General features: G+C 64.8%; 46 protein-coding genes and 1 tRNA gene (2 of these 47 cut by a window edge). 23 read left to right on the forward strand and 24 right to left on the reverse strand.

All coding sequences use genetic code 11. The features are described 5' to 3' along the window. Together PNI01S_RS23370 and PNI01S_RS23375 are read left to right on the forward strand one after the other, a co-directional pair. Positions 1-1,490, forward strand: partial view of an acyl-CoA dehydrogenase C-terminal domain-containing protein gene (locus PNI01S_RS23370; RefSeq protein ID WP_084359378.1) — the 3' portion only. It extends 307 nt beyond the left edge of the window; the window shows 1,490 of its 1,797 coding nt (coding positions 308-1,797); its start codon lies beyond the left edge, outside the window; its stop codon occupies positions 1,488-1,490. A 293-nt stretch (positions 1,491-1,783) separates the two neighbouring features. Further along, positions 1,784-3,562 (forward strand): acyl-CoA dehydrogenase C-terminal domain-containing protein, encoded by a 1,779-nt coding sequence (locus PNI01S_RS23375; protein WP_084359380.1) that lies wholly within the window; start codon positions 1,784-1,786, stop codon positions 3,560-3,562. Between the two features lie 429 nt (positions 3,563-3,991). Here the strand turns inward: PNI01S_RS23375 and PNI01S_RS23380 are convergent, their stop codons facing one another. After that, positions 3,992-4,870: a LysR family transcriptional regulator gene (locus PNI01S_RS23380; RefSeq protein ID WP_024763624.1), complete on the reverse strand. Its 879-nt coding sequence runs from the start codon at positions 4,868-4,870 to the stop codon at positions 3,992-3,994. A gap of 100 nt (positions 4,871-4,970) precedes the next feature. Between PNI01S_RS23380 and PNI01S_RS23385 the strand changes: the two genes are divergently transcribed. Continuing rightward, entirely contained in the window at positions 4,971-5,678 is a 708-nt protein-coding gene (locus PNI01S_RS23385) for an MOSC domain-containing protein (RefSeq protein ID WP_024763623.1), read from the forward strand. 205 nt (positions 5,679-5,883) lie between these two features. Next, a complete protein-coding gene (locus tag PNI01S_RS23390) occupies positions 5,884-7,857 on the forward strand; it encodes a PhoX family protein (RefSeq protein ID WP_084359382.1) in 1,974 nt (657 codons plus the stop codon). A 64-nt stretch (positions 7,858-7,921) separates the two neighbouring features. On the opposite strand, the gene fnr is transcribed toward PNI01S_RS23390, so the two are convergent. Further along, positions 7,922-8,623: a fumarate/nitrate reduction transcriptional regulator Fnr gene (gene fnr / locus PNI01S_RS23395; protein WP_089285795.1), complete on the reverse strand. Its 702-nt coding sequence runs from the start codon at positions 8,621-8,623 to the stop codon at positions 7,922-7,924. A 287-nt stretch (positions 8,624-8,910) separates the two neighbouring features. Between fnr and PNI01S_RS23400 the strand changes: the two genes are divergently transcribed. The 5 genes from PNI01S_RS23400 to PNI01S_RS23420 all read left to right on the forward strand — a co-directional run bounded on the left by PNI01S_RS23400 (position 8,911) and on the right by PNI01S_RS23420 (position 13,653). Next, on the forward strand, positions 8,911-9,669 hold the full coding sequence (locus tag PNI01S_RS23400) for a COG4705 family protein (protein WP_024763621.1): 759 nt from the start codon (positions 8,911-8,913) through the stop codon (positions 9,667-9,669). Between the two features lie 107 nt (positions 9,670-9,776). Further along, positions 9,777-11,066 (forward strand): NAD(P)/FAD-dependent oxidoreductase, encoded by a 1,290-nt coding sequence (locus tag PNI01S_RS23405; RefSeq protein ID WP_084359384.1) that lies wholly within the window; start codon positions 9,777-9,779, stop codon positions 11,064-11,066. 13 nt (positions 11,067-11,079) lie between these two features. Beyond that, positions 11,080-11,631 carry a helix-turn-helix domain-containing protein gene (locus PNI01S_RS23410; RefSeq protein WP_037010973.1) on the forward strand — a complete coding sequence of 184 codons (552 nt, stop codon included), beginning with the start codon at positions 11,080-11,082 and terminating at the stop codon, positions 11,629-11,631. A 176-nt stretch (positions 11,632-11,807) separates the two neighbouring features. Further along, on the forward strand, positions 11,808-13,157 hold the full coding sequence (locus PNI01S_RS23415; protein WP_037010975.1) for a glutamine synthetase family protein: 1,350 nt from the start codon (positions 11,808-11,810) through the stop codon (positions 13,155-13,157). Positions 13,158-13,494: 337 nt separating this feature from the next. Beyond that, the gene (locus PNI01S_RS23420) at positions 13,495-13,653 is read left to right on the forward strand and encodes a YqaE/Pmp3 family membrane protein (protein ID WP_003084988.1); all 159 of its coding nucleotides are present in this window, start codon (positions 13,495-13,497) and stop codon (positions 13,651-13,653) included. On the opposite strand, the gene PNI01S_RS23425 is transcribed toward PNI01S_RS23420, so the two are convergent. From PNI01S_RS23425 to rpsU, 8 genes are all read right to left on the reverse strand, one after another. Then, complete coding sequence (locus tag PNI01S_RS23425; protein WP_024763618.1) at positions 13,650-15,218, reverse strand: methyl-accepting chemotaxis protein; 1,569 nt, start codon at positions 15,216-15,218, stop codon at positions 13,650-13,652. The two genes, PNI01S_RS23420 and PNI01S_RS23425, sit on opposite strands and share 4 nt — an antisense overlap. Beyond that, the gene (locus PNI01S_RS23430; protein ID WP_038803507.1) at positions 15,215-17,395 is read right to left on the reverse strand and encodes a putative bifunctional diguanylate cyclase/phosphodiesterase; all 2,181 of its coding nucleotides are present in this window, start codon (positions 17,393-17,395) and stop codon (positions 15,215-15,217) included. The genes PNI01S_RS23425 and PNI01S_RS23430 overlap by 4 nt, the downstream gene beginning before the upstream one ends. Before the next feature lie 165 nt (positions 17,396-17,560). Continuing rightward, positions 17,561-17,884, reverse strand: coding sequence for a hypothetical protein (locus tag PNI01S_RS23435; protein ID WP_024763617.1), 324 nt, complete (start codon positions 17,882-17,884; stop codon positions 17,561-17,563). Between the two features lie 192 nt (positions 17,885-18,076). Then, positions 18,077-18,153 (reverse strand) — tRNA-Ile (locus PNI01S_RS23440). 16 nt (positions 18,154-18,169) lie between these two features. Continuing rightward, entirely contained in the window at positions 18,170-21,904 is a 3,735-nt protein-coding gene (locus PNI01S_RS23445; protein ID WP_084359386.1) for a bifunctional diguanylate cyclase/phosphodiesterase, read from the reverse strand. A gap of 105 nt (positions 21,905-22,009) precedes the next feature. Further along, entirely contained in the window at positions 22,010-23,863 is a 1,854-nt protein-coding gene (rpoD, locus tag PNI01S_RS23450; RefSeq protein ID WP_024763616.1) for an RNA polymerase sigma factor RpoD, read from the reverse strand. Between the two features lie 78 nt (positions 23,864-23,941). Next, on the reverse strand, positions 23,942-25,963 hold the full coding sequence (dnaG, locus tag PNI01S_RS23455; protein ID WP_084359388.1) for a DNA primase: 2,022 nt from the start codon (positions 25,961-25,963) through the stop codon (positions 23,942-23,944). Between the two features lie 200 nt (positions 25,964-26,163). Next, positions 26,164-26,379, reverse strand: coding sequence for a 30S ribosomal protein S21 (gene rpsU / locus PNI01S_RS23460; RefSeq protein ID WP_003085057.1), 216 nt, complete (start codon positions 26,377-26,379; stop codon positions 26,164-26,166). Positions 26,380-26,579: 200 nt separating this feature from the next. On the opposite strand from rpsU, the gene tsaD reads away from it, so the two are divergent. After that, on the forward strand, positions 26,580-27,605 hold the full coding sequence (gene tsaD, locus PNI01S_RS23465) for a tRNA (adenosine(37)-N6)-threonylcarbamoyltransferase complex transferase subunit TsaD (protein ID WP_024763614.1): 1,026 nt from the start codon (positions 26,580-26,582) through the stop codon (positions 27,603-27,605). 94 nt (positions 27,606-27,699) lie between these two features. Here tsaD and plsY read toward each other — a convergent pair whose 3' ends face one another. Then, a complete protein-coding gene (gene plsY, locus PNI01S_RS23470) occupies positions 27,700-28,269 on the reverse strand; it encodes a glycerol-3-phosphate 1-O-acyltransferase PlsY (RefSeq protein WP_024763613.1) in 570 nt (189 codons plus the stop codon). 80 nt (positions 28,270-28,349) lie between these two features. Here plsY and folB point away from each other — a divergent pair, with 80 nt between their 5' ends. Beyond that, positions 28,350-28,703 carry a dihydroneopterin aldolase gene (folB, locus tag PNI01S_RS23475; RefSeq protein WP_015475255.1) on the forward strand — a complete coding sequence of 118 codons (354 nt, stop codon included), beginning with the start codon at positions 28,350-28,352 and terminating at the stop codon, positions 28,701-28,703. After that, positions 28,694-29,230 (forward strand): 2-amino-4-hydroxy-6-hydroxymethyldihydropteridine diphosphokinase, encoded by a 537-nt coding sequence (gene folK, locus PNI01S_RS23480; protein WP_065085699.1) that lies wholly within the window; start codon positions 28,694-28,696, stop codon positions 29,228-29,230. Before folB ends, folK begins: the two co-directional genes overlap by 10 nt. A gap of 116 nt (positions 29,231-29,346) precedes the next feature. On the opposite strand, the gene PNI01S_RS23485 is transcribed toward folK, so the two are convergent. The 12 genes from PNI01S_RS23485 to PNI01S_RS23540 all read right to left on the reverse strand — a co-directional run bounded on the left by PNI01S_RS23485 (position 29,347) and on the right by PNI01S_RS23540 (position 44,118). Further along, positions 29,347-30,576, reverse strand: a complete 1,230-nt coding sequence (locus PNI01S_RS23485; protein ID WP_084359390.1) for a multifunctional CCA addition/repair protein — start codon at positions 30,574-30,576, stop codon at positions 29,347-29,349. Positions 30,577-30,743: 167 nt separating this feature from the next. Then, the gene (locus PNI01S_RS23490; protein ID WP_065085721.1) at positions 30,744-31,253 is read right to left on the reverse strand and encodes a DUF4136 domain-containing protein; all 510 of its coding nucleotides are present in this window, start codon (positions 31,251-31,253) and stop codon (positions 30,744-30,746) included. A gap of 58 nt (positions 31,254-31,311) precedes the next feature. Beyond that, the gene (locus tag PNI01S_RS23495; protein WP_024763609.1) at positions 31,312-32,865 is read right to left on the reverse strand and encodes a SpoVR family protein; all 1,554 of its coding nucleotides are present in this window, start codon (positions 32,863-32,865) and stop codon (positions 31,312-31,314) included. Then, on the reverse strand, positions 32,862-34,133 hold the full coding sequence (locus PNI01S_RS23500; protein ID WP_024763608.1) for a YeaH/YhbH family protein: 1,272 nt from the start codon (positions 34,131-34,133) through the stop codon (positions 32,862-32,864). Before PNI01S_RS23500 ends, PNI01S_RS23495 begins: the two co-directional genes overlap by 4 nt. 102 nt (positions 34,134-34,235) lie before the next feature. Further along, on the reverse strand, positions 34,236-36,158 hold the full coding sequence (locus tag PNI01S_RS23505) for a PrkA family serine protein kinase (RefSeq protein WP_038803509.1): 1,923 nt from the start codon (positions 36,156-36,158) through the stop codon (positions 34,236-34,238). Positions 36,159-36,445: 287 nt separating this feature from the next. Next, positions 36,446-36,775, reverse strand: coding sequence for a thiosulfate sulfurtransferase GlpE (gene glpE, locus PNI01S_RS23510; protein WP_024763607.1), 330 nt, complete (start codon positions 36,773-36,775; stop codon positions 36,446-36,448). A gap of 43 nt (positions 36,776-36,818) precedes the next feature. Beyond that, positions 36,819-37,643 carry a symmetrical bis(5'-nucleosyl)-tetraphosphatase gene (locus tag PNI01S_RS23515; protein ID WP_024763606.1) on the reverse strand — a complete coding sequence of 275 codons (825 nt, stop codon included), beginning with the start codon at positions 37,641-37,643 and terminating at the stop codon, positions 36,819-36,821. After that, a complete protein-coding gene (gene apaG / locus PNI01S_RS23520; protein ID WP_024763605.1) occupies positions 37,643-38,023 on the reverse strand; it encodes a Co2+/Mg2+ efflux facilitator ApaG/CorD in 381 nt (126 codons plus the stop codon). Before apaG ends, PNI01S_RS23515 begins: the two co-directional genes overlap by 1 nt. Further along, the gene (gene rsmA, locus PNI01S_RS23525) at positions 38,020-38,847 is read right to left on the reverse strand and encodes a 16S rRNA (adenine(1518)-N(6)/adenine(1519)-N(6))-dimethyltransferase RsmA (RefSeq protein WP_037012842.1); all 828 of its coding nucleotides are present in this window, start codon (positions 38,845-38,847) and stop codon (positions 38,020-38,022) included. Before rsmA ends, apaG begins: the two co-directional genes overlap by 4 nt. A 116-nt stretch (positions 38,848-38,963) precedes the next feature. Beyond that, the gene (pdxA, locus tag PNI01S_RS23530) at positions 38,964-39,965 is read right to left on the reverse strand and encodes a 4-hydroxythreonine-4-phosphate dehydrogenase PdxA (protein ID WP_038803510.1); all 1,002 of its coding nucleotides are present in this window, start codon (positions 39,963-39,965) and stop codon (positions 38,964-38,966) included. Between the two features lie 111 nt (positions 39,966-40,076). After that, entirely contained in the window at positions 40,077-41,369 is a 1,293-nt protein-coding gene (locus tag PNI01S_RS23535) for a peptidylprolyl isomerase (protein ID WP_089285796.1), read from the reverse strand. Continuing rightward, the gene (locus PNI01S_RS23540; protein WP_024763603.1) at positions 41,350-44,118 is read right to left on the reverse strand and encodes an LPS-assembly protein LptD; all 2,769 of its coding nucleotides are present in this window, start codon (positions 44,116-44,118) and stop codon (positions 41,350-41,352) included. Before PNI01S_RS23540 ends, PNI01S_RS23535 begins: the two co-directional genes overlap by 20 nt. 129 nt (positions 44,119-44,247) lie before the next feature. On the opposite strand from PNI01S_RS23540, the gene PNI01S_RS23545 reads away from it, so the two are divergent. Genes PNI01S_RS23545 through PNI01S_RS23555 form a run of 3 tightly spaced genes read left to right on the forward strand, consistent with a single transcriptional unit; the run spans position 44,248 to position 46,707 of the window. Next, positions 44,248-45,270 (forward strand): aminoglycoside phosphotransferase family protein, encoded by a 1,023-nt coding sequence (locus PNI01S_RS23545; RefSeq protein ID WP_024763602.1) that lies wholly within the window; start codon positions 44,248-44,250, stop codon positions 45,268-45,270. Next, entirely contained in the window at positions 45,267-45,941 is a 675-nt protein-coding gene (murU, locus tag PNI01S_RS23550; protein WP_084359392.1) for an N-acetylmuramate alpha-1-phosphate uridylyltransferase MurU, read from the forward strand. Before PNI01S_RS23545 ends, murU begins: the two co-directional genes overlap by 4 nt. Before the next feature lies 1 nt (position 45,942). Then, complete coding sequence (locus tag PNI01S_RS23555) at positions 45,943-46,707, forward strand: DnaJ domain-containing protein (protein WP_084359394.1); 765 nt, start codon at positions 45,943-45,945, stop codon at positions 46,705-46,707. Between the two features lies 1 nt (position 46,708). On the opposite strand, the gene PNI01S_RS23560 is transcribed toward PNI01S_RS23555, so the two are convergent. Continuing rightward, positions 46,709-47,761, reverse strand: a complete 1,053-nt coding sequence (locus PNI01S_RS23560; RefSeq protein WP_024763599.1) for an alpha/beta hydrolase family protein — start codon at positions 47,759-47,761, stop codon at positions 46,709-46,711. Between the two features lie 167 nt (positions 47,762-47,928). On the opposite strand from PNI01S_RS23560, the gene PNI01S_RS23565 reads away from it, so the two are divergent. From PNI01S_RS23565 to rpe, 8 genes are all read left to right on the forward strand, one after another. Further along, entirely contained in the window at positions 47,929-50,340 is a 2,412-nt protein-coding gene (locus PNI01S_RS23565) for a PAS domain-containing sensor histidine kinase (protein WP_084359396.1), read from the forward strand. 69 nt (positions 50,341-50,409) lie between these two features. Continuing rightward, positions 50,410-51,039 (forward strand): response regulator, encoded by a 630-nt coding sequence (locus tag PNI01S_RS23570; RefSeq protein ID WP_024763597.1) that lies wholly within the window; start codon positions 50,410-50,412, stop codon positions 51,037-51,039. Positions 51,040-51,203: 164 nt separating this feature from the next. Then, positions 51,204-52,241 (forward strand): ABC transporter substrate-binding protein, encoded by a 1,038-nt coding sequence (locus PNI01S_RS23575; protein ID WP_024763596.1) that lies wholly within the window; start codon positions 51,204-51,206, stop codon positions 52,239-52,241. A gap of 180 nt (positions 52,242-52,421) precedes the next feature. Then, positions 52,422-53,531, forward strand: coding sequence for an ABC transporter ATP-binding protein (locus PNI01S_RS23580; RefSeq protein ID WP_024763595.1), 1,110 nt, complete (start codon positions 52,422-52,424; stop codon positions 53,529-53,531). A gap of 68 nt (positions 53,532-53,599) precedes the next feature. After that, positions 53,600-54,649, forward strand: coding sequence for an ABC transporter substrate-binding protein (locus tag PNI01S_RS23585; protein ID WP_024763594.1), 1,050 nt, complete (start codon positions 53,600-53,602; stop codon positions 54,647-54,649). A gap of 229 nt (positions 54,650-54,878) precedes the next feature. Then, complete coding sequence (locus tag PNI01S_RS23590) at positions 54,879-56,126, forward strand: ABC transporter permease (RefSeq protein ID WP_024763593.1); 1,248 nt, start codon at positions 54,879-54,881, stop codon at positions 56,124-56,126. Between the two features lie 13 nt (positions 56,127-56,139). Then, on the forward strand, positions 56,140-56,967 hold the full coding sequence (locus PNI01S_RS23595) for an ABC transporter permease (RefSeq protein ID WP_024763592.1): 828 nt from the start codon (positions 56,140-56,142) through the stop codon (positions 56,965-56,967). 191 nt (positions 56,968-57,158) lie between these two features. Then, positions 57,159-57,394, forward strand: the 5' end (the start) of a protein-coding gene (gene rpe / locus PNI01S_RS23600; protein WP_038803512.1) for a ribulose-phosphate 3-epimerase. Its footprint extends 439 nt past the window's final position; only the first 236 of its 675 coding nucleotides appear in the window; it begins with the start codon at positions 57,159-57,161; the stop codon falls past the right edge of the window.

A 57,394-nucleotide genomic window follows, 5' to 3' on the forward strand; every position in this document is an offset into this window, starting at 1 on the left:
GGCTGCCGCCGTCCCTCGGCCTGCTGGTCAGCGAGATGATCGGCGCCTCCAACTGCTCCTGGGGCATGTACCCCGGCCTGACCAAGGGTGCCATGGCCGCCATCCACGCCCACGGCAGCGAAGAGCAGAAGAACACCTATCTGCCGCGCATGACCAGCGCGGTCTGGACCGGCACCATGTGCCTGACCGAGCCGCACTGCGGCACCGACCTGGGCATCATCAAGACCCGCGCCGTGCCCAATGCCGACGGCAGCTACGCGATTACCGGCACCAAGATCTTCATCTCCGCCGGTGAGCACGACCTCTCCGAGAACATCATCCACCTGGTGCTGGCCAAGTTGCCCGACGCGCCGGCCGGCACCAAGGGCATCTCGCTGTTCATCGTGCCGAAATTCAACCTCGATGCGAACGGCGACGTCGGCGAGCGCAATGCCGTGGCCTGCGGCTCCATCGAACACAAGATGGGCATCAAGGCCTCCGCCACCTGCGTAATGAACTTCGACGGTGCCAGGGGCTTCCTGATCGGCGAAGCCAACAAGGGCCTGGCCTGCATGTTCACCATGATGAACCACGCGCGCCTGGGCACCGGCATGCAGGGCCTCTGCCTCGGCGAGACCAGCTACCAGGGCGCCGTGCGCTACGCCCAGGACCGCCTGCAGATGCGTTCGCTGACCGGCCCGAAGGCGCCGGATAAACCCGCCGACCCGATCATCGTCCACCCGGACGTGCGCCGCATGCTGCTGACCATGAAGGCGTTCAACGAGGGCAACCGCGCGCTGGCCTACTTCACCGCACAACTCCTGGACATCGAGCATCTTTCCCAGGACGCCGAGGAGCGCGAGCGCGCCGGCAACCTGCTGGCCTTCCTCACGCCGATCTGCAAGGCCTTCATGACCGAGACCGGCCTGGAAGTGACCAACCACGGCATGCAGGTGTTCGGCGGCCACGGCTTCATCCGCGAATGGGGCATGGAGCAGCTTGTCCGGGATTGTCGCATCGCGCCGATCTACGAGGGCACCAACGGCATCCAGGCGCTGGACCTGCTGGGCCGCAAGGTCCTCGGTAGCCAGGGCAAGCTGCTGATGGGCTTCACCAGGCTGGTCCACCAGCTCTGCCAGCAGCACGCCGAGCACCCGCAGCTCAAGGCCCAGGTCGCCCAGTTGGCGGCGTTGAACAAGCAATGGGGTGAGCTGACCCAGAAACTCGGCCTGGCCGCCATGAAGAACCCGGACGAAGTCGGTGCCGCCTCGGTGGATTACCTGATGTACTCCGGCTACATCACCCTTGGCTACTTCTGGCTGCGCATGGCGCTGGTCGCCCAGCAGAAGCTGGAAGAGGGCGCTGGCGAGAAGGCCTTCTACGAAACCAAGCTGGCCACCGCCGAGTTCTACTTCAGCCGCCTGCTGCCTCGCGCGCTGTCCCATGTGGCGGCAGCGGAGGCGGGTTCCGAGGTGCTGATGCGCCTGTCGGCCGAGCAATTCGCGCTGTAAACCCGGCTGGCCGCATAGGGCGCATAAAACGGAACGCTTTATCCGCCGACCCAAACGGCGGATGACATGCGCCCTGTAGGCTGGACGTCTTATGCCGGACAAGCAGGCCCGCCCCGTGCGGGCCTTCTGCCTATCGCTACAAAATATGACCAAACTATTGTTGTGCGGTCATATCATGACGCTTAATCTCTGAAAAGTTGTTGGAGTAAACTCCGGCGGCGTACCTTCGTGTACCTCCTATTCTGATACCGCTGGCTGCCTGATCAGCCGTCGTTTTCGTTCGAGGATCCATCATGGCTGACTACAAAGCTCCCCTGCGCGACATGCAATTCGTCCTCAATGAAGTCTTCGAGGTTGCCAAGCTCTGGGGCGAACTGCCCGTCCTGGCCGAGACCGTCGATGCCGAGACCGCCTCGGCGATCCTCGAAGAGGCCGGTAAAGTCACCGGCGGCGTGATCGCCCCGCTGAACCGTAGCGGCGACGAAGAAGGCTGCAGCTGGAGCGCCGAGGGTGTGAAGACCCCGGCCGGCTTCCCCGAGGCCTACCGCACCTATGCCGAAGGCGGCTGGGTGGGCGTGGGCGGCGCGCCGGAATTCGGCGGCATGGGCATGCCCAAGGTGATCGGCGCCCAGGTCGAGGAAATGGTCAACTCGGCCAACCTGTCCTTCGGCCTGTACCCGATGCTGACCGCCGGCGCCTGCCTGTCGCTGCTCAACCACGCCAGCGAAGAGCTCAAGGCCAAGTACTTGCCGAACATGTACGCCGGCACCTGGGCCGGCTCCATGTGCCTGACCGAGCCGCACGCCGGCACCGACCTGGGCATGATCCGTACCAAGGCCGAACCGCAGGCCGACGGCAGCTTCAAGATTTCCGGCACCAAGATCTTCATTACCGGCGGCGAGCATGACCTGACCGAGAACATCATCCACCTGGTGCTGGCCAAGCTTCCCGATGCACCGGCCGGTTCCAAGGGCATCTCGCTGTTCCTGGTGCCGAAGGTGATGGTCAACGCAGACGGCTCCCTGGCCGAGCGCAATGCGGTGTCCTGTGGCTCCATCGAACACAAGATGGGCATCAAGGGCTCCGCCACTTGCGTGATGAACTTCGACGGCGCCACCGGCTGGATCGTCGATGCCCCGAACAAGGGCCTGGCCGCCATGTTCACGATGATGAACTACGAGCGCCTGGGCGTTGGCATCCAGGGCCTGGCCACTGGCGAGCGCTCCTACCAGAGCGCCGTGGAATACGCCCGCGAGCGTATCCAGAGCCGCGCGCCGACCGGCCCCGTGGCCAAGGACAAGGCCGCCGACCCGATCATCGTCCACCCGGATGTGCGTCGCATGCTGCTGACCATGAAAGCGCTGAACGAGGGCGGCCGTGCCTTCTCCAGCTACGTTGCCATGCAGCTGGATACCGCCAAGTACAGCGAAGAGCCGACCACCCGCAAGCGCGCCGAGGAACTGGTCGCACTGCTGACCCCGGTGGCCAAGGCCTTCCTCACCGACATGGGTCTGGAAACCACCATCCATGGCCAGCAGATCTTCGGCGGCCACGGCTTCATCCGTGAGTGGGGCCAGGAACAGTTGGTGCGCGATTGCCGCATCACCCAGATCTACGAAGGCACCAACGGCATCCAGGCGCTGGACCTGATGGGCCGCAAGATCGTCGGCAGCGGTGGCGCCTACGCCAAGCTGTTCACCGACGAGATTCGTGCCTTCACCGCCTCGGCTTCCGCTGAGCTGGCTGAGTTCACCGGTCCGCTGAACGCTGCCGTGCAGAACCTCGACGAGCTGACTGCCTGGGTCCTGGACCGTGCCAAGGGCAATCCGAACGAGATCGGCGCCGCCTCGGTCGAGTACCTGCACGCCTTCGGCTACACCGCCTACGCCTATATGTGGGCGCTGATGGCGCGCGCTGCGCTGGGCAAGGAAGGCCAGGACGAGTTCTATGCCAGCAAGCTCGGCACAGCGCGCTTCTACTTCGCCCGCCTGCTGCCGCGCATCCACTCCCTGAGCGCCTCGGTGAAGGCTGGCAGCGAGTCGCTGTACCTGCTGGACGCCGCGCAGTTCTAAGCGTTCACGTGTGAAAAAGCCCCGCCTCGGCGGGGCTTTTTCATTGTGATATTTCTTTTGAGAAGAAGGGTATTTCGAATCTTTGTAAGCCATGGCTTACAAACAGCGGTGGTGATCGGCGTCTTTCTGACAACGGCCTACAGCGGTAACCTTTCTCTCAGTCAGGACATTGCGCAGGAAGCGCCAACGACAATACGGAAACAAGGGAATCCACCAAGGACGGTGGCTAGCACGGACGTCAGGATATCGGTCTGCAAAACCCCGCCTCGAAAGAGGCGGGGTTTTTTCTTGCACGCGATTTCGCGAGTGCGTCGCTCCGCGATGGGGTTACTTGTGGGAGCGAGCTTGCCCGCGAACAAATCCCCTAGCGGGGCCGGGTTCGCCAGCAAGAACCAGGTGTCCCCTCGACCCTGCGAAAAGCGGTTGTCATCAGACCGCGCCGTCGAGCAACGAGCGCAACAGCTCCACCGTTGGCTGCTGCCGCTGGGCATCGCGATAGACCAGCCCCACGCTCAGCGGAATGCGCGGTTCGCTCAGGGGTTTCCAGAGCAAGTCCTTGTGCGCATGCATCTGCCGCGCGCGGCCCGGCAGCACAGTGGCGAAGCGGCTCTGCGGCAGGCTGTCGAGGATGCCGCCCATATGATTGAGCTCCGCCTGCACCCGCGGCCGCCGGCCAATGGCCGCCAGTTGCTCCTGCCAGATCTGCCGGGCGCGGAATTCTTCGCCGAGCAGCAGCATCGGCAATTCAGCGGCCTGAGCCAGCGACACCTTCTTGAAGTCCTTCAGCGGGTGGTCCGCCGGAATCACCAGCTGCAATTCGTCCGGGTACAGTTCCACGCCGTGCAGCGCCGGCTGGCGCGGCGGCAGGAAGCCGATGCCGATATCCAGCTGACCGATCAACAGTCGACGCTCGATCTCCACGCCGGAGAGCTCGTAGATACGCACCTGCACGTGAGGCTGCGCCGCATGCAGGCGTTCCACCAGATGCGGAACCAGGCTGGCGTTGACCGTCTGCAGCACACCAATGGCCAAACTGCGTGCGCTCTGCCCGCGGAAGCCGCGCAGCGCCTCGCGGGCCCGCTCCAGGCCTTCGAGCAGCGGCACAGCGTGGTTGTACAGCGTGTGCGCGGCGGCGGTCGGCAGCAGGCGCTTGCCGCTGCGCTGGAACAGCGCCACGTCGAGGTTCTGCTCCAGCTGGCGAATCTGTTGCGACAGCGCCGGCTGGGAAATCGCCAGGCGTTCGGCGGCGCGCCCGACATGGCCTTCCTCGTAAAGCGCGACGAAATAGCGGAGCTGGCGGAAATCCATAAGGTCTTCTTATCAACGAAACTGGAAAATCGAAATGGAGTGTCACCCATCCAGGCCACTACTCTAGCGCTTGTCCGCTGTCTCAGATGGGTAGACAAAGGTGGAAAGCATCGTCATCCAGGGCGTTTTCATAGGCAAAGTCGAAGAAAGCTGGGGAGGTCTACTCAGCGATATCGACAAGCTGGAAACGCATCAGGAAGTCTGGCTCGGCGCCGAAGGGCTGCCGGGCGACGCACGGGCCGACCTGCGCCGCGACGGTGGCCTGGACCGCGCCCTGCACCACTACCCGGCCGAGCACTACCGCCACTGGCGCAAGCAGCACCCGCAGACGCGCTGGCGACAGCCGGCTTTCGGCGAGAACCTGTCGACCTTCGGGCTCAATGAACAGGAGGTCTGCATTGGCGACCTGTTTCGCTGGGGCGAGGCGCTGATCGAAGTGAGCCAGCCGCGCTCGCCCAGCTACCGCCTTGCGCGGCGTTGGAATCTCCCTGGTCTGCCGCTGGAAGTGCAGGAGCAGGGGCGTTGCGGCTGGTTCTACCGGGTGCGCCGTTCCGGCATGGTCGCACCCGACGCACCGCTGGAACTGGTGCAGCGACACTACCCGCAGCTCAGCGTAGCGAGCCTGCTGGATTGGTACTTCGGCCACCCGCTGGACCGTACCGGCCTGCGCCTGATGATGGCCTGCGATGCTTTATCCCTGCGCTGGCGCAAGACCGCCGCGCAACGCCTCACCAGTGGCGTGCTGGAAGACTGGACGGCCCGCCTGGCGGGCCCCGAATGTTCGGAGCAGGGCGGCCTGCAAGCCTGAGCCGCGCTGTTTCGCAAATGCCCTCGCGCCCGCCCCCGGACGTCGTCTTGGTCCTGCGGGGCGGCTTTTATTCCCGCCGCCGAGCCTGTCACAGGGCTCGGCGGCGTTGTCATGTCGTCGTAACACCGCATTCCTAACCTTCCGCCGATAGCTTCTACTGACAACCCGAGCCGTCAGAAAGACGGCCGCGCGGAAGGAACCTCTGATGAGCGAGCATTTCCAGGATTTCCACGACCGGCTGGCCGCCTTCGACGACCAGGCGATCAACCCTTCCGGCAACGTGCCGATGAGCGAGCTCATCGACGCCTCGCGCCGCCGCCTGCTGAAGAACAGCCTGGTGCTGGGCGCCGTCGGTTTCCTCGGCGGCGGCCTGTTCCCCGGCCGTTCACTATTCGCCGCCGATGCGCCGGTACCGACCACGCTGCTGGGCTTCAGGGGTGTGGCGGTGCAGCAGGACCCGAAGTTCGATCGCGTGATAGTCGCCGAGGGCTACAGCGCGCGACCGTTCTTCTCCTGGGGCGACGCCGTGGTGAGCGGCTCGCCGGTCTGGAAAGGCGACGCCAGCGAGGATTGGAAGGCCCAGGAACTGCAGGCCGGCGACAATCATGACGGCATGCACTACTTCCCCTTCCCCGATGCGCCGGACAGCCACGGCCTGCTGGTGGTCAACCACGAGTACATCAACCCGACGCTGCACCCCAAGGGCCAGACTTTCGAGGACCGCCCCGATGGCACCCGTGGCCGTCCGGAAGGCGAGGTGCGCAAGGAAATCGCCGCCCACGGCCTGAGCGTGATCGAGGTGAAGAAGGACGCCAGCGGCCAGTGGCAGCGCGTCGAAGGCTCCAGCTACAACCGCCGCATCACTGGCAGCTCGCCGCTGGACCTGTCCGGCCCGCTGGCCGGCCACGACCTGCTGCGCACCGCCAGCGATCCGGAGGCGAAACAGGTGCTCGGCACCCTGAACAACTGCTCCATGGGCGTCACGCCGTGGGGCACCTACCTGGCGTGCGAGGAAAACTGGCACCAGTACTTCGTCAACCGCGACAAGGCCGACTATGCCAAGCGCGTCTCGCACAAGCGCTATGGGCTGTCCAACGGCCAGTTCAGCAACTACTACGCCTGGGAGGCGGTTGATCAGCGCTTCGACGCCACGCCCAAAGCCGACCAGCCCCACGGCGGCCATGTCAACGAACCGAACCGCTTCGGCTGGGTAGTGGAGATCGATCCGTTCGACCCGACCTCGACGCCGAAGAAGCGCACCGCCGTGGGCCGCTTCTGCCGCGAGTGCTCGACCCTTTCGCTGGGCGCCGACAACCGCATGGCCTTCTACTACGGCGACGACACCAAGGGCGAGTACATCTACAAGTTCGTCCCGGCGGGCCAGTATGAGCCGAACAACCGTGCGGCAAACGTCGACCTGCTGGACGAAGGCACCCTCTACGTCGCGCGCTTCAACGCCGATGGCAGCGGCCAGTGGCTGCCGCTGGTGCATGGGCAGAATGGCCTCACCGCCGAGAACGGTTTCGCCAGCCAGGCCGAGGTACTGGTCAACGCCCGTGCCGCCGCCGACCTGCTGGGCGCCACGCCGATGGATCGTCCCGAGTGGGTCGCGGTGCAGCAGACCACCCGTGAGGTCTACGTCAGCCTCACCAACAACGATGCGCGCGGCACGAAGCAGGCGGTTGACGCGGCCAACCCGCGCAAGGACAACCTGCACGGGCAGATCCTGCGCTGGAACGAAGCCGGCGGTGACCCAACCGCCACCACCTTCGAGTGGGAAATCTTCCTGCTCGCTGGCGAGCACAAGGGCTTCACTGCGCCGGAGAACCTGATCGGCACCATCAACGGCGATATCTTTTCCTCGCCGGATGGACTGTATTTCGACACCACCGGCCGCCTGTGGATCGAGACCGACTACGACGATGCCGAGGCGCCGATGCAGGCGATGGGTTGCAACCAGCTGCTCTGCGCCGACCCGCACAGCCGCGAGGTGCGCCGCTTCCTGGTCGGCCCGCGTGGCTGCGAGCTGACGGGGATTACCCAGAGCCCTGATGGCAGGACGATGTGGGTGAACATTCAGCACCCGTCCCTCAGCTTCCCGGCCAGCGACGGCCAGAGCATTCCGCGTTCCACGACGATGGTGATCACCAAGGACGATGGGGGTGTGATCGGGACTTGATGGGCAGAGAGGCGAGGGGGAGGGGCTTTAGGGAAACTCGCCGCTCGGGCGGTCCGCTGGAACCTTAAAGCTCGACCTCCCCCCCGGCCAACGCGCACAACTCGGTGAAATCGACGATCTCCGTCTCCCGCCCGTCCACCCGTACCAGCCCGTGCTTCTGCAGGCGGGTAAAGCTGCGCGACACCGTTTCCACCGCCAGCCCCAGGTAGTCACCGATCTCGTTGCGCGACATGCTCAGGCGGAAGCGCGTGGCAGAGAAACCACGCTCGCGGAAATGCGCGGAGATGTTCAGCAGGAAAGCAGCGATGCGCGAGTCCGAGTTCAGCCGCGAGAGCAGCAGCTTCATCTGCTGATCCTCACGGATCTTGCGGCTCATCATCAGCATGATCTGGTGCGACAGGCCGGGAATCTGCAGCGACAGCTCCTCCAGCTGGTTGAACGGAATCTCGCTGCACAGCGTGCTTTCCAGTGCCTGCGCCGACACCGGATAGCTGCCTTCGCCCATGCCGGAGAAACCGAAGATCTCGGTGGCGAAATAGAACCCGGTGATCTTCTCCAGCCCCTGCTCGTTGGTGGTGAAGGTCTTGATCGAACCGGAACGCACCAGGAACACGCTGTGGAAGGGATCGCCCTGGCGGAACACGAAGTCGCCCTTATGCAGCAGGTGCCCCGGCTTGATGATCGCCTCCAGCTCCTCGACCTTCTCGTCGCTAAGAGTGGGCGGCGCCAGCCGGCAGTTCTTGCAGTACGGTTGCGGTTTGATCATCTGATTCATCCATATCCCCATGCGCCGGCCAATCGCGCGCAATTCAGCGTTCCTCGGGCGTATCGCCCCCTCATGGAACCATAGCAACTGACAGCCATCTGTCATCCGTCGGATCACTGGTCGGGAAGCAGGCCAATGGATTTTTCATACCCGCTTGACCCTTTCTTCACTGCGCCGACTTCAGTCTCCACGCCCATGCACCGGGGTCATTGGGGGAGACCACAGGAACTCCGGGGTGCCGTGACGCGACCCGCGCGTCGATCCCGCTCATTTTCCGGAGATATGTCGTGAACAAACTGCCACAGATCACCCTGGCCTTCTGGGTGATGAAAATCTGCGCCACCACCCTGGGGGAAACCGCCGGCGACCTGTTGTCGATGACCCTGAACGTCGGCTATGCGATCAGCTCGCTGATCCTCATCAGCGTCTTCCTCGTCACCCTGGTCGGCCAGCTCGCCAGCAAGCGCTACGTGCCCTGGCTGTACTGGCTGGTGATCCTCTCCACCAGCACCGCCGGCACCACCATGTCCGACTTCATGGACCGCACCCTGGGCCTGGGCTACGCCAGCGGCTCGGCGATCCTGGTCAGCATCCTGGTGGCGATCTTCGCGGCCTGGCGCTTCAGCGGTACCTCGCTGTCGGTGGACAACATCCGCAGCTTCAAGGGCGAGATGTTCTACTGGGTTGCCATCCTCTTCTCCAACACCCTGGGCACCGCGCTGGGCGACTTCCTCGCCGACGACTCCGGCCTGGGCTTCGCCGGCGGCGCGCTGCTGATCGGCAGCCTGATCGCCGTGGTCGTGCTGCTGCATTACTTCACCAAGCTTTCCTCGGTGCTGCTGTTCTGGGTGGCCTTCGTGCTGACCCGGCCGTTCGGTGCGACCCTGGGCGACGTGCTGACCAAGTCCCACGAGAAGGGTGGGCTGGACTTCGGCACCATCGGCTCCTCGGCCATCCTCGCCGGTATCCTGGTGGCGCTGGTGGTCATGGTCAGCATGCGGCAGAAGCGCGAAGGGCAGGACAGCGCAGCAGTGCTGTCTTCCTGACGAGTTGAAGCGGAGTCCGCCGGACGAAAAGACCGGCGGACTAGCCTTGTGAAATTTGTTCTGTTATTTTTCATGAAAAATAAACAGAACAATTTCACGAGGTCGCGATGTTCCTGCGCTCCGCCGAGCCGGTCGGCACCTACTACGCCGGTACCAACCCTGAGCTGATCCAGCCGCGCGATGTGCTGCGCGAGCCGCTGGAATGCGAAGTCCTGGTGATCGGTGCCGGGTTCAGTGGCCTGCACACGGCGCTGCAACTGGTGGAAGGCGGCTGTCAGGTCTGCATGATCGAAGCCAGCCGCATTGCCTGGGCTGCCTCCGGACGCAACGGCGGGCAAGCATTGCCGGGCTGGTCCAGCGACCTCGGTCCCATCGAGGACGACCTCGGCCATGAAGGCGCGCTGCGCCTGTGGCAGGGCATGTTGTGGGCCGCCCACGAACTGCGCGACCTGCCGCAACGCCACGGCTTCGACTGCGATTACCGCATCGGCCACCTGTGGACCGCCGTGCTGCAACGCCGCGTTGGCTCGCTCTACGACTGGCAGGCCGAAGCCAATCGTCGCTGGGGCTACGAAGGCCTGCAATTCATCCCCCGTGAAGACCTGCCGCAGTGGATCGCCAGCGACCGCTACCAGGCCGGCCTGTACGATCCTAACTCTGCGCACCTGAATCCGCTCAAGCTGGCCTACGGCCTTGCCGGGGCCATCGAGCGTGCTGGCGGCCGCATCTTCGAGCAGACCCGCGCGCTGAGCTTCCGCGAGAGCGGCAACGGCTACGAGGTGACAACCGAGCATGGCAGCGTGCGCTGCGCCTCCCTGGTGCTGGCCTGCAACGCCTATATCGACGGGCTGGACCGCGACGTCTCCGAGCGCATCCTGCCGGTGGGCACCTACCAGGTCGCCACCGCGCCGCTGGGCGAGGAGCTGGCTCGTTCACTGCTGCCGAGGAACTGCTGCGTCACCGACAACCAGTTCGTTCTCGACTACTTCCGCCTGACCCCCGATCATCGCCTGCTGTTCGGCGGCGGCTGCACCTACCTGGGCGGCATGCCTTCGGACATCCGCGCCGCTACGCGCCCCTATGTCGAGCGGGTATTCCCGCAGCTCAAGGGCGTGGAACTGGAGTACGCCTGGGGCGGGCACATCGACTGCAGCATGCGGCGCACCCCGGACATCGGCCGGCGTGGCGATCTCTACTGGCTGCAGGGCTATTCCGGCCACGGCGTACTGCCCAGCCTGGCCGCTGCCCATGCAGTGAGCGAGGCGATGCAGGGGCGCAGTGACGAGCTTGACCTCTATCAACGCATCCGCAATCCCGGGTTCCCCGGCGGCCAGCGCTTCGCCGCGCCACTGGAAGCCGTCGGCAAGGCCTGGTATCGATTGCGGGACTTTGTCTAATTCGGAACCTGCCATGACCCAGACGGCCACCAACGAACACCTTGCCACGCTGATCCGCGACCTGCGCAAGCACAAGAACCTCACCCTGGGTGAGCTGGCCGAACAGATCGGCCGCTCGGTGGGTTTCCTGTCCCAGGTCGAGCGCGGCCTGTCGCAACCCACCGTGGCCGACCTCACCGCCATCAGCGAAGCCCTGGGCGTACCGACTACCTACTTCTACGCCGGCGACACCCGCCGCGAGCGCGACTGGGTCACCCGGCCGAACGATCGCCGCACCCTGTACTACGCCGGCGGCGTCACCGACATCCTCGCCTCGCCGAACATGTCCGGCGGCTTCTCCATGCTCGACAGCATCCTCGCCCCCGGCGCCACCAGCGGCGAAGGCCACCTGGACGACAGCTCGGAGCAGGGCGGCTTCGTCCTCGAAGGCGAGCTGACCATCTGGTACGAGGACGACACCGTCACCCTCTATCCCAACGACAGTTTCCAGCTGCCGCCGCACAGCCAGTTCCGCTATGGCAACCTCACCGATAAACCTACAAGGGTGCTGTGGATCTTCACGTGAATTTCGACCGGTACCTGCTGCGCTCGCCCAGGCGGCGTTGGAAGTCGGCTCGGATTGCTCATTTAGCGGCCTAAACTCCGCATCCGAGCCGACTTCCGCCTTGCCTGGCCTTCGCTCGCGACGGTCACACCTCGAAATTGATCTTGGCACCCGAGAACAAAAAGGCCCTGAGAAAAATGAACCGCCCGATGCATCCCGACCTGCTCAGCGAAGTCCGCGCCTTCCGCCAGCAATACCCGGACATCCGCTACGTCGACCTGATCTGCCTGGACATTCCCGGCCACTTCTACGGCAAGCGCTACCCAGTGGACATGCTCGAGAAAGTCGCCGCCGGCAGCCCGCTGAAACTGCCGCAGAACTGCGTGCTGCTCGGCGTACAGGGCGGCCTGCACCCCATCGGCGACTACTGCTTCAACGACGGCGACCCGGACGCGCCGCGCCGCCTGATCCCCGGTTCGCTCAAGCCGGTGCGCTGGGAGAACCAGCCGCTGGGGCAGATGCTGATCAGTTCCGACGGCACCGAGGCGCCCATCGAATTCGAACCGCGCGAAGTGCTCGCCCGCGTCATGCAGCGCCTGGAGTCCAAGGGCATCCGCCCGGTGGTGGCCTTCGAGCTGGAGTTCTACCTGTTCGACAAGAAGCTCGACAACGGCCTGCCGCAATACCCACGCGACCCGCTGTGCGACGACGAGGACGACCAGCCGAACATGCACATCGAACGCCTGTCGCGCTTCTCCGATGTGCTCCACGAGATCGTCGAAGCCTCCCGCGAGCAGGGCGTGGACGCCAACGTGATCACCGCCGAGATCGGCCCCGGCCAGTTCGAGATCAACTTCGCCCACTGCGACGACGGCCTGCACGCCGCCGACCAGGCCGCGCTGTTCACCCGCGCCACCCGAGGCGTGGCGCTCAAGCACGGCTACCGCGCCAGCTTCATGAGCAAGCCCTACCTGCACGCGCCGGGCAGCGGCATGCACGTGCACGTCAGCCTGTACGACCGCGACGGCAACAACCTGCTCGACCGCGACAACCAGCAGGCCCTGCGCCACGCCGTGGCCGGCTGCCTGGAGTTGCTGCCGCACTGCATGCCCATCTTCGCCGCCAACCACAACGCCTACCGCCGCTATGGCTCCCGCGTGAACGCCGCGAGCAAGGCCAGCTGGGGCTTCGAGGATCGCGATGCGTGCATCCGTATCCCCGAATCCGATGGCAGGAACCTGCGCATCGAACACCGTCTGGCCGGCGCCGACGCCAACCCTTACCTGGTGCTCGCGGCGATCCTCACCGGCATGGAGCACGGCCTGGAAGCCCGCCAGGAACCCATCCCGCCGCTCAACGAAGACCGCTCCAGCGGCATCGACTTCCCCCGCGACATGCTCGGCGCCGTCGCCGAGATGGAAGACCATCCCGTGGTGAAGGATGGCCTGGGCAGCGAGTTCGTCTTCGTCTACTGCGAGAACAAGCGCCACGACCACCTGGACTTCATGAACGAAGTCAGCGCGCGGGAGTACCGCTGGTTCCTGTAACCCCGGATGAACCCTGTAGGAGCGCCCCATGGACGCGATCGCGGGCATGGCCCGCTCCTACGCGAAAGTTCTGCGCTCGGGTCGGCCCTCACCCTAACCCTCTCCCAGGGGGAGAGGGGACAGTTCGGTGCAGGATGAAGCCATGGTGTCAGCCGGCACAATCTGCTCCCTCTCCCTCTGGGAGAGGGCAGGGGTGAGGGGAATTCCGTGGCACAGAGTGACCGATGAAGACAGTTGCTCCTACAGGTCAGCATCATAGCCAGCCAGATTCTCTGAACCCGCTTCGCTTTCCTGCGGTCAACTTCATGCACAAGGCAATCTCACAAGGAGCCACCGCATGGACCTCATCCGCATTCTGATCGCCATCCTTCTGCCGCCGCTGGGTGTGTTCCTCCAGGTCGGTTTCGGTGGCGCGTTCTGGCTCAATATCCTGCTGACGCTGCTCGGCTACATCCCCGGTATCGTCCACGCCGTGTACATCATCGCCAAGCGCTAACCCGCCCGGCTGCCCTCCCAGAAATGCTCCGCCAGCATCCGCAACTCCGCCGACAGTTCCGCCATGCGCGCGGCGCTGCGCTGGCAGGTGCCGACCTTTTGCGCATTGCTGTCGGCTGAGCTGCGAATGGCGTGCAGGCTGCGCTGCACGTCTTCGCTGGCGACGCCCTGTTCCTCGATGGCCTCGGCGATTTCCAGGCTCATGCGCTGGATCGCCGAGACCTGCTCGCTGATCTGTTCCAGCGTGCCCGCCGCATGCCCGGCCTGCTCCAGGCTGGCGACCGCCCGCTCGCAGCAATGCCATAGCGCGCGCACCGAATCCTCGGCGCCCTGCTGGAGATTACCGACCAACGACTGGATGTCGCGCGCGGAATTCTCCGTGCGCGAAGCCAGCGCCCGCACCTCATCGGCGACCACTGCGAAACCACGCCCGCCTTCCCCGGCGCGTGCCGCTTCGATGGCGGCGTTCAACGCCAGCAGGTTGGTCTGCCCGGCGACATCGCGGATTACTTCGAGCATCCGCGAGATAGCCTCGCTGTGCTCCTTCTGCTGTTCGACCGCGACGCTCGCGGCGCGCACGCCGGCTTCCAGCGCGGCGAGTTGCCCGCGCGTGCGGTGCACGTCCTGATGCCCGGCCTGGGTGATGCGCTCGCTGCACTGCGCCGCCACCGCGCTGTGCTGCGCGTGGCGGGCGACTTCCTGGACGCTCTGCGCGAGCTGCTGCATGGCGCTGGCCACCTGTTCGGTCTCGCGCTGCTGCAACTGCGAAACGGCGCTGCCGCCGGCCATGGCGTCGGCCAGTGCCGCGGAATGCTCGGCCAACTGATGCGAGGCGTCCGCCATGCGCCCGACCACCGCGGCGGTTTCCGCCTCCAGCATGTGGAAGGCGAACTCCAGCTCGCCGAATTCGTCGTTCCGGCCCGTATACAGCTGCTGGCTGAGCGGGTTGTCGGCGATCTTCCGCGCTCGCCCGAGCAGCGCGCCCAGTGGTTGCAGGCGTAGCACCAGCCAGGCGCCCGAGACGCCCAGCGCCAGCAGGAATGCCAGCACCGTCAGCTTGGGCAGCAGCAGCGCCAGCAGGGCACCGCCGGCCTGCGCCAGCACCAGTCCGATCAGCAGTTGCAACGGCAGTGGCAGGCGCGGGCGGGCCAACTTCGCTCCCCCGCGCATCCGCGCGTAAAGGCGCTCCGCCGCATCGACCTGCTCGGCGCCGGGACGGGTGCGCACCGACTGGTACTCCACGACTTTTCCGCCATGGCGAATCGGTGTGACGAAGGCGCTGACCCAGTAGTGGTCGCCGTTCTTGCAGCGGTTCTTCACCAGGCCCATCCAGCTGCGCCCGGCCTGCAGCGTCTGCCAGAGGTGGGCGAAGGCGGCGGGCGGCATGTCCGGGTGACGCACGCGGTTGTGGTTGAAACCCACCAGCTCCTCGGCCTGGAAACCGCTGACCTGGATGAAGTCCGGGTTCACATGGGTGACCGCGCCCTTGAGGTCGGTGGTGGAGAGAATGTTGGCATTGACCGGCACATCCACCTGGCGCCCGGTGATCGGCAGGTTCTGCTTCATCGCTGGTGCTCCACGCGGGTCTGGAAGAGTTGTTCCGGCGCCAGCGGCTTGCTGAACAGGAAGCCCTGGGCGTGGCGGCAGCCTTCGGCGCGCAGGAAGTCGAGGTGTTCCTGGCGTTCGACGCCCTCGGCCACCACTTCCAGGCCCAGGCTGTGGCCCAGGCCGATGATGGCGCGGCAGATGGCGCTGAGTTCCGGGTCGTCCGGCACGCGGGTGATGAAGCTGCGGTCGACCTTGAGGATGTGCAGCGGGTAGCGCTTGAGATACCCCAGCGAGGAGTAGCCGGTGCCGAAGTCGTCCAGCGCCAGGCGCACACCCTCGGCGGCCAGTTCGCGGAGGCAGGCGAGGGTTTCCGCGCCGTCCTGCATCAGCAGGCTTTCAGTGATCTCCAGTACCAGGCTGCGCGGCGACAGGCCGCTCTCCGCCAGAATCTGCTGTACCCGCGCGGCGAAGCCCGGTTGCTGCAGCTGCCGGCTCGACAGGTTGACCGAACAGTAGAGGTCGCGGTACCCCTGGCTCTGCCAGAGCGCCGTCTGCCGGCAGGCCTGGCGCAGTACCCAGTCGCCGACCGGGACGATCTCGCCGGATTCCTCCAGCGCCGGGATGAAGTCCAGCGGCGAGACGGATTGGCCGTCGTGCCTCCAGCGCAGCAGCACCTCCACCGCCTCCCAGTGTGGCGAATCGCTGTCCAGGCGGACGATGGGCTGGTAGTGCAGGCTGAACTCCTCGCGCCGCAGCGCCTGCGCCAGCGCGCTTTCCAGGTCGAGCCGGCGCTGCGCCTCGGCTTGCAGCTCGAGGCTGAAGCGCGCGTACTGCGCCTTGCCGGCTTCCTTGGCGCGATACAGCGCCAGGTCGGCGGCCTGCAGGGTGTCGATGGCCTGGCCGTCGGTCATCAAGCCGGTGATGCCGATGCTGGCGCTGACCACCAGCGTGCGGCCGTCCACGTGCAGCGGCTGGCGCAGGCAATCGAGCATGCGCTGTGCGACCTGCTCGGCATCGCAGAGGCTGGCGAGGTCATCCAGCAATACGACGAACTCGTCGCCGCCGAAGCGCGCCAGGTGATCGCCCGGTCGCAGGCAGCGCAGCAGTCGCTGCGAGACTTCCACCAGCACACGGTCGCCAACGGCGTGGCCGAGGCTGTCGTTGATCAGCTTGAAGCGGTCCAGGTCGATGAACAGCAGGCCGGACTCGCGCGCGCCGGGGCGGCGCTGGCGCATCAGGGCCTGCTGCAGCAGCTCGTCCAGGCGCAGGCGATTGCCCAGGCCGGTGAGCGGGTCGTGCCGCGCCGCATGGCTGAGCTGGTGTTCGCTGGCCTTGTGTTGGCTGATGTCGGTTTGCGAGCCGGCCATGCGCCCATCGGTGACCACACCACGCGCCAGCACCCAGAGGTAATTGCCGTCACGCTGGCGGATACGGTACTCGTGGCTGAGCAGCGCGCTGCTGCCGCGCAGGTGCGCATCGATGGCCTTGCGCAGACCGGGCAGGTCGTCCGGATGCACGCGGGCGAACCAGCTGGTGCTGCCTTCGCCGAGGTTATCGCGGGTCAGGCCGAGCATGCGCGCCCAGCGCTCGGAGACGTAGAGGCGGTCGTTGCCCAGGTCCCAGTCCCAGATGCCGTCGTTGGCACCGCGCAGGGCGCGGGCGAAGCGCGCCTCGCTGTCCTCCAGCGCCTGGCGCTGGGCGGCGCCGTAGGTGTCGATAGCCAGCGACATGTCGAAGAACACCCGCTTGAGCAGGCTGGCGTAGGTCTTGGCTTCCGGGGCGTCGCCCATCAGGTCGGCGAGCATCTGGTCCAGGTACAGGCGATAGGCGCCCAGGTACCACTTCAGTTCGACGCCGACCTGCTGGTGCACGAGCCCGATACGCAGGCGGTCGCGCACGTAGTCGGCGTCCTGCGGGGCGTCCCACAGCTGGCGGTAGTATTCGAACTGGCTGCATTTCAGCCGCGCCAGCGTCGCCGGCTCGGAGAGTATTGCGCCCAGGGGTGGATAATGGCGCAGGTGATCGTAGAGTTGCTCGATGAAGCGCTGGTGGCAGCCTTCCAGTTCGGCGGCGCGGCCATGCAGGTGGCGGCCATCCTCCTCGCTCCACTCCAGATATGTCAGGCGCTGATCGACTTCCATCGTCGACAGGCCGATGCGCTCGAGCACGCTATCGAGCTTCGGTCCCAGGCCCATGTTTGGCTCCTTGCGGGTCTGCTGTTTTTGTCGGGCATGAAAAAAGCGCCGGCTCGTCGTCTCGTCGAAATCGACGGCGACCAACTCGGCGCTTTGTCTTGCAGGCCCACAAGTCCTGCCCGGCAAAGCCAGCTTCCGCAACGGCGGAACGCGGGTGGGAGTCTTTTACACCAGCGGGCGCGGCCCCGACAACTCCTGCAGTGCGCCGCTCAGGCGCTGGCGCAGTTCGCCCAGTTCGCGGGAGCGGAAGGCATGGCGGGTTCGCTCCAGCACACCGATGGCGTCGGCCAGCAGCGCGAGCATCCGCGCCGAATCGCTCAAGGGCGCGTCCTTGAACCATCGGCACAGCGGCGCCTGCTCGCAATTGCGTGGTCCTTCCATCACCGCGCAGGGCAGCTCGTAGGCCGCCAGCAGCGCACGAACCTGGCGCGCCAACGCCGGATCCTGGGAAGTGACCAGCAACTGGACCGGATACCGGTGGAGAGTCATGACGGATTCGCTCATATCAGGGAGATGCCAATTTAATGGCTAGTGGCTATCTGATATTGACGCCTGTCATGTTGGCGGAGCGCCTGCGTCAGATGGTCGACGGCAGGTGTGAAGTGGCTCTCGGTCGGCTGTTGGAAAATTGACTGGCAGAAATGCAAAAGCCGCGCATTCGCGCGGCTTTTGCTGAAAAGGTGGTGGGCCCACACGGACTTGAACCGTGGACCAAAGGATTATGAGTCCTCTGCTCTAACCAACTGAGCTATAGGCCCCCAGAAGGCGGGCGGATTATACCGGCGCGTTATGCGTCGCGCCAATCGGATGCAGCGGAACCAGGAAGCGGTTGGCAAAGGCGTCGGCCGGCAACGGGGCGCTCAGGGCGTAGCCCTGGATCTGGTCGCAACCTTCGGCTTCGAGGAAGCGTTCCTGGGCTTCGTGTTCCACGCCTTCGGCGATCACGGTGAGGTTCATGCTGCGGCCCAGGGCGATGATGGCACGGGCAATGGCGGCGTCGTGGGGGTCGTCCGGCAGGCCGTGGACGAAGGACTGGTCGATCTTCAGCGTATCCAGCGGCAGTTGCTTCAGGTAGCTGAGGGAGGAGTAGCCGGTACCGAAGTCGTCGATGGCCAGTTGTACCCCCAGGTGCTTGAGGCTGTGCAGGATCGACAGGGCTTCCTCGGTCTGGTGCATCAGGAAGCTTTCGGTGATCTCCAGCTGCAGGCGCGAGGGCTGCAGGTTGTAGTGCGCCAGTAGTTCACGGATGCGTTCGACCAGGTTGGTCTGGCGCAGCTGGGCGCCAGCGAGGTTGACCGAGAGCGGGCCGAACGCGGCATGGCTGTCCTGCCAGCGGCTCATCTGCCGACAGGCTTGGCGCAGGACCCAGTCACCCAATGGCAGGATCAGGCCATTTTCCTCAGCCAGGGGGATGAAGCGATCGGGCGAAATGGTGCCGAATTGAGGATGCTTCCAGCGGATCAGGGCTTCGGCACCGACCAACTGGCCGGTGCTGAGGGAAAGCTTGGGCTGGTAGTAAAGCTGCAGCTGGTCGCTTTCCAGCGCGCGGCGCAATTCATGTTCCAAGGCCATGCGCTCGGTGGCCTGGAAGGTCAGTTCGCGGGTGTAGAACTCTACGCGGTTGCGGCCCTGGGCCTTGGCCCGGTACATGGCGGCGTCGGCGTTCTTCACCAGGGTGGCGACATCCGAGCCATCGCTGGGGTAGAGGCAGATGCCGATGCTGGCGCTGACGAAGAACTCCTGTTCGCCGGCGATGAACGGCATTTCGAAGCAGAGCAGCAGCTTGTTGGCGACGTGTTCGGCGTCCAGTGCGTGGTGCAGGCCGGGCAGCAGGATGATGAATTCATCGCCGCCCTGGCGCGCTACCGTGTCGACGTCGCGCAGCTGCTCGCGCAGGCGGGTGGCAATGGACTTGAGCAGCAGGTCGCCGACCGGGTGGCCGAGGCTGTCGTTGATGTGCTTGAAACGGTCGAGGTCGAGAAACAGCACGGCGCCCTGATGATCGTCTTCCTGGGCTTCCTTGAGAGAGGCGTTCAGGCGGCTTTCGAACAGCAGGCGGTTGGGCAGGCCGGTGAGTGGATCGTGGTGGGCCTGGTAGTCCAGCCGTGCCTGGGCGTACTTGAGGGTGGAGATGTCGGCGAACACGCCGACATAGTGCGACAACTCGCCGTCGGCATTGCGCACGGCGCTGACCGTAAGCCACTCCGGGTAGAGCTCCTGGTTCTTCCGGCGGTTCCAGATTTCGCCCTGCCAGTGGCCCTCGGCGTTGAGCTGGTGCCAGAGGGCGACGTAGAAGCTGCTGTCGTGCTGGCCGGAAGCGAGCAGGCGCGGTGAGTTGCCGAGGGCTTCCTGTTCGCTGTAGCCGGTGATCTCGGTGAAGGCGCGGTTGACGGCGACTATCTGCTGGCGCGCGTCGGTGATCATCACGCCTTCGGCGGTGCTTTCGAACACCGTGGCGGCCAGCTGCAGCTTTTCCTGCATCTGCTGGCGCTCGGTGATGTCGCGCGCGATGGTCAGCATGCAGTCGTCGCTGCCGATGGTGATGCGGTGGGCGGACAGTTCGCACAGGCGCAGGCTGCCGTCGCGAGTGCGAATTTGCGCGGTGAAGTCCGGGGCGCTGGCGGCGCTGTCGAGGATGCCCAGCAGTTTGCTGCGGTCGGCCGGGTTGGCCCACAGGCGCAGGTCGAGGGTGGAGCGCTCGGCGGCTTCCTCGCGGCTGTAGCCGGTGATGCGGGTAAAGCCCTGGTTCACTTCCACCAGCCGGCCGTCGCTGATACGCGAGATGAGCATGCCGTCGGGCGAGGCGTGGAAGGCTTTGGCGAATTTCTCCTCGGAGACGCGCAGTTGCTCCTGGGTTTCCTTGACCTGGGAGATGTTGCGCACCACGACGACCAGCGCCGGCGTGTCGTCGAGGATGATGTGCTGCGCTGACAGCAGGGCGGTGAAGTGGCTGCCGTCGCGGCGGTTGAGCGGGATCTCGACGTTGTTCAGCGGTTCGCCCTGCAGACGCTGCAGCATGGCCGGGCCCATGCCGGGCGCGCCCCAGATTCCCAGGTCGGTCGAGGTCTTGCCCAGGGCTTCGCTGGCGGGGATGCCGATCTGTTGTTCGAAGGTGCTGTTCACCGCCAGCAATACGCCGTCTACTCGGCGGGCGAGGACTATGATGTCGGGGCAGTGATGGAAGACCGAGGCGAATTTCTGCTCGGACAGACGCAGGGCCTGTTCGGTGTGCTTGGCTTCGGTGATGTCGATCATCAGCCCGCGCAGGATCAGGTCGTCGCCATGCTGGATCAGCGTGACGATGTCGCGGATCCAGACGATTCGCCCATCGGCGGCGAGCATGCGGTAATCGAAGCTGTGATTGCGCCCGGCATGGCTCTCGCTCATGCAGAAGTGGATCGCGTGCTCGGCGTCTTCCGGATGCAGGGTGCGCTGCCAGAAGCCGGGTTCCAGCCAGTCGGTCAGCGGGTAACCGAGCAGCCGCTGGGCGTGGGGCGAGACGTAGGTGAAGCGGTTCTCCGCCAGGCGCATTTCCCAGGCGATGGCGGTGAGGCTTTCCACCAGGCCGCGGTAGTGCTGTTCGCTGTCGCGCAGGGCCTGCTCGAGTTTCTCCCGGCGCTGCATCTCGCCGCGCAGGCGCCGGTTCATGGTGAACAGGACCAGCAGGGTGAGGGTGGTCAGGAACGCGATGGGCACGACCACGCGGAATACATCGGGCCACACGCTGCGGTGGTCCACCAGGCCGCCGACCCAGGGGGCCTGCAGTGCGTCGATCTGCTCCACGGTCAGGTCCGCCAGCACCTTGTCGAGAATGCCGGCGAAAATCGCCTGGTCCTTCGGCACGCCCATGGCCAGTTGGTAACGGTAGGGAGTCTCGCCGCTGATCTGCAGGCCCTCGAGCTTGAGCTGGCGAAGGTTCCAGACACTGGAGGCGAGGTCGCCGACGAACGCGTCCACCTGGCCGACCGCCAGCGCCTGCAGCCCGGCGGCGACACTGGGCAGCGGTTGCAGGTTGAGGTCGGGGTGCCTGGCGACCAGCAGTTCATGCGGAGCGTAGTGGGCGACCACGCCGACCTTGAGGCCGTAGAGCTCCTTAACGCTGGCTGGCGCGGGGCCGTTCTTGCGGGCCAGGATGATGATCGGGAAGTCGAGGTAGGGGCGGGTGAAGGTCAGGTACTCGAGGCGTTCCGGCGTGGCCATGATGCCGGGGAGCAGGTCGAGATGGCTGTCCCGCGCCTGTTGCAGGACTTCGCTCCAGCTTGCCGGTTCGACCGGTTGGAGCTCGACCTTGAGCTTGTCGCTGATGACTTTGACGTAGCTGGCAGCCAGGCCCTGGTAGACGCCGTCGCTGTCACGGAACTCGAAGGGGGGCCAGGAGGCGTCCACACCCAGGCGTAGGGTGGGGTGTGCCTGCAGCCATTGCTGTTCGCCGGGCGTGAGGCTCAGGGCGAATGCCTGTCCCGCCCAGAATGCGAGGCACCACAGTAGAACTGCCTGCAGACGCGGCATGAAGGGCCTCATTCCAGGGGGGACTACGCCGAAGTGTAGACGTGGCACTTTGCCCAGTGGAAGACCCAAAGAAAAACCCCCGGTTTTCGGCCGGGGGTTTGTTCATCACTCGTCGAGGAAGGAGCGCAGATGCTCGCTTCGCGACGGGTGGCGCAGCTTGCGCAACGCCTTGGCTTCGATCTGGCGGATACGCTCACGGGTCACATCGAACTGCTTGCCGACTTCCTCGAGGGTGTGGTCGGTATTCATGTCGATGCCGAAGCGCATGCGCAGGACCTTGGCTTCGCGAGCGGTGAGGCCGGCGAGGACTTCGCGGGTGGCTTCCTTGAGGCTCTCGCTGGTCGCCACTTCGATCGGCGACTGCATGGTGGAGTCCTCGATGAAGTCGCCCAGGTGCGAATCTTCGTCGTCACCGATCGGCGTTTCCATGGAGATCGGTTCCTTGGCGATCTTCAGGACCTTGCGGATCTTGTCTTCCGGCATGTCCATGCGTTCGCCCAGCTCTTCCGGGGTCGGTTCGCGACCCATCTCCTGCAGCATCTGGCGGGAAATACGGTTGAGCTTGTTGATCGTCTCGATCATGTGCACCGGAATACGGATGGTGCGGGCCTGGTCGGCGATCGAGCGGGTGATCGCCTGGCGGATCCACCAGGTGGCATAGGTCGAGAACTTGTAGCCGCGACGGTATTCGAACTTGTCCACCGCCTTCATCAGGCCGATGTTGCCTTCCTGGATCAGGTCGAGGAACTGCAGGCCGCGGTTGGTGTACTTCTTGGCGATGGAGATCACCAGACGCAGGTTCGCCTCGACCATCTCCTTCTTCGCACGACGGGCTTTCGCCTCGCCGATGGACATGGAGCGGTTGACGTCCTTGATCTCGGCAACGGTCAACTGCGAGCTGGTTTCCAGGTCGACCAGCTTCTGCTGGTTGCGCAGGATGTCGTCACGCAGACGCTCGATGGCCTCGGCGTACTTGGGCTTGCCCTTGAGTATGGAGTCGACCCAGGCGGTGTCGGTTTCGTGGCCGGGGAACTGGCGCAGGAAGTCGGCACGCGGCATGCGGGCATCACGCACGCACAGCTGCATGATGGCGCGTTCCTGGCGGCGCACGCTGTCCAGCGCATCGCGGACCTTGGCGACCAGCACGTCGAACTGCTTGGGCACCAGCTTGATCGGCATGAACAGCTCGGCCAGGGCGACCAGTTCTTCGGTGGCCTGCTTGCTGCCACGACCGTGCTTCTTCAGGGCCTTCTTGGCCTTTTCCAGCTGCTCGGAAACGGCGCCGAAACGACGAGCGGCTTCTTCCGGATCCGGACCGCCATCGCCTTCTTCTTCCTCGCTGTCGCCGTCGGACTCTTCGTCCTCTTCGTCCTTGTCCTTATCCTTGGCTTCGGCGTCGTCCTTCAGGCCGACCGGCTCGACTTCCTCGGCCGGCAGGGTGCCGTCATCCGGGTCGATGTAGCCGCTGAGAACGTCCGACAGGCGGCCGCCTTCGGCAACGATGCGGTTGTACTCTTCGAGAATGCCGTCCACCGCGCCCGGGAACTGGGCGATGGCGCTCATGACCTCGCGGATGCCTTCCTCGATGCGTTTGGCGATTTCGATCTCGCCTTCGCGGGTCAGCAGTTCCACGGTACCCATTTCACGCATGTACATGCGCACCGGGTCGGTCGTGCGGCCAACGTCGCTCTCTACCGCGGCAAGGGCGGCAGCAGCTTCTTCGGCGGCAGCTTCATCGGTATCGGTTTCCGCCAGCAACAGGGCATCCGCATCCGGGGCTGTCTCGAATACGTTGATCCCCATGTCGTTGATCATGCGGATGATGTCTTCTACCTGTTCCGGATCAGAGATATCCTCCGGCAGGTGGTCGTTGACCTCCGCGTAAGTCAGGTAACCCTGCTCACGACCACGGGTGATCAACTCTTTGAGACGAGATTGCTGTTGCGCTTTTCCGGACATAACACCCTATCCACTGAAGGTCTTGGCGGGCTGAAATAAGCCGAGGATTATACCAGATTCGAGGCTTCAGGCGCCAGTTCAGCTCTGGCTGCCTGTTGAAGAGGGGGTGCTGTAGTGCTCCCGCAGTAACGCTTTCTCTTCGTCGGTCAGTTCACTGGGGTTCTTTCGCAGCACGCTGTGCAAGCGGGCTTCACGGCTGCTGAGCAGCTGGTTGTGTGCAAGTGTAGTAATGGTGTCGACGAACTGCTTTTCAAGATTGCCGTCGTCGATCAGCCATTCTTTCCCCGCCAGCACCTGTAGCAGGCGCCCTTGGGGCGTTCCGTGCCAGCGCGCGATGAGGTGCATCGAGCTCTGTTTCGGATTCTTCTGCAACGCTTCGACCAGTGCGGCGAGCAGTTGCGAATAGGTCTGTCCCTCGTTGGAGAAGTGGCTCGCATCCTCGACGCTCTGCGCCAGTTGGGGATGGTGCAGCAGGGTGCGCAGCGCGGTCAGGGTCGGCGATTCGACGCTGATCTCGGTGCGCGGCTGGCGTGGCGTGAAGTCGCCTTTCCGGCCTTTGCCATCCCATTTGCGATCGCCCTTCCAGGGCTTCTTGGCCTTGGCTCCGCCGTTGCCGCGGGAAAATTCCATCGGCGCTTCGAAGTAACTCGAAGCGTCCTGGTAATGACCGTCGCCGTGGCCGGCGAACTGGCCCATGTCGTAGTCGGCGTACTCGTGGGCGTGTTGCTCCGAGCCAGGTGCCTGCGCTGTTGCAGGGGGGGGATTCGGTTTTGCCTGGCCGGTGAGGCCCGGGCGCGGCGCGCTGATCTGGCTGAGCGCTTCGGCGGACAGGCCGGTGATCTCGCCCAGGCGCTGGCGCATCAGCAAGCGCAGCGTGTTGCCGGGGATCTTCTCCAACAGCGGTCCGGCCAGGGTCGCCAGGTGCGCCTTGCCTTCCAGCGTGCTGGGGTCGGCTTCCTCGGTCAGTTGCTGGAAGAAGTAGTCCGCCAGCGGCTGGGCCTGGTGGGCGAGGCGGGCGCGGAAGGCATCCGGGCCTTCGGCGCGCACCAGGCTGTCCGGGTCTTCACCTTCGGGCAGGAACAGAAAGCGCACCTTGCGCCCATCCTGCAGGTTGCTCAGCGCCGACTCCAGTGCGCGCCAGGCGGCATTACGGCCGGCCTGGTCGCCGTCGAAGCAGAAGAGGATGTTCGGCACGATGCGGAACAGCCGCTTGATGTGTTCTTCGCTGGTGGCCGTGCCCAGGGTGGCGACCGCGTTGCGGATGCCCTGCTGCGCCAGTGCGATGACGTCCATGTAGCCTTCGACCACCATGATCTCGTCGAGATCCCGGTTGTTCTTCCGCGCCTCGAACAGGCCGTAGAGCTCCTGTCCTTTATGGAAGACCGGGGTTTCCGGCGAGTTCAGGTATTTCGGCTTGTCGTCGCCCAATACGCGGCCGCCGAAGGCGATCACCCGGCCGCGGCTGTCGCGGATGGGGAAGATCACCCGGTCGCGGAAGCGGTCGTAGCGCTTGCCGCTGTCGGGGTTTTCCACCAGCAGGCCGGCGTCGAGCATGGCCTTGAGCTGCAGGTTGTCGCCGCCCAGGTTCTTCAGCAGGTTGTCCCAGCCCGGCGGGGCGAAGCCCAGGCCGAAGTCGCGGGCGATTTCGCCGGTCAGGCCGCGGCCCTTGAGGTATTCCACGGCGGCCTTGCGGGCCGGGTGGCTCTTGAGTGCCTGGCGGTAGAACTCGGCGGCGCCGGCCAGCAGCGGGTACAGCGGCGAGTCGACCGGTTGGCGGGGCTTGTTGCCGCGCCGACCTTCCTCGCGGGGGATGTCCATCCCGGCGCGCTTGGCCAGGTCCTCGACCGCCTGGACGAAGTCCAGCTGGTCGTGGTCCATGATGAAGCCGAGCGCGTTGCCGCCGGCGCCGCAGCCGAAGCAGTAGTAGAACTGCTTGTCCGGGCTGACGGTGAAGGAGGGTGTCTTCTCCTTGTGGAACGGGCAGCAGGCGCTGTAGTTCTTGCCGGTCTTCTTCAGCTGGATGCGCGAACTCACCACATCGAGAATATCGGTGCGGTTGAGCAGGTCATCGATGAAGGATTGTGGAATCAGGCCGGCCATAGACTCATCGGGACGCAGGGTGGACCCAAGCATAGCGCGGGGCGATGACGCCGCGAGCGGGGCTTGAGACTAAGCATGGGGCTTGAAAAGCAAAAACTCCGAAGTCCGCGAATGCGAATCGGAGTCGGGTGCCTTGTTTCAGGCACTCGCCCGGCGAGTGGGCCGGGCGATGCGGAAAGCGTGCGACGAAGCGCTGTAACTCAGTACAGGCGCTCGCGGCGGCGCTGTTCGCGCTGCACTTTCTTGGCGTGACGCTTAACAGCGGCAGCGGCCTTGCGCTTACGCTCGGCGGTCGGCTTTTCGTAGAACTCGCGGCTACGGACTTCAGCCAGTACGCCTGCTTTTTCGCAGGAGCGCTTGAAACGACGCAGAGCTACGTCGAAGGGTTCGTTCTCTTTAACTTTGACGGCGGGCATCCAGGTCGTACCTTCAATGATTACCGGAGGATTTATCGCGCTCCTGACGGTTGTTCGGAGTCGGCGGTTTTCAAGGGTTGCGGATATTAAACGTTCGGAAGGAGGAATGCAAAGCCTCCGATCGAAAAGCACTGGTCCGAAGCCCAGCCGGCGATTATGATGCGCGGCTTCAATTTTGCCCAGAGTAAAGGCTCAAGCCCATGCTAGTGCTGGGGTTGGAAACCTCCTGCGACGAGACCGGCGTCGCCCTGTACGACAGTGAAAAAGGCCTGCTGGCCGACGCGCTGTTCAGCCAGATCGATCTGCACCGCGTATACGGCGGCGTGGTTCCCGAGCTGGCCTCCCGTGATCACGTCAAGCGCATGCTGCCGCTGATTCGCCAGGTGCTGGACGAGTCCGGCCGCACCGCCGAAGACATCGACGCCATCGCCTACACCGCCGGCCCCGGCCTGGTGGGCGCGCTGCTGGTCGGCGCATCCTGCGCCCAGGCCATGGCGTTCGCCTGGGGCATACCGGCCGTCGGCGTGCACCATATGGAGGGCCATCTGCTGGCTCCCATGCTGGAAGAGCAGCCGCCGAAGTTTCCGTTCGTCGCCTTGCTGGTGTCCGGCGGCCATACGCAACTGGTTCGAGTGGATGGCATTGGTCGTTACCAGGTACTGGGCGAGTCGGTGGACGACGCTGCCGGCGAGGCTTTCGACAAGACCGCCAAGCTGCTCGGTCTGGCCTATCCCGGTGGCCCGGAGATCGCTCGCCTGGCTGAGCGCGGCACCGCGGGTCGCTTCGTCTTTCCGCGGCCGATGACCGATCGTCCGGGGCTGGATTTCAGCTTCAGCGGCCTCAAGACTTTCGCGCTGAACACCTGGCAGCGCTGCGTGGCCGAGGGTGACGACAGCGAGCAGACCCGCAGCGATATCGCCCTGGCGTTCCAGACTGCCGTGGTCGAGACCCTGACCATCAAGTGCAAGCGCGCGCTCAAGCAGACTCACCTCAAGAGCCTGGTGATCGCCGGTGGCGTCAGTGCCAACCAGGCCTTGCGTCAGCATCTGGAAAAGATGCTCGGCGAAATGAAGGGCCAGGTGTTCTACGCCCGCCCGCGCTTCTGCACCGATAACGGCGCGATGATCGCCTATGCTGGCTGCCAGCGTTTGGTGGCGGGGCAGCAGGACGGCCCGTCGATCGGCGTCCATGCGCGTTGGCCAATGGAGTCGCTGCCAGCGATCTGAATAATGAAGCTGCAAACGACGCGGCGCATGCTCTGAGCGGCATGGGCCGTTTTTTCGCTTGCAGCGTGGTACGCGGGTCGGGAAGCTCGCGGCTCTAGAAGTGACGCTCGCGTCCGGCGATGAGATCGCGCAGATTGCTGCGGTGACGCCAGACGATCAGACCGGTGAGCACGGTCATCGGCAGCAGCGCCGACGGCTCCTGCCAGGCCAGCAGCGGCAGGGTCAGCGGCGTGGCGACCAGGGATGCGAGCGAGCTGGTGCGCGACAGTTTGAAAGTCACCAGCCAGGCGACTGCCGCGAGCAGCGCGGCTGGAGGGTAAAGCGCCAGCAGCATGCCGGCGGCGGTGGCAACGCCCTTGCCGCCACGGAAGTTGAAGTACAGCGGGTAGAGGTGGCCGATTACCGCTGCCAGCCCGACCCAGGCCTGCTGCATGTCGGACAGGCCGAGCAGGCGGGCGATGAGTACGGGCAGCAGCCCCTTGGCGAGATCGCCGAGCAGGGTGAGGATGGCGATCTTCTTGCCGGCCAGGCGCAGCATGTTGGTGGCGCCGGGATTGCCCGAGCCGCTGGCGCGCGGGTCGGCAGTGCCGAACAGGCGACTGAGGAGTACCGCGAAGGACAGTGATCCGAGCAGGTAGGCGAGGATCGCCAAGAACCAGAACATGGTTTCCACCGGAGACGAGGTCGTTTCCGATTCTAACGGGGCGTCGGCCGCTTGTCGTGTCGCCTTGGAGCATGCAGTCAGTGGACAGAGTTTTCATCGAGGGGCTGGAAGTGGACACCGTGATCGGCGTCTACGACTGGGAACGGGGTATCCGGCAGTGCCTGCGCCTGGACCTGACGCTGGGCTGGGACAACCGCCCGGCGGCGGCCGACGACGATATCGCCAAGGCCCTGGACTACGCCGTGCTCTCCGAGCGGGTCATGGCCTTCGCCCGTGACGCGCATTTTCAACTGGTGGAGACCTTCGCCGAACGCCTCGCCGAGTTGCTGATGGCCGAGTTCGGTATCCAGTGGCTGCGCCTGAAGGTCACCAAGCCCGGTGCCGTTGCGGCCGCCATCGGCGTAGGTGTGGAGATCGAACGCGGATGCCGCTGACGACGGTGTACCTCGGGCTGGGCAGCAACTTCGACCGGGAGCAACACCTGCTCGCGGGGCTGGAGGCGTTGGACGAGTTCCTCGAGGATATCCGCTGTTCGCCGGTGTTCGAGAGCGAGCCGGTGGGTATTCGCAGCGGCCCCTTCTACAACTTCGTGATCGTGGCGCGCACCGACCTGCCGCTGGCGGAGTTGAGCCTGCGGCTCAAGCACATCGAGGCGGACAACGGCCGCTATGCGCCGGAGCGCAAGGGCCTGCCGCTGGATATCGACGTGTTGCTGTACGGCGACCTGCATGGCGAGTTCGATGGCCTGACGCTGCCGCGCGCAGAAGTGCTGAAGAACGCCTTCGTGCTCTGGCCGCTGGCGTTGCTGGCTCCCGAGGTGAAGCATCCGGGGGCTCAACGTTCGTTCGCCGAGCTCTGGTCGGACGCGCAGATCGCCCAAAAGCTCTGGCCGGTGCCCTTCCAGTGGCGGGGCGCTGAGCTGACGCCGGCGGCGCTGATCGGGGCGCACTCGGCGCCCTGATGGCTTTTCTGTAGGAACGCGTTTGCTCGCGAGCGATGTATCCGGCGGCACCAGCGCTGGGGGGCGCGAGCAAGAACTAGCCGTCCCACTCGTTCCTACAAGGCACCCCCCTGGTATCACGCGGTGTAACTTTCCTTGTAGGCCTTCAGGGCATTCAGACGCTCACGCTTGAGCGCTTCGCCCAGCTCCGCCCCCTTGTATCCCTTCTCCAGCAGCGGCTGCACAGCGACCGCGCGTGCGGCTTGCGCTGCGCCGCGCAAGTATTCCGCCTGCGGGTAGTCGCGATCTTCCAGCCCATGGCGACCGCGGGCGTCCATCTCGCTGGCGGCGAGAAACTCCTCGAAGCGTTGCGGGCGGCGATACACATCGAAGGACTGCAGCAATTCCAGAACGGTGGTCGGCCGCAGCTCCAGCGCACGGTGGCAGTGGGTGTGGTACTCGCCGACCAGTCGCGCCAGCTCCTGACAATCCCGGGGCACCTTGAAGCGCGCATTGAGCGCGTCGATCAACGGCAGGCCCAGGTGTTCGTGGGCGTGGTGTTTGGGCCAGTCTTCCTTGCGGGTTTCGCCCTTGCCGACGTCGTGGACCAGGCAGGCCCAGCGCACACTCAGCGGCTGGTCGTATTGGGCGCACTCGCGCAATACGGCCAGCACGTGTTCGCCGGTATCCACTTCCGGGTGGTGCTGCGGCGGTTGCGGCACGCCGAACAGGGCGTCCACTTCCGGCATCAGCACGGCGAGGGCGCCGCAGTCGCGCAGGACCTGGATGAACACGTCCGGGCGCGATTCCATCAGGGCACGGGAGATTTCCTTCCAGCTGCGTTCTGCAGTCAGTGCTTCCAGTTCGCCGGATTCCGACAGTTCACGCATCAGTGCCAGGGTTTCCGGCGCCACGCTGAAACCCAGGGGGGCGTAGCGCGCGGCAAAGCGGGCGACGCGCAGCACGCGCAGCGGGTCTTCGGCGAAGGCCGGGGAAACGTGGCGAAGCAGGCGGGCTTCGAGGTCCTCCTGGCCGTGGTACGGGTCGATGACCTTGCCGTCATTGTCCTCGGCCATAGCGTTGATGGTCAGGTCGCGGCGGATCAGGTCGTCTTCGAGGGTGACGTCGGGGCTGGCGTAGAAGGTGAAGCCACCGTAGCCGCGCCCGCTTTTGCGTTCGGTGCGGGCGAGGGCATATTCCTCGCCGGTTTTCGGGTGGAGGAACACCGGGAAGTCGGCGCCCACCGGCCGATAGCCCTGGGCGAGCATCTCGTCGGCGCTGGCGCCGACCACTACCCAGTCGGTGTCGCTGAAGGGGATGCCGAGCAGGCGATCGCGCACGGCGCCGCCCACCTTGTAGATCTGCATGAAGCTGTCTCCTGTTCTGGGGGATAGCTTCGGGGTTTGCGGCGGGTGGGGCAAGCTCGGTGGCTTCTGGGGATTGAGGCGGTTCGCCAGCAAGCTCGCTCCGACAGGTTGCGCACGCCCCGGCTCTTGTAGGAGCGAGCTTGCTCGCGAAAGGGGGCGACGCGCACCTAGGGCGTGGCGGCGGGAATCTGTTGAACGAGGGCGCCGATGGCGTCCTGCAGGAGTGTTGCGCTGGCGTGGGCGGGACTGAGGCCGGTTCTGACGGTGCCTTCCCACAGGGTCTGCTCCTGCGCATCGGTCAGACGCAGGCGCAGGGTACCGGTCTCGTCGCGCAGGCGATGGATGGCGAGATAGGGGCCCAACGGATTGGGCGGCGGGGTATCGACCTTGAATTCCAGCGGCGCATCCTGCAGCGCCAGCCAGTAGTAGACGCGGATCTGCGGGCCCGCGCTCTCGCGGTAGCCGCGCTCGATCAGGCCCTGGCGCACTTGCGCATTGATCAGGGGGTAGCGACTGCGGTAGGGCAGGGCGTCGACGGCGTTTTCCGGTGGCATCAGCTGGAAGTCGCGCAGCCCGGCCAGGCGCGCATCGGCGGGATGCGCGACCTGGGCGTGGGGGACGGGGTTGCTGCAGGTCGCGACAGCGAGGCAGAGCAGGAGAATGGCGAACAGGCGCATGGCGGTCTCCAGCGGGGTTGCCGCCATGCTTGTCACGCCTGCTGCTCCGGTCAACCGATCAAATGGGTGGGATGATCAGGTCGAGCCGGGGGTAACCCTCCTCGCTGTCGCGTTCACCCTTTGGGGGCATGTGGAAGGTGTTGACGATGTTCTCGCCCTGCAGGGTTTCCAGATGGATATCGAAGCCCCAAAGGCGGTGCAGGTGCTTGAGCACGTCGTCGGTGGATTCGCCCAGCGGTTTGCGGTCGTGCTGCTGGTGGCGCAGGGTCAGCGAGCGGTCACCGCGGCGGTCGACATCCCAGATCTGGATGTTCGGTTCACGATTGCCGAGGTTGTACTGCGCAGCCAGGGTTTCGCGGATCTTGCGATAGCCGTCGTCGTCGTGGATGGCGTCGACCAGCATGTCGTCCTTCTGGTCGTCGTCGAGGATGCTGAACAGCTTGAACTCGCGGATGACCTTGGGTGAGAGGAACTGCAGGACGAAGCTCTCGTCCTTGAAGCTCTTCATGGCGAACTTGATGGTGGCCAGCCAGTCGCTGCCGGCGATGTCCGGGAACCAGCGCTTGTCTTCCTCGGTGGGGTGTTCGCAGATGCGACGGATGTCGCGGTACATGGCGAAGCCCAGCGCGTAGGGGTTGATGCCGCTGTAGTAGGGGCTGTCGAAGCCCGGCTGGTAGACCACGCTGGTGTGGTACTGGAGGAACTCCATCATGAAGCCGTCGCTGACCAGCCCTTCGTCGTAGAGGTCGTTGATCAGGGTGTAGTGCCAGAAGGTCGCCCAGCCTTCGTTCATCACCTGGGTCTGGCGCTGCGGGTAGAAGTACTGCGCCACCTTGCGCACGATGCGCACGATTTCGCGCTGCCAGGGCTCCAGCAGCGGGGCGTTCTTCTCGATGAAGTAGAGGATGTTTTCCTGCGGCTCGCTGGGGTAGCGGGCCAGCCCCTGTTCCTTGTCCTTGCCGGTGGCCTTGGGGATGGTCCGCCAGAGGTCGTTGACCTGGCGCTGGATCTGCTCCTCGCGCTCCTTCTGGCGCTGCTTCTCTTCCTCGGCGGAGATCGGGTAGGGTCGCTTGTAGCGGTCTACGCCGTAGTTCATCAGGGCGTGGCAGGAGTCCAGCAGGTCTTCCACGGCGTCGATGCCGTAACGCTCCTCGCACTTGTTGATGTAGGACTTGGCGAACACCAGGTAGTCGATGATCGAAGTGGCGTCGGTCCAGGTGCGGAACAGGTAGTTGCCCTTGAAGAAGCTGTTGTGCCCGTAGCAGGCGTGGGCGATCACCAGCGCCTGCATGCACTGGGTATTTTCCTCCATCAGGTAGGCGATGCACGGGTCGGAGTTGATCACGATCTCGTAGGCCAGGCCCATCTGACCGCGCTTGTAGTTCTTTTCCGTGCTGAGGAAGTGCTTGCCGTAGGACCAATGGTTGTAACCGATGGGCATGCCGACGGAGGCGTAGGCATCCATCATCTGCTCGGCGGTGATGACCTCGATCTGGTTGGGGTAGGTGTCCAGCGCATAACGCTCGGCGAGACGACTGATCTCGCGGTCGTACTGCTGGATCAGCTCGAAGGTCCACTCCGAGCCGGTGGCGATCGGCTGGCGCTTGCTCATGCGACGAGCCTCCTCTGGAACAACTCGCGGAACACCGGGTAGATGTCCGAGGCGGAGACGATCTGCTGCTGGGCGAAGCTGTCTTCGAAGGTGTCGCGGATCTTCTCGTACTCGAACCACAGCGCCTGGTGCTCGCGCGGGGTGATCTCGACGTAGGTGTAGTACTGGACGAACGGCATGATCTGCTTCATCAGAATGTCGCGGCAGACCGGCGAGTCGTCGTTCCAGTTATCGCCGTCCGAGGCCTGGGCGGCGTAGATGTTCCATTCGTTGGTGGGATAGCGCTCAGCCATCACTTCCTGCATCAGCTTGAGCGCGCTGGAAACGATGGTGCCGCCAGTCTCGCGGGAATAGAAGAACTCTTCCTCGTCTACTTCGCGGGCGCTGGTGTGGTGGCGGATGAACACCACTTCGATCTTCTCGTAGTTCCGCTTGAGGAACAGGTAGAGAAGGATAAAGAAACGCTTGGCAATGTCCTTGGTGGCCTGGGTCATGGAGCCCGAGACGTCCATCAGACAGAACATCACGGCCTTGGAGGTCGGGTTGGGCTGCTTCACCAGCAGGTTGTACTTGAGGTCGAAGGTATCCAGGAACGGCACCTTGTCGATGCGTGCGCGCATGCCGGCGATCTTCTGCTCCAGTTCCTGGATGTCGCCGAGGTTGTCCGGTTCCTCGCGCTTGAGCCGGTCCAGTTCGGCCAGCGCCGCGCGGAGCTTGCCGCGGGTGGAGCCGGAGAGGGCGATACGCCGGGCGTGCGCCGAGCGCAGGGTACGCACGATGTTGATCCGCGAGGGATTGCCCTCGTTGCTGATGCCGGCGCGCACGGTCTTGAAGGTGTCGCTGCCAGTGAGGTGGCGCTTGACCAGGTTGGGCAGCTCCAGGTCCTCGAACATGAAGTCGAGAAATTCCTCCTGGGTGATCTGGAAGACGAAGTCGTCCATCCCATCGCCCTGGTTGCTTGCCTTGCCGGCACCACGGCCACCGCCGCCCCCCTGGGGACGCGGGATGTGCTCACCGGTGGTGAATTCCTTGTTGCCGGGATGGACGACGGTCTGCTTGCCGCCGCGCCCGTGGTGCAGGACAGGTTCGTCGATATCGCGGCCGGGAATACTGATCTGCTCGCCATGTTCCATATCGGTGATGGAGCGGCGGCTGACGGCTTCTTCTACCGCCTTCTTGATGTGCTCACGGTAACGCCGCAAAAAGCGCTGGCGGTTCACCGTGCTCTTGTTCTTGCCGTTCAGACGCCGGTCGATGACGTAGCTCATGAATGCTCCTCAGGGCCTGCTGCGAGGCGGCGTAGAGCCGCTCCGGACAGGTCCGAATGCGACGGCGACCGGCGCGGCGGAAACCGCCGCGCCGATGGCAGACTACTGCGACTTGCGAACCCGCAGATACCATTCCGACAGCAGGCGCACCTGCTTCTCGGTGTAGCCGCGCTCGACCATGCGTTTGACGAAGTCGTTGTGCTTCTGCTGATCCTCCTTGCTCGCCTTGGCGTTGAAGCTGATGACCGGCAGCAGGTCCTCGGTGTTGGAGAACATTTTCTTCTCGATCACCACGCGCAGCTTCTCGTACGACAGCCAGCTGGGGTTCTTGCCGTTGTTGCCGGCGCGGGCGCGCAGGACGAAGTTGACGATCTCGTTGCGGAAGTCCTTCGGATTGCTGATGCCGGCCGGCTTCTCGATCTTCTCCAGTTCCTCGTTGAGGGCGGCGCGGTTGAGGATCTCGCCGGTTTCCGGGTCGCGGTATTCCTGGTCCTGGATCCAGAAGTCGGCGTACAGCACGTAGCGGTCGAAGATGTTCTGACCATACTCGCTGTAGGACTCCAGGTACGCGGTCTGGATTTCCTTGCCGATGAACTCGACGTAGCGCGGCGCCAGGTATTCCTTGAGGAAGCGCAGGTAGCGTTCGCGGGTTTCCGGCGGGAACTGCTCCTGCTCGATCTGCTGTTCCAGCACGTAGAGCAGGTGCACCGGGTTGGCGGCCACTTCATGCGGGTCGAAGTTGAACACCTTGGACAGGATCTTGAAGGCGAAACGGGTCGAAAGCCCGGCCATGCCTTCGTCGACGCCCGCCGTGTCGCGGTATTCCTGGATGGACTTGGCCTTGGGGTCGGTGTCCTTGAGGTTCTCGCCGTCGTAGACGCGCATCTTCGAGTAGATGTTGGAGTTTTCCGGCTCCTTCAGGCGCGACAGCACGGAGAACTGCGAAAGCATCTTCAGGGTGTCCGGCGCGCAGTGGGCGTGCGCCAGGGAGCTGTTGATCAGCAGCTTGTCGTAGATCTTGATCTCGTCGGAGACGCGCAGGCAGTACGGCACCTTGACGATGTAGATGCGGTCGATGAAGGCTTCGTTGTTCTTGTTGTTGCGGAAGCTGTGCCACTCCGATTCGTTGGAGTGGGCGAGGATGATGCCGCTGTAGGGCAGGGAACCGAGGCCTTCGGTGCTGTTGTAGTTGCCTTCCTGGGTCGCAGTGAGCAAGGGGTGCAGGACCTTGATCGGCGCCTTGAACATCTCGACGAATTCCATCAGGCCCTGGTTGGCCCGGCACAGCGCGCCCGAGTAGCTGTAGGCGTCGGCGTCGTTCTGCGGGAATTCTTCCAGCTTGCGGATATCCACCTTGCCGACCAGCGCGGAGATGTCCTGGTTGTTCTCATCCCCAGGTTCGGTCTTGGCGATGGCGATCTGGTTGAGGATCGAAGGGTGCAGCTTGACCACGCGGAACTGGCTGATGTCGCCGCCGAATTCGTTGAGGCGCTTGGTCGCCCACGGCGACATCACCGAGCGCAGGTAGCGACGCGGGATGCCGTAGTCTTCCTCGAGGATGGCGCCATCTTCGTCGGGATTGAACAGCCCCAGGGGCGACTCGAACACCGGCGAGCCCTTGATCGCATAGAAGGGCACGTGCTCCATCAGTTGCTTGAGCTTTTCGGCGAGGGAGGATTTGCCGCCGCCGACCGGGCCCAGGAGATAGAGGATCTGTTTCTTCTCTTCCAGGCCTTGGGCGGCGTGGCGGAAGAAGGAGACGATCTGGTCGATGCACTCTTCCATGCCATGGAAGTCGGCAAAGGCCGGATAACGGCGGATCACCTTGTTGGAGAAGATTCGCGACAGGCGGGAATCGACGGATGTGTCGAGTAGTTCAGGCTCGCCGATGGCCATCAGCATCCGCTCGGCGGCGGTGGCATAGGCGATCTTGTCCTGCTTGCAGATGTCCAGGTACTCCTGGAGGGAGTACTCCTCTTGACGGGTCGCTTCGAAGCGTTCCTGGAAGTGACTGAAAATGCTCATGACGTCTCCTCGCTCGATGCATGGAGCCGGCGCCGGATCGGTCTGTGCGGGTGCGGTCGGGCTGCCAGTGGTACCGGCGAGAATCCCCCAGAACTCCAACGGAACCTGGCGACTGCCCTGATCCGCCCCAATGGTCACTGCCGATTAACCGGAAGCCGGTGTGCCGGCTCTCCCTTTTTTGGATGGCCTGAGGGAAAGGATAGTTCGTTCTTAGATGTGTAAAGGACGAAAGCGCGAGAAGTTACAGATTTTTTGAAGGGGCTAATCCGCCTCTTTCGTAGGGGCTTTCAGTCGGAGCCGCCTGCGCTGGTATCCGCGGGATAGACGCTGCGCCACAGCTCGAAGCCACCGTCGAGGCTGTAGACCTCGGAGAAGCCCTGCTGGACGAAATAGGCCGCCGCGCTCTGGCTGGAATTGCCGTGATAGCAGACCACGACCAGCGGTGCGTCCATGTCGGCCTCGCGGATGAAGTCGGCTACCGAGTAGTTGTCGATGTGCCGCGAACCGCTGATATGGCCCATCGCATAGCTCTGCGGGTCGCGAATGTCGACGACCTGGGCGCCGTTTTCGCGCAGCTGCTGGGCCAGGTCGGGGGCGATGCGCTTGAAGTCGCTCATGGGTAGTACCTCGCAAGGCGCGGAGCCTGTGGCCCCGCTGCAATCATTCTGGTTTATCGGCGCAGCTGCACTGGATGCGCTCGAAGGTATCGACGTTCATCAGCGTCATGCTGCCGCCCCACACACAGCCGGTGTCCAGGGCAAACAGGCCGGGGACGTCGCACTGGCCTTCCAGCGCGGCCCAGTGGCCGAAGATGATCTTGCGCCCGGCGGCCTTGCGCTCGGCATAGCTGAACCAGGGCGCGTAGCCGGGCGGCGCGGTGTCCAGGCCTTCCTTGGACTTCAGGTCGAGCTTGCCGTCCGGGGTGCAGAAGCGCATGCGCGTGAAATAGTTGGTGATCACCCGCAGTCGCGCTATGCCGTTGAGCTTCTTGTCCCACTTGGCCGGCTCGTTGCCGTACATGCCATCGAGGAACATCGGCAACTGAGTGTCGTCGCGCAGAGCGGCTTCGACTTCGGCGGCGCGCTGCAGGGCCTTGTCGATGTCCCACTGCGGCGGGATGCCGGCGTGTACGAGGGTGATGTCGCGAACGGCGTCGTGATGGACCAACGGCATCTGCCGCAGCCATTCGATCAGTTGTGCGCAATCCGGCGCCTCGACGATCTCGCGCAGGGTGTCGTTCTTCTTCAGGCGCTCGGCGTTGTAGGCCACGGCGATCAGGTGCAGGTCATGGTTGCCCAGCACGCAGACCAGCGATTCGCGCATGCCATGGAGGAAGCGCAGGGTTTCCAGCGACGCCGGACCGCGGTTGACCAGGTCGCCCACCAGCCAGAGCTTGTCCTGGGCCGGGTCGAACCTCACCTGCTCCAGCAGGCACTTGAGCGGCTCCAGGCAGCCTTGCAGGTCGCCTACGGCGTAGGTGGCCATCAGTGCAGCGCCCCGGGGACGGCGAGGCGGAACGCCGGGATCTCGGCATCGAAGTGGTGGCCGTCGGTGGCGACCATCTGGTAGCTGCCGTGCATGCTGCCGACCTTGGTCGCCATCACGGTGCCGCTGGTGTAGGTGTGGCTGGCCCCCGGGTCGATCAGCGGCTTTTCGCCAACGACGCCGGCGCCGCGGACTTCCTGCACGTGGCCATCGCCGTCGGTGATGATCCAGTGGCGGGTCAGCAGCTTGGCGGCCAACTCGCCGTGGTTGTGGATGGTCACGGTATAGGCGAACACGTAGCGCTGCTGCTCCGGCTGCGATTGCTCGGGCAGGTGGCGGGTGGTGACGCTGACGCTGACCTGGTAGCGGGGATCGCTCATGCGCTCGGTCCTTGCTCGGCTTCCGGGTTGGTTTCGCTGTAACGGTTAGCCAGGCTGACGAAGTCGGCGACGCTCAGTTGCTCCGGACGCAGGGTCGGGTCGACGCCGGCGGCTTCGATGTCCTCGACGCTCATGAGCGTACGCAGGGTGTTGCGCAGGGTCTTGCGGCGCTGGTTGAAGGCTTCGCGGACGATGCGTTCCAGCACGCGGTGATCCTTGGCCGGATGGGGCGGTTCAGCGTAGGGCACCAGCCGGACGATGGCCGACTCGACCTTGGGCGGCGGGTTGAACGCGCCGGGGCCGACGGTGAACAGGTAATCCACCCGGCAGAAGTACTGCACCATGATCGACAGGCGGCCCCAGTCGCCGTTGCCCGGCTCGGCGGCCAGGCGCTCCACCACTTCCTTCTGCAGCATGAAGTGCATGTCCTGGATCAGCGAGGCATGGTCCAGGAGATGGAAGATCAATGGGGTGGAGATGTTGTAGGGCAGGTTGCCGACCACGCGCAACTTGTCCTCGGGGGAGGCGATCAGGCTGGAGAAGTCGAACTTCATCGCATCGCCCTGGTGCAGGCTGAAGTTGGGCTTCAGACCGAAGCGCCATTTCAGGTGCGGGATCAGGTCCAGGTCCAGCTCGATCACATCGAGCTTCGCGCCGCTGTCCACCAGGCCTTCGGTCAGGGCGCCCTGGCCTGGGCCGATTTCCAGCAGGTGCTGGCCTTCCTTGGCGGCGATGGCGCGGAGGATCTTGTGGATCACCCCGGCGTCGTGCAGGAAGTTCTGCCCAAAGCGTTTACGGGCGCGGTGCTGGAAGAGTTCGGACATCGAAGGCTCCGGAGAGCAGCCGGACGCCTGAGGCGGCCAGCTGGAGGCGGAAAAACCATCAGTTTACCAGTCCGCGACGGCCAGCACGAAACGCTGGCCGAACGGAATGCTGGTGATCAGCCTTTCGCGGCGCCGGCTTCGGCCATCTGGTAGGCGGTTTCCAGGGCAACCTGCAGGCTGCCGCTGTCGATCCGACCGGTGCCGGCAAGGTCCAGCGCGGTGCCGTGGTCCACTGAGGTGCGGATGATGGGCAGGCCCAGCGTGACGTTCACTGCCGCGCCGAACCCCTTGTACTTGAGCACCGGCAGGCCCTGGTCGTGGTACATCGCCAGCACGGCGTCGCAGTGCTCGAGGTGCTTGGGGGTGAACAGGGTGTCGGCCGGCAGCGGGCCGATCAGCTGCATGCCCTCGGTGCGCAGGCGCTCCAGCGTTGGCTCGATTACGTCGATCTCTTCGCAGCCGAGGTGGCCGCCTTCGCCTGCGTGGGGGTTCAGGCCGCAGACCAGGATGCGCGGGTTGGCCAGGCCGAACTTGTCGCGCAGGTCGGCGTACAGGATGCGGGTGACGCGCTCCAGGCGATCCGGGGTGATGGCATCGGCGATCTGCCGCAGCGGCAGGTGGGTGGTCACCAGGGCAACGCGCAGGCCGCGGGTGGCGAGCATCATCACTACCTGGGCGGTGTGGGTGAGATCGGCGAGGAACTCGGTATGGCCGGAGAAGGCGATGCCGGCTTCGTTGATGACGCCCTTGTGCACGGGGGCGGTGATCATCCCGGCGAAATGCCCGTCCAGGCAGCCCTGGCCGGCGCGGGTGAGGGTTTCCAGCACATAGGCGGCGTTGGCCTGGTTCAGCTTGCCCGGTTCGACCGGCGCTGCCAGCGGGGTGTCCCAGACATAAAGGCTGCCGGCCGGAGCAGCGACATCGGGCCAGTTGCCGGGGCCGACTTCCTGCAGGTCGATGTTCAGCCCCAGCAGCGCGGCACGCTCTGCCAGCAGTTCACGACTGGCGACGGCAACCAGCGGATGCGGTTGAGTTTCGCGGGCCAGCAGCAGGCAGAGGTCGGGACCGATGCCGGCGGGCTCGCCGGGAGTGAGGGCGAAAAGGTGGGAAGTGCTCATGGATGACTCTCGAATCAGGATTTACCGCGGATGTTCCTACTCTACGACGAAGCTTCCTGCAGGCAAAAAGAAACCCGGCCATGGCCGGGTTTCTTCGTAGCGACGCGCTGCTTACTGCTTGATCTCGACGTAGGCTTCGTCGCGGATCTGGCGCAGCCAGGCCTGCAGTTCCTCGTCGTACTTGCGTGCGCGCAGGGTCTGGGCGGCTTGTTGCTCGCGGAACTTGTCGCTGCTGTCGGTAGCGCGGCGGCCGAGGACTTCCAGCACGTGCCAGCCGAACGGCGAGCGGAACGGCTTGGTGACCTGGCCTTGCGGCGCATTGTTCATCACGTCGCGGAATTCCGGTACCAGGGATTCCGGGTCGACCCAGTTGAGGTCGCCGCCGTTGAGCTTGGAGCCCGGGTCTTCGGAGAATTTCTTCGCCAGGTCGCTGAAGCTCTCGCCGGCCTGGATGCGCTCGTAGAGCTTCTCGGCCAGACGCTGGGTTTCTTCTTCGCTGCGAATCTCGCTGGGCTTGAGCAGGATATGGCGGACGTGGACTTCGTCACGCAGCATCTTGCTGCCACCGCGCTTCTCTTCCAGCTTGATGATGATGAAACCGCCCGGGGTGCGGACCGGCTCGGTCACGTCGCCCACGGCCAAGGTGCCAACCATGCTGTCGAACGGCGAGGGCAGCTGGGCGGCCTTGCGCCAACCGATCTCGCCGCCTTCCAGGGCGTTGTCGCCGGCCGAGCGGGAGACCGCCAGTTGGCCGAAGTCCGCGCCCTGCTTGAGCTGCTGGTACATCTCCTGGGCCTGGCGAGCTGCAGCCTGCACGGTTTCCGGCGAAGCGCTGTCGGGTACCGGGATCAGGATATTTGCCAGGCGGTATTCTTCCGAGAGCTGGATCTTGCCCAGGTCGGAGGCCAGGAAGTTCTGTACTTCCTGCTCGCTGACCTGGATGCGCTCGGCCACACGGCGCTGGCGCACACGGCTGATGATCATCTCGCGACGCACCTGCTCGCGGGCCTCGTCGTAGGACAGGCCGTCGTGGGCGAGGGCGGCACGGAACTGGTCCAGGCTCATGTTGTTGCGCTGGGCAATGGTGCCCATGGCCTGGTTCAGTTCTTCATCGGTAATGCGCACACCGGAGCGGTCACCGATCTGCAGCTGGATGTTTTCGATGATCAGACGCTCGAGCACCTGCTGGGTCAGCACGTGCTCGGGCGGCAGCGGCGCGCCGCGTTTCTGGATGGTTGCACGGACTTCGCGCAGGCGCTGGTCCAGCTGGCTCTGCATCACCACGTCGTTGTCGACGATGGCGACCACACGGTCCAGCGGGACTACTTCGGCGTGCACGACGGAACTTGCCAACAGCGCGCCCAGCATCAGCGGGCGCAGGGCCTTACATAGCATTGTCTTCACGTTGACGATAACCCTGGATACCTTGGTCGAGGAAGCCTTCCACCTGGTTGCCAACCACGCCGCCAAGGCCTTTCAAGATGATTTGAAGGAATACACCGCGGTCGGCCTTGGACGTGGAGGTCACGAATTCCTCGTCGTCATAGTCGACCCAGTAGCGATTGATCAGGCGCAGCTTCCAGCAGCAGCTGTCGTACTCGAAGCCGCCGAAGGCTTCCAGTGTGCGGCTCTGGTTGTAGTCGAACTGCCAGCGGCCGATGGCGGCCCACTGCGGCAGGACCGGCCAGATGAACGAGAGATCATGCTGTTCGATCTTGTACTCGTCGCTGCCGTACTCGAACTGACCGGTGTTCGGGTTGAAGCGCTTGCTGTCCGCACGGTAGCGGTAGCCGGCGTTCAGCACCTTGCGAGGATCGGCTTCGGGCTGATAGTGGAACATCAGGTTGCCGTTGTCGGTGTGGTGCGTGTTCGGGTTCCAGTTGAAGTCCGAGCTGGCGAACCAGTCATGGTTGAAGCGATAGATGCCGGTGAGCGCGTAGGGCGAACGCCAGGTATCGGCATCCGGGTTCTTCGCACCGCTGGCGGCCAGGTCGTCTTCGGTCAGGCCCGGCAGCTGTACGCGGCGGTCGCTGAAGTAGTAGATCTGGCCGGCGGCGATGTAGGCGCGCTCGAAGCCATCGTCCTCGATGAAGCGCGAACCCAGGCCGAGGGATAGCTGGTTGGCGTCGCCAATACGGTCGCGGCCGGTGAAGCGGTTCTCACGCCACAGCGAGTCGTAGCTGAAGGTGAACTCGCCGGTGTCGAAGGTCGGCAGGTTGTCCTGGTTCTTGTACGGGACGTACAGGTACATCGCCCGTGGCTCCAGGGTCTGACGGAACTTGGTGCCAGCGAAGGTCGTGTCGCGGTCGAAGTACAGGCCGCTGTCCAGCTTGGCCAGGCCCAGGGAACGGTCCGGACTGCTGTCGTAGTCGATGTACGACGGCAGCGTGGCTTTGCCTTTCCCGTCCAGGTCCAGGTCGTACTTGGTGTACAGCGCCTTGACGGTCGGGGTCATGAAGCCCCAGCTGCGGTTCATCGGCAGGCTGACGCCCGGTTCAGCGTGGAAACGATCGCCGGTAGCCCGTGCCAGGCCCAGGATGTTGGTGTCCGGTCGCGGGTATAGCGTCGGGTTGTCGACATCAATCCGGTAATAGCCTTCATCCAGGTCACGATCGAAGCGTACGGCCTCGGTGCTGTAGGTGAAGTTCAGGCCACCCGGGTTGAACGGCAGTCGGCCGTCCAGGGTGAGCTGCGGCAGGCGATCGTACGGGGTGACGTCGGTCACGGTCGCCAACTGGTAGGACTGCGCGTTCAGTTTGGCGGTGTAGCTGTCGCCGCGGTAGGTCAGGGTGCCCTGCTGGTTGACGTAGGTCGGCGAACCGATACCCAGCGAGGTATCCAGATCCTGGAAGTAGTAGGGGTCGCTGATGCGGGTGTAGTCGACCTGCGCCATCAGGCGCGAATCCAGGCCGCTGACGTTCTTCCAGCCGTACAGCCAACGGGTGTCGGTATACTGCGGGAAGTCCTTGCGGTCGTCGTTCTTATCGTTCAGGTAAGCGGCATTGACCTGGCCTTCGCTGCTGTGGGTCAGGTAGCGGAACTCGCCTTCCATCAGCAGGCCGCGCTTGACCATGTAGTGCGGGTACAACGTGGCGTCGTAGTTGGGCGCCAGGTTGAAGTAGTACGGCGTGGTCAGGGTGAAACCGGTGTCGGTCGAGCTGGCGAAGGAAGGCGCCAGGAAGCCGGACTGACGACGGTTGTCGATGGGGAAATAGATGTACGGGGTGTAGAAGACCGGAATGTCCTTCACCCGCAGGGTCGCGTTGGTCGCGGTGCCGAAACCGGTGGCCGGGTTCAGCTTGATGTTATTGCCCTTGACGACCCAGGCGTTGCTGCCCGGTTCGCAGCGGGTGTAGGTACCGTCCTTGAGCTGGATGATCGCGTCTTCCTGGCGCTTGGCGTATAGCGCGCTGCCGCGGATCTGCGCCTGGTGCATGACGTACTCGGCGTTGTCGATCTTCGCCGCGCCGTTGTCCAGTTGCAGTTCGGCATGGTCACCGACGATCAGTGCGCCGTTGTCGCGCAGCTTGACGTTGCCGACCAGCTCGCCGCGGTTCTCGGCCTGGTGCAGGTTGGCCTCGTCGGCCTCCACCTGCATGCTGCCCTGGCGCAGGACCACGTTACCCGCGAGGGTGGCGACCTGCTTTTCCTGCTCGTAGCGGGAAACCTTTGCCGAAACGTAGGTCGGGGCCTCGTCGTTCGGCGTCTTGTCGTTCATGCCTGGACGTACCGGCTCGACGTAGGCGCCGCTGCAGTACGGGCCCATTTCGGCCTGTTGGGCAGCGGTGAGCTTGTCGCGGGGGATCCAGTCGAGGTGGCTGTAGTCGCTGCTGCGCGACTTAAGGCCGCGGCCGCCGGACTCGGTGACCAGTTGTTTCGGCTCTTCGCCAGCGGCGCTGCTCGGGCTGCCCGAGGACTTCGAGCTGCTCGCGGCTGTGCCGCCAGCGCTGACGGAGGTGGCCCCATGCTGTGGGCGCGGTACTGTGCTGGCGCTGTTCTGCGAGGAGCAGTCCCAGGCGCCGGATGCGGAGGGCTGGCAGGCGAACTGCTCGCCGGGCGCCGCGGTCACAGTGGCGAGCGGTTGGATAGCCAGCAGGCCACCGGTCACCAGTAAGGGGAATTTTCTACGGAACACGGGGAAATTCACTGCCATCTTGTTAATCCGGGCTTCCTGCGAGCCTTCAGCCCAAAACGGGCCGCACGCCTATCGATGGGCTCAAAAAGATGCTGGATAATAAAGCATGACCCGCGCAACGGCTAGCGCCGTGGAGAACCCCGAAAAATGACCGAGGATGCTCGTTACCAGCAGATGATCCGCTGGTTGGACTTGAGTTTGCCCGCAGTGTTCAACGTGCAAGGCTGGGGGCAGGTGCCCGAGGCCAGCCTCACTGCGGCCAGCAGCGACGCCAGTTTCCGCCGTTATTTTCGCTGGCAGGGCGCCGGCCGCAGCCTGATCGTGATGGACGCGCCACCGCCCCAGGAAGACTGCCGGCCCTTCATCAAGGTCGCCGGCCTGCTGGCCGAGGCCGGCGTGCACGTTCCGAAGATTCTGGCCGAGGATGTCGAGCAGGGATTCCTGCTGCTCGATGATCTCGGGCGTCAGACTTACCTGGATGTGCTCACTGCGCAGAATGCCGAGGAACTGTTCGAGAACGCCCTGGATGCCCTGGTGGCCTTCCAGCAGGTCGATGTCGCCCAGCGCCTGCCTGCCTACGACGAAGCCCTGTTGCGCCGCGAGCTGCAGTTGTTCCCCGACTGGTACCTGCAGCGCCATCTGGGCGTGACCCTGGAGGGCGAGCAACTCGCTCGCTGGGAGCGCACCTGCGACCTGCTGGTCCGCAGCGCCCTGGCGCAGCCGCGCGTACTGGTGCACCGCGACTACATGCCGCGCAACCTGATGCTCAGCGAGCCGAACCCCGGCATCCTCGATTTCCAGGATGCGGTCTACGGTCCGGTGACCTACGACGTGACCTGCCTTTATAAGGACGCCTTCCTCAGTTGGCCGGAACCGCGCGTCCACGACGGCCTCTCGCGCTACTGGCGCAAGGCCCAGGCAGCCGGTATTCCGCTGCCGGAGAACTTCGAGACCTTCTTCCGCGCCAGCGACCTGATGGGTGCCCAGCGTCATCTGAAGGTGATCGGCATCTTCGCGCGCATCTGCCATCGCGATGGCAAGCCTCGCTACCTGGGCGATGTGCCACGCTTCTTCCGCTACCTGGAAAGCGTCATCGCGCGCCGGCCGGAGTTGGGCGACCTCGCCGCGCTGCTGGCCAGCCTGCCCAAAGACGAGACCCACCCCGCATGAAGGCCATGATCCTCGCCGCGGGCAAGGGCGAGCGCCTGCGCCCGCTGACCCTGCACACACCCAAGCCGCTGGTGCGCGCTGGCGGCGTGCCGCTGATCGAGTACCAGTTGCGGGCGTTGCGCCAGGCCGGCTTCGATCAGCTGGTGATCAACCACGCCTGGCTCGGCCAGCAGATCGAAGACCACCTGGGTGATGGCGCGCCCTTTGGCCTGAGCATCCGCTACTCGTCCGAAGGCGAGCCGCTGGAAACTGGCGGCGGCATCTTCAAGGCGCTGCCGCTGCTGGGCGACGACGCCTTCGTCATCGCCAACGGTGACATCTGGACCGACTTCGATTACGCAAGCCTGCACGGTGCGCTGGCCGAGGGCGACCTGGCGCACCTGGTGCTGGTGGACAATCCCGGCCACCACGCTCGGGGTGATTTCTGCCTGCGTGACGGTCGCGTCAGTGACTACCGCGAAGGCCAGCCGAGCCTGACCTACAGCGGCATCGCCATTCTACGTCCGCAGCTGTTCGACGGCTGCCAGCCCGGCGCGTTCAAGCTGGCGCCGCTGCTGCGCCAGGCGATGGAAGCAGGGCGCGTGAGTGGCGTGCACCATCGTGGCCGCTGGATCGATGTCGGCACCCACGAGCGCCTGGCAGAAGTCGAACGCCAGTTGGCGGAGGGCTGAGGTGTTCTGGCCGGGGACCCTGGTGGGCGTCATCGCCGGATGGGCATTGGCGAGCATTCCGGGCGCCATGCTCGGTGCGTTGCTGGGCCAGGTGCTCGACCGGCGCCTGAAGCAGCGCACCTGGCGGGGGCTGCTGGAGCAGTTGCGCGGTGGTCCTCGGGTCGGTGACCAGGAGTTGCTCTTCCTGCTGCTCGGCCGTCTGGCCAAGAGCCGCGGTCGCGTGGTCGATGCGCACATCCAGCAGGCGCGTTCTGAAATGCAGCGTCTGCAACTGGATGACAAGGCCCGTCGCCAGGCCATCGATGCCTTCGGTCGCGGCAAGCTGGGGGGAGAGTTGCTCGACGTCGGCTTGCGCCAGCGGCAGGGCCAGGAGGCCACTGCCGAAGGGCTGATACAGGCGTGTTGGCGCATGGTCTGGGCGGGCGGCGCGCCGAACGCTGCGCAGAAGAACCTGCTGCTGCAGTGGGGCGATTCACTGGGGCTTTCTCGCTCCAGGGTATTGGCGATGTCGTCCGGTGCCGAGCCGCCCAAGCCGCCGGCTACTCCGCGCGAATCCTATACCGGAGCGCTGCGACTGCTGGGCGTGACGGCAGAGAGCGAGCCGGAGGAGATCAAGCGCGCCTACCGCAAGCTGATCAGCCAGAACCACCCGGACAAGCTCGAAGGCATGGGTGCCAGCCCCGAGCGGATTGCTGCGGCGACCAACAGGACCCGCGAGATCCAGGCGGCCTACCTGCTGGTGCGCCAGCGTCGCGGCTTCCGCTGACTCAGGGCTGCTCGATGGGCTCCAGGTGCATCGACAGCCAGCCGCGGATGCGCCGGTAAAGTTGCTCCTGCTCGGTGCCCAGGTCGGCTGGCAGGGCGTTCATGCCGATCTGCACATAGTTGGGGGCTTTCTGCCGCTTGCTCGCTTGCAGGCGCAGTTTGGCTGCCGCTACATCGGTTGCCTTGTCCTTGTAGTAGAAATCGCCGGTGGCGAGGTTCAGCAAGGGGACGGTCTCGTCCAGCGACGGTTTGAAGTCGCGCGGCATCTCCGGCGCCACCAGCAGCAGGTTCTTGATGTCCGCCGGTGCGCGCTCGCCCAGGTAGCGAGTGGCCCAATAGGCGCCCGTACCGTGACCAAGCAGGACGATGGTCCTGGGTTTGTGCTGCTGCGCCAGCTCGACCGCTGCCTGGACGCGGGACAGCACCCGTTCGGCGTGGGCCTTGCGCAGTTCCACCGGGTCGGTGGGCGGTGGCGGGGTTTCCGGGCTGGCCTGGGCGGGTTCTGCACTGCCGGTCTCGGCGGTGCTTTCCGGAGTAGGCGTCGCGCTGCCTTGGCTACCTTTCACTTCCGGCTTGCTGGCGCTGTCGGCGGCGGAGGCGTCGATATCGGCGCTGGCCTTGTCGGGCGATTCCTTCGGGCGTGGAATTGGCGCGGTGCTCTGCGGGTCGGGCAGCGTGATGGCCAGAGTCTGCCAGCCGGCATCGGGCAGCTTGCGCCGTAACGGACTGATCGCTACCGGCCAGTCCGCACTTTCGCCATCGCCGGGGATGAGGATCACAGCGCCTTGCGCGTCGGCGGTATTGGCGGGAAGCCAGAGGGCAAGGAAGGTTTCGTCACCGGCCTTGAGTTCCTGCCGCTCACTTTCTGGGAGTTGGCGCACCAGACCGTTGGCTTCATCCTGGCTGCGCTCGTTCGCTGCCTGGCGCACCACCGGTGCCGTGGCCGGTTTTTCGTCGGTGGCTTGCTTGGCATCTTCGGCCCGACTGATGCCCAGCGGCGACAGGCCGAGGGTCAGGCAAAGGGCGAGAAGCGTCGGTCGAGACAAATGCGGCATCGGTGATATCCCTGTCTGGCGGGCGGCAAGCGGCGGGGCGCGAGTGCGGCCAGCCTAGCGGCTTGTATTAGCTTTGTCAGGCGCAGGCGTGCCGGGTTCAACCGGGGTTGCGGTAAGGTATGCCGGCCCTTTGCTTTGACCCGAGTGAAACCCATGGTGTTGTCGGCATGAGTCGTGTGTTCTGGAAAGCCTGCCTGGCGTGGTTCCTGTGCCTGCCGCTGCTGGCCGTGGCGGAAACCGCCGTGCCGCCACTGGCGCTGGAAGAAGCGCAGCGCGCCTGGCTTGCCGAGCATCCGCAACTGCGCGTGGGCGCCGTACTGGAGGCGCCCTATGTGCAACAGGATCGCCGGCTGCAGCAGCTCTCCGGGGCCAACGTGGAATTGCTGGAATGGCTGGCCAAGGCCATGGGGGTCAGCCTCGAGTGGCACACCTACCCGGACCAGGCCGCGTTGGAGCGAGCCGTGCACAGCGGCGAAATCGACTTGGCGCCCGGCGTCAGCCAGACGCCCTCGACCCTTCGCGACTGGCTGTTCTCCGATCCCTATCTGCGCGTACCGCGGCTGGTGGTGGGCGACCGCCGCAGCGGTACGTCCGTGGAGCTGGACAACCTGCGCGAGGGCGAATCGGTCTCTGTGCGGGGGCCCGGCCCGGTGGTGGATTACCTGCGCAGTACCTATTCGGGCTTGACCCTGCAGATCGTCGACAGCGACCGCGAAGTGCTGCGCAAGGTGCTGGGCCGCGAGGCCAATTACGCGGTGATCGATGAGGCGCAGCTGGCGCGGCTGACCCGCGAAACCGAATTCACCGGCCTCTGGGTGGTGGCCGACATCGGCTATCCGCAATTGCTGCGCGTGGCGACGCGGCGCGGCTTGCCGGAATTGGCCGGGATCATCGACGCAGCCCTGCGCGCGGTGCCGGCCAAGGACCTCGACCAGCTCCACGAACGCTGGCTGCAACCGACCTACCCGCGTCTGGGCTCCTCGCCCGGCTTCTGGCAGAACCTCTGCATCCTGCTCGGCCTGCTGCTTTTGTTCGCCGTTGCTGCGCTGCTCTGGCTGCGTCGGCAGCACCGTGCATTGGAGTCGCGCCTGCTGGCGGCACGCCGCGACATCGAACTGCGCCAGGCCGCCGAGCAGGCATTGCGCCTGACCCAGTTCGCCATCGACAGCAGCACCGTCGGCATCCTCTGGGTCAACTGGGACAGCCATGTGCGCTACGCCAACCGCGCCGCCGAGGAGCTGCTCGGTTATGCCGCGGGCGCCGTGGTGGATCGGCCGCTGGCAGACTTCGAGCCGACGCTGAACATGGACCGCTGGCTCAACCTCTGGCGCCGTGCGCGCAACGCCGACGAAGCTCCGCTGAGCTTCGAAACCCGCTGCCTGCGCGCCGACGGCCAATGGCTGCCGGCCGACGTCTCGCTGAGCTTCCTGCGCTTCGGTGATTCGGAGTACCTGCTGGTCTTCCTCAGCGACGTCACCGAACGCCGCCGCGCCCGCGCCGCGCTGGAAGAGAGCGAGGCCCGCCTGCAGGGCATCGCCGCCAACGTGCCGGGGCTGGTGTTCCGCCTGGAGCCCAATGCGCCGGACGATGACTCCGATTTCGCCTACATCAGCTTCATCACTGGCGGCAGCGAAACCTCGCTGGGTTACTCGCCCGGTTACCTGCGCGAAAGCGGCCTGGGCATCATGGGCCTGGTGCACCCGTCCGAGCGCGAGGGCTATCTCGCCAGCCAGCTCGAGGCAGTAGAGGGCCGGCGCAACTGGCTGTGGCAGGGCCGCATCCTCACCCGCAGCAACGAGCCACGTTGGGTCGACATCAAGGCGACGGTGCGAACCCTGGACGACGGTCGTTCGGCCTGGGACGGCGTGGTCTGGGACATCACCGAGCATAAGCAGATCGAACTCGAACTGCAGGATTCCCGCGCGCAACTGCGCGAGCTCTCGGCGCATCTGGAGAGCGTGCGGGAGGAGGAGAAAGCACGCATCGCCCGCGAGGTGCACGATGAACTGGGCCAGGTGCTTACCGTGCTGAAGCTGGAAACCTCGATGTGCGAACTGGCCTATGGCGAACTGGACGCGGGCCTGCGCGAGCGCCTGGATAACATGAAGCGTCTTATCGCCCAGTTGTTCCAGCTGGTGCGCGATGTGGCCACTGCGCTGCGCCCGCCGATCCTCGATGCAGGCATCGGTTCGGCGGTGGAGTGGCAGGCGCGCCGCTTCGAATCGCGCACGCAGATTCCCTGCCTGGTGGAGGTGCCGGAGAACCCGCCGGAGCTATCGGACGCCAAGGCCATCGGACTGTTCCGCATCCTCCAGGAGGCGCTGACCAATGTGATGCGCCATGCCCAGGCGCATACTGTGGAACTGCAGCTGAGCGTCGAGGGCAGCGAGCTGTGCCTGCGTATCGCCGATGACGGCGTGGGCTTCGATCCGCAGGCCACGCGCCAGGGTGTTTCCTTCGGCCTGGTGGGTATGCGCGAGCGGGTGCTGATGTTCGGCGGCACCCTGCAGATCGACAGCCAGCCTGGGGAGGGCACCACGCTGTGGATCCGGGTGCCGCTGCGCTCCCGAAGCGCCTAACCGGGCGACAACGGCATCGGCATCGATAACGACAATGACAATGACAAGTGCGAAGCGGGAGGAAGGGCAGTGATTCGAGTGCTGGTGGCGGAAGACCATACGATCGTGCGCGAGGGCATCAAGCAACTGATCGGCATGGCCAAGGACCTGCAGGTGGTCGGCGAGGCCACCAATGGCGAGCAACTGCTCGAGAACCTGCGCCAGACCCCCTGCGAAGTGGTCCTGCTGGATATCTCGATGCCCGGCGTCAACGGCCTTGAGGCCATCCCGCGTATCCGCGCGCTGAACAATCCGCCGGCGATCCTGATGTTGTCGATGCACGACGAGGTGCAGATGGTCGCCCGCGCGCTGAAGGTCGGCGCCGCTGGCTACGCCACCAAGGACAGCGACCCGGCGCTACTACTGACGGCGATCCGCAAGGTCGCCAGCGGTGGCCGCTACATCGACCCGGACCTCGCCGACCGCATGGTCTTCGAAGTCGGCCTCACCGATTCGCGGCCGCCCCATGCGCTGCTTTCCGAGCGCGAGTTCTCGGTGTTCGAGCGCCTGGTGCACGGCGAGGGCGTCAACGAGATCGCCCAGCAACTGGCGGTCAGCAGCAAGACCATCAGTACCCACAAGGCGCGGCTGATGCAGAAACTCAATGCCAACTCGGTGGCCGATCTGGTGCGCTACGCCATGGAGCACAAGCTCGTCTGACCGACCCGTGCCGCCGGTTTGATCTGCGGCAGATGGCTCGCTGAATTTTCCCTTCACTCTGTGCGACGTGTCCGATTTCTGTAACAAACCGTCTATCTAGAGGGCGTGAGGCAGGGAATGATTGCCCGCTTCATGCGGTACGTCGTGATAACAAGGAGAAGAAGATGTTGCGAGCGGTAAGGGGAGGGCTGCTGTTCGGCCTGCTGGGGAGCGCTGCGATGCCGGCGCTGGCGGACTACGTTACGGTGATTTCCTTCGGTGGCGCGAACAAGGAAGCCCAGGAGGCGGCCTTCTACAAACCGTTCAAGGAAGTGACCGGCAACGCTGTCGTCCACGGCTCCTACAACGGCGACCTGGCCAAGCTCAAGCGCATGGTGGAAATCAGCCACGTCTCCTGGGACGTGGTGGAAGTCGAGGCCCCCGAACTCGCGCGCGGCTGCGAGGAAGGGCTGTTCATGAAGCTTGACCCCAAGACCCTGGGCAACACCGCCGATTTCGTTCCCGGCGCAGTGCAGCCGTGCGGCGTCGGCATCTTCGTCTGGACCACGCTGCTGGCCTACAACCAGAACAAGCTGCAGGGCACGCCCAGCAGTTGGGCGGATTTCTGGGACACGAAGAAATTCCCCGGCAAGCGCGGCCTGCGCTGGGGCGCGAAGTACAGCCTGGAATTCGCCCTGATGGCCGATGGTGTCGCGCCCAGGGACGTTTACAAGGTGCTCGCCAACAATGACGGCGTCGACCGCGCCTTCCGCAAGCTCGACGAACTGAAGCCGAACATCAACTGGTGGAAATCCGGGCAGGACCCGGTCCGTGATCTCGCCGACGGCACCGTGGTGATGAGCTCCGCCTACAACGGCCGGATCGCCGCCGCGCAGGGCGAGCAGAAGGGCTTCCGCATGGTCTGGGCCGGCGGTATCTACGACTTCGATTTCTGGGCGCTGCCCTCGGGCGTGTTCAAGAAGGAACTGGCCGAGCAATTCGTCAACTTCGCCGGCCAGCCGCAACAACAGAAGGCCTTCGCCGAAAACATTTCCTACGGCCCGACCAACCGCAAGGCGGTGGAGCTGCTGGCGCCGGACGTGGCTGCCAACCTGCCGACCGCGCCGCAGAACATCGCCAATGCCGTCGGCATGGACGTGGCGTTCTGGGCCGAGCACGGCGATGCGCTGGAGAAGCGCTTCCAGGCCTGGGCCAAGCGCTGATCCGCAGACTGCCGACCAATAGCTGGTCGGCAGTCGGTTTCCCTGATTTTTGTAGGGCGATCCCTACAAAGCATCCTCTCTAAGCCTTATAGCAATCTCTCATACCGCCCGATTTGCGCGCGGGTCCAGCTTCTCTAGGCTTGAGATCAACGGCATTTACAAAAAAACAAAGGTGCGGTGATGGCCGAGAATCAGGCAAACGATGTGCTGGTGAGTTTCCGTGGCGTGCAGAAGAGCTACGACGGCGAATCCCTCATCGTGAAGGACCTCAATCTGGACATTCGCAAAGGCGAATTCCTGACACTGCTGGGGCCGTCCGGTTCCGGCAAGACCACCAGCCTGATGATGCTGGCCGGTTTCGAAACTCCTACCGCCGGTGAAATCCAGCTCGCCGGCCGCGCCATCAACAACGTCCCCCCGCACAAGCGCGACATCGGCATGGTGTTCCAGAACTATGCGCTGTTCCCGCACATGACGGTGGCCGAGAACCTGGCCTTCCCGCTCTCCGTGCGCGGCATGAGCAAGACCGATGTCAGCGAGCGCGTGAAGCGTGCGCTGTCGATGGTCCAGCTCGACACCTTCGCCGGCCGTTATCCCGCCCAGCTTTCCGGTGGCCAGCAGCAACGTGTGGCCCTGGCCCGCGCGCTGGTCTTCGAGCCGCAACTGGTGCTGATGGACGAACCCCTGGGTGCGCTGGATAAACAGCTGCGTGAACACATGCAGATGGAGATCAAGCACATCCACCAGCGCCTGGGCGTGACCGTGGTCTACGTGACCCACGACCAGGGCGAAGCCCTGACCATGTCCGACCGCGTGGCCGTGTTCCACCAGGGCGAGATCCAGCAGATCGCCCCGCCGGCCGAGCTCTACGAGCACCCGCGCAACTCCTTCGTCGCCAACTTCATTGGCGAGAACAACCGCATCGCCGGCCAGCTCCAGGCCCGCGATGGCGACCGCTGCACCGTTGGCCTGGCCCGTGGCGAGAAGGTCGAGGCGCTGGCGGTGAACGTCGGCAATGTCGGCGACACCGTCAGCCTGTCGATCCGCCCAGAGCGCGTGCGCCTCAACGGCCACAGTGAAAACTGCGTCAACCGCTTCTCCGGCCGTGTCGCCGAATTCATCTACCTGGGCGACCACGTGCGCATTCGCCTGGAGGTCTGCGGCCGTACCGATTTCTTCGTCAAACAGCCGATCGCCGAGCTCGATCCCGCGCTCAGTGTTGGCGACGTGGTTCCGCTGGGCTGGGAAGTCGAGCACGTCCGCGCGCTCGACCCTCTGTCCGCGGCGTAACGAAAGCGGACCGGCCACTCCCGGACGCATCCAAGAAAAACAAACTGCACACTGTGGAGACAACAATAATGTCGAAGTCCTTGAAAGCATCGGGGCTCAAACTCGCAGCGCTGACTCTGGGCGTGGCCTTTGCGGCCCAGTCCATGGCCGCCACCGACCTGACCGTGGTGTCCTTCGGCGGTGCCAACAAGAACGCCCAGGTGAAGGCGTTCTACGAGCCCTACGAAAAATCCACCGGCAACAAGATCGTCGCCGGCGAATACAACGGCGAGATGGCCAAGGTGAAGGCCATGGTCGACACCAACAGCGTCTCCTGGGACCTGGTGGAAGTCGAATCGCCGGAACTGGCCCGCGGCTGTGACGAAGGCCTGTTCGAAGAAATCGACCCGGCCATCCTCGGCAAGGCCGAAGACTATGTGCCGGGCGCCGTCAGCAACTGCGGCGTCGGCTTCTTCGTGTGGTCTACCGTACTGGCCTACAACGCCGACAAACTGAAGAGCGCGCCGACCAGTTGGGCCGATTTCTGGGACACCCAGAAATTCCCGGGCAAGCGCGGCCTGCGCAAGGGCGCCAAGTACACACTGGAATTCGCCCTGATGGCCGACGGTGTCGCGCCCAAGGACGTCTACAAGGTGCTGGCCACCAAAGAAGGCCAGGACCGCGCCTTCAAGAAACTCGACCAGATCAAGCCGAACATCCAGTGGTGGGAAGCCGGCGCCCAGCCGCCGCAGTACCTCGCCTCCGGTGACGTGGTCATGAGCTCCGCCTACAACGGCCGCATCGCCGCCGTGCAGAAAGAGAGCAACCTGAAGATCGTCTGGAACGGCGGCATCTACGACTTCGACGCCTGGGCCATCCCCAAAGGCGCCAAGAAGAAGGACGAGAGCCTGAAGTTCATCGCCTTCTCGGTCCAGCCCGAGCAGCAGAAGACCTACTCCGAGAACATCGCCTACGGCCCGGTCAACAAGAACGCCGTACCGCTGCTGAGCAAGGACCTGCTGAAAGACATGCCGACCACCCCGGAAAACATGCAGGGCCAGGTGGGCATGGACGTGACCTTCTGGGCTGACTACGGCGAGCAGCTGGAGCAGCGCTTCAACGCCTGGGCTGCCAAGTAAGGGTCGCCGGCAAAACTGTTCTGGCGTTGCTGCCTGGCCGGGTACTGTCTGCGGCCAGGCGCCTAGCCAGAACCGCTTCGCTCAGTTTTGTCGACGACTCGCGTAACGTCCTAACCGTCGCGGCTGCCCGAGCCGCGACGGACCGGAGCCGCCGTTCCCCCTCGCGGCGGCTCCTCCTGACACCACACCTTGGCCGCTCCTAAGGCGGCCTGTTTTACCGGAGTTCGCTATGGCCACCGCTGTGTCTCTGAACGAGGTCGCCGGCCCCACCCTCAAGCAGCGCCTGGCGCGCGCGGAGCGGATGAACCGTCTGAAGTCCCAGGCGCTGGTGCTGCCCCTGCTGGTCTTCCTGCTGCTGACCTTCCTGGTGCCCATCGCGGCGCTGCTCTACAAGAGCGTGAACAACCCCGAGGTCGTCGGCGCGATGCCGCTGACGGTCAATGCCATCGCTGAATGGGACGGCAAATCGCTGCCCTCGGACGCGGTGTACAAGGCGCTGAGCGAAGACCTGGTCGCTGCGCGCAAGAACCAGACCATCGGTGACCTGTCCAAGCGCCTGAACATGGAACTGGCCGGCTACCGCAGCCTGCTGTCCAAGACTGCCCGCGCGCTGCCGTTCAAGGAGCAGCCGGCATCGTACAAGGACGCCATGGAAGCCCTCGACGAGCGCTGGGGCGACCCGGCCTACTGGCAGGCGATCCGCCGCAACGCCAGCTCCGTCACTCCCTATTACCTGCTGGCGGCGCTCGATCACCGCATCGACGACCTGGGCGAGATCGCCCGCGCCACGCCTGACCAGTCGATCTACCTGGACATCTTCGCCCGCACCTTCTGGATGGGCGCGGTGATCACCCTGATCTGCCTGGCGCTGGCCTACCCGCTGGCCTACCTGCTGGCGATCCTGCCGACGCGCAAGTCCAACCTGCTGATGATCATGGTGCTGCTGCCGTTCTGGACCTCGATCCTGGTGCGCGTCGCCGCGTGGATCGTGCTGCTGCAGTCGGGCGGCCTGATCAACGGCGCGCTGCTGAAGATGGGCCTGATCGACCAGCCGCTGCAGCTGGTGTTCAACCGCACCGGCGTGTACATCTCCATGGTGCACATCATGCTGCCGTTCATGATCCTGCCGATCTACAGCGTGATGAAGGGCATTTCCCCCAGCTACATGCGCGCCGCGATTTCCCTGGGTTGCCACCCGTTCGCCAGCTTCTGGAAGGTCTACTTCCCGCAGACCGTGGCCGGTGTCGGCGCCGGTTGCCTGCTGGTGTTCATCCTGTCGATCGGCTACTACATCACCCCGGCGCTGCTGGGCAGCCCGAACGACCAGATGGTCAGCTACTTCGTCGCCTTCTACACCAACACCACCATCAACTGGGGCATGGCCACGGCCCTGGGCGGCCTGCTGCTGTTCGCCACCCTGGTGCTCTATGTGATCTATGGCTGGCTGGTGGGCGCGAGCCGCCTGCGCCTGGGCTGATGAGGAGAAGAAGATGCTGAGCCCCTACATGTCCCCGATCGAGCGCGTGTGGTTCTACACCCTGCGCATCCTCTGCGGCCTGATCCTGCTGTTCCTGGTGCTGCCGGTACTGGTCATCGTGCCGCTGTCGTTCAACTCCGGCACCTTCCTGGTCTACCCGCTGCAGGGCTTCTCCCTGCGCTGGTACGCCGACTTCTTCAACTCTGCCGAGTGGATGCGCGCGCTGACCAACAGCATCATCGTCGCCCCGGCGGCCACCGTGCTGGCGATGGTCTTCGGCACCCTGGCGTCAATTGGCCTGACCCGCGGCGACTTCCGCGGCAAGGCGCTGATTATGAGCCTGGTGATCTCGCCGATGGTCGTGCCGGTGGTGATCATCGGCGTGGCCAGCTACCTGTTCTTCGCGCCGCTGGGCCTGGGCAACAGCTATATCTCGCTGATCATCGTCCACGCGGTGCTCGGTGTGCCCTTCGTCATCATCACCGTGTCGGCGACCCTGCAGGGTTTCAACTACAACCTGGTGCGCGCCGCCGCCAGCCTGGGCGCGCCGCCGGTGCTGACCTTCTTCAAGGTCACCCTGCCGCTGATCGCTCCCGGCGTGATTTCCGGTGCGCTGTTCGCCTTCGCCACGTCCTTCGATGAAGTCGTGGTGACCCTGTTCCTTGCCGGCCCCGAGCAGGCCACCCTGCCGCGTCAGATGTTCAGCGGCATCCGCGAGAACCTCAGCCCGACCATCGCCGCCGCGGCGACCCTGCTGATCGGTTTCTCCGTCCTGCTCCTGCTGACCCTCGAGTGGCTGCGCGGCCGCAGCGAGAAACTGCGTACCGCCCCGACTTCCTGAGTTCACAGTGTTTCGCGGACGTTCCCGTCGCCGTGCTCACCCACGGCGGCGGGACCGGTCCGCGATTTTTTTTGCCTGAATTTCCGCCTGGGCTTGCCCCGCTCGGCATCGACTATCGGCCCAGTCCCCTTCCAGCCGTCCGAGCGGCTACAATGCGCGCCATCCGTGATTTCCGCCCACAGAGGTGCGCCATGCAACCCTACGCCATCGCTCCGTCGATCCTGTCCGCCGATTTCGCCCGTCTGGGCGAGGACGTCGACAAGGTGCTCGCCGCCGGCGCCGACATCGTCCACTTCGATGTGATGGACAACCACTACGTGCCGAACCTGACCATCGGCCCGATGGTCTGTACGGCCCTGCGCAAGTACGGCGTCACCGCGCCCATCGATGTGCACCTGATGGTTTCCCCGGTGGATCGCATCATCGG

It is taken from the genome of Pseudomonas nitroreducens NBRC 12694, from assembly GCF_002091755.1.
GTDB classification, from domain to species: Bacteria; Pseudomonadota; Gammaproteobacteria; order Pseudomonadales; family Pseudomonadaceae; genus Pseudomonas; species Pseudomonas nitroreducens.

Coding starts and splice junctions, on each gene's coding strand:
- PNI01S_RS23375 (WP_084359380.1), top strand. CDS start 1,784: ATGGCTGACTACAAAGCTCCCCTGCGCGACATGCAATTCGTCCTCAAT.
- PNI01S_RS23380 (WP_024763624.1), bottom strand. CDS start 4,870: ATGGATTTCCGCCAGCTCCGCTATTTCGTCGCGCTTTACGAGGAAGGC.
- PNI01S_RS23390 (WP_084359382.1), top strand. CDS start 5,884: ATGAGCGAGCATTTCCAGGATTTCCACGACCGGCTGGCCGCCTTCGAC.
- fnr (WP_089285795.1), bottom strand. CDS start 8,623: ATGATCAAACCGCAACCGTACTGCAAGAACTGCCGGCTGGCGCCGCCC.
- PNI01S_RS23405 (WP_084359384.1), top strand. CDS start 9,777: ATGTTCCTGCGCTCCGCCGAGCCGGTCGGCACCTACTACGCCGGTACC.
- PNI01S_RS23410 (WP_037010973.1), top strand. CDS start 11,080: ATGACCCAGACGGCCACCAACGAACACCTTGCCACGCTGATCCGCGAC.
- PNI01S_RS23415 (WP_037010975.1), top strand. CDS start 11,808: ATGAACCGCCCGATGCATCCCGACCTGCTCAGCGAAGTCCGCGCCTTC.
- PNI01S_RS23420 (WP_003084988.1), top strand. CDS start 13,495: ATGGACCTCATCCGCATTCTGATCGCCATCCTTCTGCCGCCGCTGGGT.
- PNI01S_RS23425 (WP_024763618.1), bottom strand. CDS start 15,218: ATGAAGCAGAACCTGCCGATCACCGGGCGCCAGGTGGATGTGCCGGTC.
- PNI01S_RS23430 (WP_038803507.1), bottom strand. CDS start 17,395: ATGGGCCTGGGACCGAAGCTCGATAGCGTGCTCGAGCGCATCGGCCTG.
- PNI01S_RS23435 (WP_024763617.1), bottom strand. CDS start 17,884: ATGACTCTCCACCGGTATCCGGTCCAGTTGCTGGTCACTTCCCAGGAT.
- PNI01S_RS23445 (WP_084359386.1), bottom strand. CDS start 21,904: ATGCCGCGTCTGCAGGCAGTTCTACTGTGGTGCCTCGCATTCTGGGCG.
- rpoD (WP_024763616.1), bottom strand. CDS start 23,863: ATGTCCGGAAAAGCGCAACAGCAATCTCGTCTCAAAGAGTTGATCACC.
- dnaG (WP_084359388.1), bottom strand. CDS start 25,963: ATGGCCGGCCTGATTCCACAATCCTTCATCGATGACCTGCTCAACCGC.
- rpsU (WP_003085057.1), bottom strand. CDS start 26,379: ATGCCCGCCGTCAAAGTTAAAGAGAACGAACCCTTCGACGTAGCTCTG.
- tsaD (WP_024763614.1), top strand. CDS start 26,580: ATGCTAGTGCTGGGGTTGGAAACCTCCTGCGACGAGACCGGCGTCGCC.
- plsY (WP_024763613.1), bottom strand. CDS start 28,269: ATGTTCTGGTTCTTGGCGATCCTCGCCTACCTGCTCGGATCACTGTCC.
- folK (WP_065085699.1), top strand. CDS start 28,694: ATGCCGCTGACGACGGTGTACCTCGGGCTGGGCAGCAACTTCGACCGG.
- PNI01S_RS23485 (WP_084359390.1), bottom strand. CDS start 30,576: ATGCAGATCTACAAGGTGGGCGGCGCCGTGCGCGATCGCCTGCTCGGC.
- PNI01S_RS23490 (WP_065085721.1), bottom strand. CDS start 31,253: ATGCGCCTGTTCGCCATTCTCCTGCTCTGCCTCGCTGTCGCGACCTGC.
- PNI01S_RS23495 (WP_024763609.1), bottom strand. CDS start 32,865: ATGAGCAAGCGCCAGCCGATCGCCACCGGCTCGGAGTGGACCTTCGAG.
- PNI01S_RS23500 (WP_024763608.1), bottom strand. CDS start 34,133: ATGAGCTACGTCATCGACCGGCGTCTGAACGGCAAGAACAAGAGCACG.
- PNI01S_RS23505 (WP_038803509.1), bottom strand. CDS start 36,158: ATGAGCATTTTCAGTCACTTCCAGGAACGCTTCGAAGCGACCCGTCAA.
- glpE (WP_024763607.1), bottom strand. CDS start 36,775: ATGAGCGACTTCAAGCGCATCGCCCCCGACCTGGCCCAGCAGCTGCGC.
- PNI01S_RS23515 (WP_024763606.1), bottom strand. CDS start 37,643: ATGGCCACCTACGCCGTAGGCGACCTGCAAGGCTGCCTGGAGCCGCTC.
- apaG (WP_024763605.1), bottom strand. CDS start 38,023: ATGAGCGATCCCCGCTACCAGGTCAGCGTCAGCGTCACCACCCGCCAC.
- rsmA (WP_037012842.1), bottom strand. CDS start 38,847: ATGTCCGAACTCTTCCAGCACCGCGCCCGTAAACGCTTTGGGCAGAAC.
- pdxA (WP_038803510.1), bottom strand. CDS start 39,965: ATGAGCACTTCCCACCTTTTCGCCCTCACTCCCGGCGAGCCCGCCGGC.
- PNI01S_RS23540 (WP_024763603.1), bottom strand. CDS start 44,118: ATGGCAGTGAATTTCCCCGTGTTCCGTAGAAAATTCCCCTTACTGGTG.
- PNI01S_RS23545 (WP_024763602.1), top strand. CDS start 44,248: ATGACCGAGGATGCTCGTTACCAGCAGATGATCCGCTGGTTGGACTTG.
- murU (WP_084359392.1), top strand. CDS start 45,267: ATGAAGGCCATGATCCTCGCCGCGGGCAAGGGCGAGCGCCTGCGCCCG.
- PNI01S_RS23560 (WP_024763599.1), bottom strand. CDS start 47,761: ATGCCGCATTTGTCTCGACCGACGCTTCTCGCCCTTTGCCTGACCCTC.
- PNI01S_RS23565 (WP_084359396.1), top strand. CDS start 47,929: ATGAGTCGTGTGTTCTGGAAAGCCTGCCTGGCGTGGTTCCTGTGCCTG.
- PNI01S_RS23575 (WP_024763596.1), top strand. CDS start 51,204: ATGTTGCGAGCGGTAAGGGGAGGGCTGCTGTTCGGCCTGCTGGGGAGC.
- PNI01S_RS23580 (WP_024763595.1), top strand. CDS start 52,422: ATGGCCGAGAATCAGGCAAACGATGTGCTGGTGAGTTTCCGTGGCGTG.
- PNI01S_RS23585 (WP_024763594.1), top strand. CDS start 53,600: ATGTCGAAGTCCTTGAAAGCATCGGGGCTCAAACTCGCAGCGCTGACT.
- PNI01S_RS23590 (WP_024763593.1), top strand. CDS start 54,879: ATGGCCACCGCTGTGTCTCTGAACGAGGTCGCCGGCCCCACCCTCAAG.
- PNI01S_RS23595 (WP_024763592.1), top strand. CDS start 56,140: ATGCTGAGCCCCTACATGTCCCCGATCGAGCGCGTGTGGTTCTACACC.